General features: G+C 43.1%; 47 protein-coding genes (1 of these 47 running past the window's edge). 15 read left to right on the forward strand and 32 right to left on the reverse strand.

Translation table 11 applies throughout. The annotated features are described in order from the left end of the window. Positions 1 to 72: 72 nt before the first annotated feature. From uspE to ccoN, 10 genes are all read right to left on the reverse strand, one after another. Entirely contained in the window at positions 73 to 1023 is a 951-nt protein-coding gene (gene uspE, locus AB4375_RS13360; RefSeq protein WP_017070547.1) for a universal stress protein UspE, read from the reverse strand. A 132-nt stretch (positions 1024 to 1155) separates the two neighbouring features. Beyond that, complete coding sequence (locus AB4375_RS13365) at positions 1156 to 1902, reverse strand: FNR family transcription factor (RefSeq protein ID WP_017059637.1); 747 nt, start codon at positions 1900 to 1902, stop codon at positions 1156 to 1158. Positions 1903 to 1988: 86 nt separating this feature from the next. Beyond that, positions 1989 to 2663 (reverse strand): sulfite exporter TauE/SafE family protein, encoded by a 675-nt coding sequence (locus tag AB4375_RS13370; RefSeq protein WP_372051778.1) that lies wholly within the window; start codon positions 2661 to 2663, stop codon positions 1989 to 1991. Beyond that, complete coding sequence (gene ccoS / locus AB4375_RS13375) at positions 2653 to 2889, reverse strand: cbb3-type cytochrome oxidase assembly protein CcoS (RefSeq protein WP_017059639.1); 237 nt, start codon at positions 2887 to 2889, stop codon at positions 2653 to 2655. The genes AB4375_RS13370 and ccoS overlap by 11 nt, the downstream gene beginning before the upstream one ends. Continuing rightward, entirely contained in the window at positions 2889 to 5261 is a 2373-nt protein-coding gene (locus AB4375_RS13380; protein ID WP_029235846.1) for a heavy metal translocating P-type ATPase metal-binding domain-containing protein, read from the reverse strand. Before AB4375_RS13380 ends, ccoS begins: the two co-directional genes overlap by 1 nt. Positions 5262 to 5266: 5 nt before the next feature. Further along, positions 5267 to 5746: a FixH family protein gene (locus tag AB4375_RS13385; RefSeq protein WP_372051780.1), complete on the reverse strand. Its 480-nt coding sequence runs from the start codon at positions 5744 to 5746 to the stop codon at positions 5267 to 5269. Between the two features lie 108 nt (positions 5747 to 5854). Beyond that, the gene (ccoP, locus tag AB4375_RS13390) at positions 5855 to 6829 is read right to left on the reverse strand and encodes a cytochrome-c oxidase, cbb3-type subunit III (RefSeq protein WP_017063857.1); all 975 of its coding nucleotides are present in this window, start codon (positions 6827 to 6829) and stop codon (positions 5855 to 5857) included. Continuing rightward, positions 6829 to 7002 carry a CcoQ/FixQ family Cbb3-type cytochrome c oxidase assembly chaperone gene (locus tag AB4375_RS13395; RefSeq protein WP_004733679.1) on the reverse strand — a complete coding sequence of 58 codons (174 nt, stop codon included), beginning with the start codon at positions 7000 to 7002 and terminating at the stop codon, positions 6829 to 6831. Before AB4375_RS13395 ends, ccoP begins: the two co-directional genes overlap by 1 nt. A 9-nt stretch (positions 7003 to 7011) precedes the next feature. Beyond that, entirely contained in the window at positions 7012 to 7632 is a 621-nt protein-coding gene (gene ccoO / locus AB4375_RS13400; protein ID WP_017059643.1) for a cytochrome-c oxidase, cbb3-type subunit II, read from the reverse strand. Positions 7633 to 7643: 11 nt separating this feature from the next. Further along, positions 7644 to 9077: a cytochrome-c oxidase, cbb3-type subunit I gene (ccoN, locus tag AB4375_RS13405; protein ID WP_009846707.1), complete on the reverse strand. Its 1434-nt coding sequence runs from the start codon at positions 9075 to 9077 to the stop codon at positions 7644 to 7646. 252 nt (positions 9078 to 9329) lie between these two features. Between ccoN and AB4375_RS13410 the strand changes: the two genes are divergently transcribed. The 5 genes from AB4375_RS13410 (at position 9330) to AB4375_RS13430 (ending at position 15197) form a co-directional block, all read left to right on the forward strand. Next, a complete protein-coding gene (locus tag AB4375_RS13410; RefSeq protein WP_017059645.1) occupies positions 9330 to 9695 on the forward strand; it encodes a hypothetical protein in 366 nt (121 codons plus the stop codon). 114 nt (positions 9696 to 9809) lie between these two features. Beyond that, the gene (locus tag AB4375_RS13415) at positions 9810 to 10994 is read left to right on the forward strand and encodes an FIST signal transduction protein (RefSeq protein WP_017059646.1); all 1185 of its coding nucleotides are present in this window, start codon (positions 9810 to 9812) and stop codon (positions 10992 to 10994) included. Next, positions 10994 to 12715, forward strand: coding sequence for an ATP-binding protein (locus AB4375_RS13420; protein ID WP_372051781.1), 1722 nt, complete (start codon positions 10994 to 10996; stop codon positions 12713 to 12715). The genes AB4375_RS13415 and AB4375_RS13420 overlap by 1 nt, the downstream gene beginning before the upstream one ends. 938 nt (positions 12716 to 13653) lie before the next feature. Next, positions 13654 to 14256 (forward strand): porin family protein, encoded by a 603-nt coding sequence (locus tag AB4375_RS13425; RefSeq protein ID WP_372051782.1) that lies wholly within the window; start codon positions 13654 to 13656, stop codon positions 14254 to 14256. Between the two features lie 338 nt (positions 14257 to 14594). Beyond that, the gene (locus AB4375_RS13430) at positions 14595 to 15197 is read left to right on the forward strand and encodes a DUF2971 domain-containing protein (protein ID WP_017059669.1); all 603 of its coding nucleotides are present in this window, start codon (positions 14595 to 14597) and stop codon (positions 15195 to 15197) included. A gap of 101 nt (positions 15198 to 15298) precedes the next feature. On the opposite strand, the gene AB4375_RS13435 is transcribed toward AB4375_RS13430, so the two are convergent. From AB4375_RS13435 to matP, 4 genes are all read right to left on the reverse strand, one after another. Next, complete coding sequence (locus tag AB4375_RS13435) at positions 15299 to 16519, reverse strand: hypothetical protein (RefSeq protein ID WP_017066879.1); 1221 nt, start codon at positions 16517 to 16519, stop codon at positions 15299 to 15301. 144 nt (positions 16520 to 16663) lie between these two features. Further along, positions 16664 to 16975, reverse strand: a complete 312-nt coding sequence (locus tag AB4375_RS13440; RefSeq protein WP_372051784.1) for a hypothetical protein — start codon at positions 16973 to 16975, stop codon at positions 16664 to 16666. 105 nt (positions 16976 to 17080) lie between these two features. Beyond that, positions 17081 to 17389, reverse strand: coding sequence for a DUF3634 family protein (locus AB4375_RS13445; RefSeq protein WP_372051786.1), 309 nt, complete (start codon positions 17387 to 17389; stop codon positions 17081 to 17083). A 23-nt stretch (positions 17390 to 17412) separates the two neighbouring features. Further along, entirely contained in the window at positions 17413 to 17868 is a 456-nt protein-coding gene (matP, locus tag AB4375_RS13450; RefSeq protein ID WP_017068911.1) for a macrodomain Ter protein MatP, read from the reverse strand. 189 nt (positions 17869 to 18057) lie between these two features. Between matP and AB4375_RS13455 the strand changes: the two genes are divergently transcribed. Both AB4375_RS13455 and fabA read left to right on the forward strand, forming a co-directional pair. Further along, entirely contained in the window at positions 18058 to 19710 is a 1653-nt protein-coding gene (locus AB4375_RS13455; protein ID WP_372051787.1) for an AAA family ATPase, read from the forward strand. 70 nt (positions 19711 to 19780) lie between these two features. Beyond that, positions 19781 to 20296, forward strand: coding sequence for a bifunctional 3-hydroxydecanoyl-ACP dehydratase/trans-2-decenoyl-ACP isomerase (gene fabA / locus AB4375_RS13460; protein ID WP_017059675.1), 516 nt, complete (start codon positions 19781 to 19783; stop codon positions 20294 to 20296). Between the two features lie 252 nt (positions 20297 to 20548). Here the strand turns inward: fabA and rmf are convergent, their stop codons facing one another. The 14 genes from rmf to AB4375_RS13530 form a co-directional block, all read right to left on the reverse strand. Then, positions 20549 to 20722 (reverse strand): ribosome modulation factor, encoded by a 174-nt coding sequence (rmf, locus tag AB4375_RS13465; RefSeq protein WP_017059676.1) that lies wholly within the window; start codon positions 20720 to 20722, stop codon positions 20549 to 20551. Between the two features lie 161 nt (positions 20723 to 20883). After that, the gene (locus AB4375_RS13470; protein ID WP_372051789.1) at positions 20884 to 22611 is read right to left on the reverse strand and encodes a DUF3466 family protein; all 1728 of its coding nucleotides are present in this window, start codon (positions 22609 to 22611) and stop codon (positions 20884 to 20886) included. A 9-nt stretch (positions 22612 to 22620) separates the two neighbouring features. Continuing rightward, a complete protein-coding gene (locus AB4375_RS13475) occupies positions 22621 to 24537 on the reverse strand; it encodes an ABC transporter ATP-binding protein (RefSeq protein WP_017068914.1) in 1917 nt (638 codons plus the stop codon). Beyond that, the gene (locus AB4375_RS13480) at positions 24515 to 24775 is read right to left on the reverse strand and encodes a glutaredoxin family protein (RefSeq protein ID WP_019823251.1); all 261 of its coding nucleotides are present in this window, start codon (positions 24773 to 24775) and stop codon (positions 24515 to 24517) included. The genes AB4375_RS13475 and AB4375_RS13480 overlap by 23 nt, the downstream gene beginning before the upstream one ends. 25 nt (positions 24776 to 24800) lie before the next feature. Then, positions 24801 to 26921: a bifunctional 23S rRNA (guanine(2069)-N(7))-methyltransferase RlmK/23S rRNA (guanine(2445)-N(2))-methyltransferase RlmL gene (rlmKL, locus tag AB4375_RS13485; protein ID WP_017059679.1), complete on the reverse strand. Its 2121-nt coding sequence runs from the start codon at positions 26919 to 26921 to the stop codon at positions 24801 to 24803. A gap of 507 nt (positions 26922 to 27428) precedes the next feature. Beyond that, positions 27429 to 27977, reverse strand: a complete 549-nt coding sequence (locus tag AB4375_RS13490) for a cell division protein ZapC (RefSeq protein WP_017063848.1) — start codon at positions 27975 to 27977, stop codon at positions 27429 to 27431. A gap of 206 nt (positions 27978 to 28183) precedes the next feature. After that, positions 28184 to 29194 (reverse strand): quinone-dependent dihydroorotate dehydrogenase, encoded by a 1011-nt coding sequence (gene pyrD, locus AB4375_RS13495; protein ID WP_136974293.1) that lies wholly within the window; start codon positions 29192 to 29194, stop codon positions 28184 to 28186. A 330-nt stretch (positions 29195 to 29524) separates the two neighbouring features. Beyond that, positions 29525 to 34366 carry an NAD-glutamate dehydrogenase gene (locus AB4375_RS13500; RefSeq protein WP_372051791.1) on the reverse strand — a complete coding sequence of 1614 codons (4842 nt, stop codon included), beginning with the start codon at positions 34364 to 34366 and terminating at the stop codon, positions 29525 to 29527. A 228-nt stretch (positions 34367 to 34594) separates the two neighbouring features. Beyond that, positions 34595 to 34813 (reverse strand): DUF2835 domain-containing protein, encoded by a 219-nt coding sequence (locus tag AB4375_RS13505; RefSeq protein ID WP_081325156.1) that lies wholly within the window; start codon positions 34811 to 34813, stop codon positions 34595 to 34597. Between the two features lie 219 nt (positions 34814 to 35032). Beyond that, positions 35033 to 37639, reverse strand: coding sequence for an aminopeptidase N (pepN, locus tag AB4375_RS13510; RefSeq protein ID WP_372051792.1), 2607 nt, complete (start codon positions 37637 to 37639; stop codon positions 35033 to 35035). A 218-nt stretch (positions 37640 to 37857) separates the two neighbouring features. Next, positions 37858 to 38541, reverse strand: a complete 684-nt coding sequence (locus tag AB4375_RS13515; protein ID WP_017068918.1) for a hypothetical protein — start codon at positions 38539 to 38541, stop codon at positions 37858 to 37860. A 322-nt stretch (positions 38542 to 38863) separates the two neighbouring features. Continuing rightward, entirely contained in the window at positions 38864 to 40858 is a 1995-nt protein-coding gene (gene prc, locus AB4375_RS13520; RefSeq protein ID WP_017068919.1) for a carboxy terminal-processing peptidase, read from the reverse strand. 17 nt (positions 40859 to 40875) lie between these two features. Next, complete coding sequence (gene proQ, locus AB4375_RS13525; RefSeq protein WP_017057223.1) at positions 40876 to 41499, reverse strand: RNA chaperone ProQ; 624 nt, start codon at positions 41497 to 41499, stop codon at positions 40876 to 40878. 97 nt (positions 41500 to 41596) lie between these two features. Then, positions 41597 to 42088 carry a GAF domain-containing protein gene (locus AB4375_RS13530; protein WP_017063841.1) on the reverse strand — a complete coding sequence of 164 codons (492 nt, stop codon included), beginning with the start codon at positions 42086 to 42088 and terminating at the stop codon, positions 41597 to 41599. An 89-nt stretch (positions 42089 to 42177) separates the two neighbouring features. Here AB4375_RS13530 and AB4375_RS13535 point away from each other — a divergent pair, with 89 nt between their 5' ends. The 4 genes from AB4375_RS13535 (at position 42178) to rsmF (ending at position 49527) form a co-directional block, all read left to right on the forward strand. Then, positions 42178 to 43974: an ABC transporter ATP-binding protein gene (locus tag AB4375_RS13535; RefSeq protein WP_017059690.1), complete on the forward strand. Its 1797-nt coding sequence runs from the start codon at positions 42178 to 42180 to the stop codon at positions 43972 to 43974. A 54-nt stretch (positions 43975 to 44028) separates the two neighbouring features. Next, positions 44029 to 45312: a PqiA/YebS family transporter subunit gene (locus AB4375_RS13540; RefSeq protein ID WP_372051793.1), complete on the forward strand. Its 1284-nt coding sequence runs from the start codon at positions 44029 to 44031 to the stop codon at positions 45310 to 45312. Further along, positions 45299 to 47956 (forward strand): MlaD family protein, encoded by a 2658-nt coding sequence (locus AB4375_RS13545; RefSeq protein ID WP_372051795.1) that lies wholly within the window; start codon positions 45299 to 45301, stop codon positions 47954 to 47956. Before AB4375_RS13540 ends, AB4375_RS13545 begins: the two co-directional genes overlap by 14 nt. Before the next feature lie 149 nt (positions 47957 to 48105). Continuing rightward, positions 48106 to 49527: a 16S rRNA (cytosine(1407)-C(5))-methyltransferase RsmF gene (rsmF, locus tag AB4375_RS13550; protein WP_017063836.1), complete on the forward strand. Its 1422-nt coding sequence runs from the start codon at positions 48106 to 48108 to the stop codon at positions 49525 to 49527. A gap of 299 nt (positions 49528 to 49826) precedes the next feature. Here the strand turns inward: rsmF and AB4375_RS13555 are convergent, their stop codons facing one another. Then, positions 49827 to 50735, reverse strand: coding sequence for a S1 RNA-binding domain-containing protein (locus AB4375_RS13555; RefSeq protein WP_017059694.1), 909 nt, complete (start codon positions 50733 to 50735; stop codon positions 49827 to 49829). 28 nt (positions 50736 to 50763) lie between these two features. Here AB4375_RS13555 and AB4375_RS13560 point away from each other — a divergent pair, with 28 nt between their 5' ends. Beyond that, positions 50764 to 52119 carry a hypothetical protein gene (locus AB4375_RS13560; protein ID WP_017063834.1) on the forward strand — a complete coding sequence of 452 codons (1356 nt, stop codon included), beginning with the start codon at positions 50764 to 50766 and terminating at the stop codon, positions 52117 to 52119. Between the two features lie 108 nt (positions 52120 to 52227). Here the strand turns inward: AB4375_RS13560 and AB4375_RS13565 are convergent, their stop codons facing one another. Together AB4375_RS13565 and AB4375_RS13570 are read right to left on the reverse strand one after the other, a co-directional pair. Next, entirely contained in the window at positions 52228 to 52713 is a 486-nt protein-coding gene (locus AB4375_RS13565; protein ID WP_017059696.1) for a PaaI family thioesterase, read from the reverse strand. Positions 52714 to 52889: 176 nt separating this feature from the next. After that, positions 52890 to 53777, reverse strand: coding sequence for a putative PEP-binding protein (locus AB4375_RS13570; protein WP_372051797.1), 888 nt, complete (start codon positions 53775 to 53777; stop codon positions 52890 to 52892). A 207-nt stretch (positions 53778 to 53984) separates the two neighbouring features. On the opposite strand from AB4375_RS13570, the gene AB4375_RS13575 reads away from it, so the two are divergent. Together AB4375_RS13575 and AB4375_RS13580 are read left to right on the forward strand one after the other, a co-directional pair. Further along, complete coding sequence (locus tag AB4375_RS13575; protein ID WP_017059698.1) at positions 53985 to 55043, forward strand: 3-deoxy-7-phosphoheptulonate synthase; 1059 nt, start codon at positions 53985 to 53987, stop codon at positions 55041 to 55043. Positions 55044 to 55055: 12 nt separating this feature from the next. Next, positions 55056 to 55538 carry a YajQ family cyclic di-GMP-binding protein gene (locus AB4375_RS13580; RefSeq protein ID WP_017063832.1) on the forward strand — a complete coding sequence of 161 codons (483 nt, stop codon included), beginning with the start codon at positions 55056 to 55058 and terminating at the stop codon, positions 55536 to 55538. 187 nt (positions 55539 to 55725) lie between these two features. On the opposite strand, the gene AB4375_RS13585 is transcribed toward AB4375_RS13580, so the two are convergent. After that, positions 55726 to 56667, reverse strand: coding sequence for a bifunctional precorrin-2 dehydrogenase/sirohydrochlorin ferrochelatase (locus AB4375_RS13585; protein ID WP_017059700.1), 942 nt, complete (start codon positions 56665 to 56667; stop codon positions 55726 to 55728). 480 nt (positions 56668 to 57147) lie between these two features. Here AB4375_RS13585 and AB4375_RS13590 point away from each other — a divergent pair, with 480 nt between their 5' ends. After that, positions 57148 to 57671 carry the 5' portion of an amino acid ABC transporter substrate-binding protein gene (locus AB4375_RS13590; protein ID WP_017059701.1) on the forward strand. Its footprint extends 505 nt past the window's final position, so the window shows 524 of its 1029 coding nt (coding positions 1–524); the start codon lies at positions 57148 to 57150; the stop codon falls past the right edge of the window.

The raw sequence follows: 57671 nt of genomic DNA on the forward strand, positions 1-57671 counted from the left end.
TGCTCGGCGCACAACAAAAACGCCTCAAGCAATGCTTGAGGCGTTTTTTTATAAGTTAAACTTTTCTATGACTTAACCTTTCGAAAGGTTAGGGTCTAATGGGCTCACGTAACCAGACGGTTTAAGAGCCAACACATCACAGTTAATCTTATCGATAACATGTTCCGCGGTATTACCAATAAACACGGCAGACAAGCCAGTACGACCCGTTGTACCCAGAATCACCATCGCAGCGTTATTTTCAGAAGCGACGCGAGGAATAACATCTTCTGGCAAGCCTTGTTCAACCACAGTTTGTTCTTCACACATACCGTGCTTCTGGCGCAATGCTTTCATTGCCGTTAAGTGATGGCCACGAACCGCATCGGTATAAGACGTTGGATCAAACTCTGGCAGTTCAATGGTAATATTCGCAGGTGTCACAGGGTAGGCATTCACCAAGAACGGTTCCGCATCCAAACGACCGGTGATCTCTAGCAATCTGTCGACCATCGTATCGTTAAGCTCTAAATGAGCTTCTGTTTCAGAACCTACATGAACTGAAGCAAAAATCTTCGCGTGATCTGGCCAGAAATCGTTTTTAACCAATAGCACTGGGCTAGGGCACTTTCTCAACAGATGCCAATCGGTTGGAGTGAAGATGACAGATTCCAAAGTATCGTGTTTACGCGTACCTTTGATTAAGATGTCGTGCTCGCCGCTGTAAACCTCAGCAATGATCGCTTCGTACGGGCGGTTATGCCAAACCACTTGTACATTAAATTCAATAGAATCATCTAGGTAAGGTTCTGCGACTTTATTCATCCAAATTTCGCGTTGGTGAATTACGCCTTTGCGCATTGCGTCTCTTTCATCGATAGAGAGCATAGATGTCATTTCATACGAGAAGTCGTATATCGACAAAAAGAAAGTGATGTGGCTTGTTGAGGTGCTTTTCTTAGCAAGTTGGATAGCACGAACTAGAGCAGGTTGCTCATCGTGATTAATGTCTGCGACAACTAAAATTTTGTTATAGATACTCATAACTAAGCCTACTTTTCAGACCGAACATATAAATAATGTAGCGTAGTTATGGAGAGATTAAGAGAAATATAAGAGGTTTTAAGAGAGAAACATGATGTAGCTCATTATTGAACTACATCATTGATATCTAGACTATTCTTTTGAAACGCCAGCAAGTTCCATCAACGCATCGTGATCTTCGATAGTGATATATTTGCCTTTAACGCTCAAGATGTCTGCTTTTTGGAAACGACCTAGAAGACGGCTGATTGTTTCAACAGTCAAACCAAGGTAGTTACCAATATCACCACGAGTCATCGTTAGGCGGAACTCACGCGGGCTGAAGCCACGTTGAGAGAAACGAGTAGAAAGGTTGTAAAGGAATGCAGCAAGGCGCTCTTCCGCGTTCTTCTTAGAAAGAAGCAGAATCATTTCTTGGTCACCTTTAATCTCGTTACTCATCAGGCGCATAATTTGCTGACGCAATTTAGGCATTTTTCCTGATAGGTCATCAAGAATCTCATATGGGATTTCACATACCATAGAAGTTTCTAGCGCTTGTGCGAAACTAGGGTGTTGGTCACCAGTAATCGCATCGAAGCCAACAAGATCGCCCGCTAGGTGGAATGCAGTAATCTGCTCATCACCTTGCTCGGTAATCGTGTAGCTCTTGATCGTTCCAGAGCGAATAGCATATAGAGATTTAAGCTCGTCACCGGCTTTAAATAACTCTTGGCCTTTTTGAATAGGCTTTTTTCTCTCAATGATCTGATCAAGTTGATCGAGTTCAGATTCATTCAAAGTAAACGGAATACAGAGCTGGCTAATACTACAATCCTGGCAATGGATCGCACAGCCACCAGACTGAACACGTTTCGTCACAGGCTTTTCAGAAATCATAACAATCTTTCACTATTTGATATACGTCAATATTTTAGCATTCCTTTATCCAGTTGGGTAGTAAAAAAACCGGATTTAAAGGTTACCTATACGGTATAAATAATGAGCTGCAATGCCATATATCCGGTATAGAAACCGTAAAGGAGGATTAAAATTGCGCCTAATTGGCGAAATAAGTCAGCTTGTGGCAGTTTTTTGAGGAAATTAGCGCCCATGCCTACTGTGAGCATTGCTGGAAGCGTACCTAAACCGAAAGCAAGCATGATACCGGCACCGTTGTACCAACTTCCTGATACAGCCGCCCACGTAAGCATTGAGTAAACTAAGCCACATGGTAGCCAACCCCAAATAAAGCCAAACGGCAAAGCATGGCTAGGGTGCTTCAAGGGTAGAAATGATTTACCTAAAGGAGAGATATAGCGCCATAGTTTCTGCCCGACTTTTTCAAAGAACAACAAGCCGAACCACCATTTACCGATATACAAACCTAAGACGATCATAAAGCCAGCTGCAAATAATCGCAGCCAACCTAGCAGAGCGTTAAAATCGCTTAGCTGACCTATCGAAGAGATTGCACCGCCAATCACACCACCAATCACGGCATAACTTAGCAAGCGCCCTAGGTTATAAAGTAGGGGAATAACAGGGGAAGGTTTACTGTTGCCAATCGAAAGAAGCGACGCAATACCACCACACATTCCCATGCAATGGCCTGCGCCGATCAATCCAACAACAAAGGCTCCGATCCAATCAGGCGTCATCGTTCTTTTTGTCTACGTTAGTTTGGCTTTCGCTGTTAGCTTTCTCATTCTTGACAGGTTTACTATCAGAATGGTTGTGAGCCTTTTCGTCTTCATCAAACAGTATATTGTGACCTTGACGTTCTAGGTCTTCAAACTGTTCGCTCTTCACCGCCCATAGAAAAATACCAACAGCGATGCACACCAGTACAATCGCAATGGGGATCAGGATGTATAAACTTTCCATTATTTACCTTGCTCTTTTAAAAGCCTTAACGAGTTAGACACAACAATAATAGAGCTGGCAGACATGCCCACAACGGCAATGTATGGAGCAACCAAACCCGCGACAGCCAATGGAAGGATAAGTAAGTTATATCCTAATGACCAAGCTAGGTTTTCACGAATTATCTTACGTGTTTTTAACGCCAAAGTACGCGACTTAAGTAATCTATCGAGCTTATCACCCAGTAACACCATATCCGCAGAAGCTTTCGCCACGTCTGTACCGCCGCCCATAGCGACAGAAAGGTGGGCACCTGCAAGAATAGGGGCATCGTTAATGCCATCGCCAACCATCATGGTAATGTCACTTGCATCTCGAGAGTTCAGGTAAGCAAGTTTATCTTCAGGTTTTGCGTTAGCAACAATATCAGTAATACCAATCTCTTCAGCAACAGGCTTCGCGTTAATCAAAGAATCGCCAGTAAGCAGAGTTGTTTTGATGCCCGCTTCTTTAAATTGCTTAATAAACTCGATGCTTTCTTTACGGATTGGATCTTCATAAGTAAATGTAGCGATATGACGACCCGCCATCGACAAGTAAATGCCGTTGCTTTCCGATGGTTGAGCTTCACCTAGAATGAATTCACTACTACCAATCGCAACTTCTTGGCCATTCCACTCACCAGTGATACCTGAACCAATCACGTTATTAACTGACTCTACTTCGATCTCATCAGAAAGATGAGTCTTGAACGCTTTAGCGATAGGGTGGTTAGCGTGTTGTTCCAGGCTCGCCGCTACTTTGAGACAAGTGTCTTTATCAAGTTCAGCGAAGGTTTCAACTTGGCTGATACGAATATCACCCTCAGTCAATGTACCTGTTTTATCGATGATCAAGTGATTCACTTTGCACAAGGTTTCGAATACGTGGCCTTTGCGCAGCAAAATACCGAAGTTACCCATGCGAGACGTTGAACAAGTAATCGCCGTCGGTGTTGCCAGTGACAGAGCACAAGGACACGTTGCTACCAATACCGAAAGCATGATCCAGAAAGCGTCTTCTGGTCGTGTTTGGTGCCAGTAAAACCAAGTACCGAATGAGATGATTAAGATCACCGCAACAAAGTATCGAGCCACAACATCAGCAATTTCTGCAATGCGGGGTTTAGACAATTGCGCTTCGTCTTGCAGGCGAACGATATTGGAAATAACCGAATCCGCTTTTGACGTCATTACTTCCAATTCAAATGATTCATCACCATTCAATGTACCAGCAAAGACGGTATCGCCTTCGTTTTTGACCACATGGATAGATTCGCCAGTCAGCATCGATTCATCGATATGAACTCTGCCAGACAATACTTTGCCATCGGCAGGAATGTGCTCACCCGGTAGAACGCGAATTTGGTCGCCAACTTTTAAGGTTTTGACTGGAACTTGTTCGCCATCTAACGTTGTTGCCATAGCAGGAACGAGCTTAAGCAGGTTACCACTAGCAGCGGCGGCTTTACGACGAGCGCGCATTTCAAGGAAACGACCAAGCAGTAGGAAGAAGGTAAACATCGAGATAGATTCGAAGAATACTTCACCTTTCTCTGTCACCGTTGCGACCAAACTTGCAACGTAGGCAAACAAAAGAGCGATCGACACAGGTACATCCATACCCAATGTTCGACCTTTGAGGCTACGCCACGCGTTGATATAGAAAGGCAATGCAGAGTAGAGCAGAACCGGTGTTGCAAAGATTAAGCTCACCCAACGGAAGTAGCTTTTGAATTCGGGCTCAAGGTTACCGAAGACTTCAAGATACAACGCCACAGCCAGCATCATGACCTGCATGGTTGCTAAACCAGCAATACCAAGACGATAGAGATAATTCTTCATCGATCGATGATAGGCGGCTTCTTGTTGATCAGCCTCAAAAGGTGCGGCTTTGTAGCCTAAGGTATGGATTGCAGACAACAGCTCGCTCAGTTTCGTCTGAGTGTTGTCCCAACTGAGCAGGGCGCGGTTAGTCGTGGTATTAACACGAATACTAACAACCCCTAACTTTGAAGAGACTTGCTTTTCAATAAGCCAAGCACAAGCAGCACAAGAGACACCTTCTAGTGACAATGTCACTTCAGAGGTGTTTTCAGAGTTACGGACGAACTCCAATTGAACATCTTCGTTGTCGTAATGACTGAGTGCCAGAAGTTGCTCTGGCACGAGATCCGCTTTTTCAGCTGGAGCGGTACGATATTGGTAGTAAGAGACCAGACCGCTATCAACGATTGTCTGGGCTACGGTTTCGCAACCCGGACAACACATAGGTCGCACCGATCCTAAGATTTCTACTTTAAAATCCGTTTCCGCTGGTACATCTTCACCGCAGTGATAACAGGATTCACACATAAGATTTAGTTCGTTAGTTGAGTAGGAGTATCAATAGGGAAGTTCATGCGACCTTGCACTAACCATTCAGAATCATGCGGAGAAAGCTCGATAAACCATGGACCTTGCATTTCATGATCCAGAGTCAACGTGTAGTTGCCTCTCGCATCAGCGGTCAGTAGCTGAGTAAAATCACGGTCAGGCAGCGTTCGGTGCACGAACATTGCGCTAATAGCAGGGAAGTGGTCTAGTTTGCCTTTGTCGAGAGTAATGATAACTGAGTTACCTTTCTCGCTAACTGAAGCTGATAAGCCAAGCTCTTTAGCAACATTTACTTTCGAAATGTCGACATTAATACCTTTACCTTTTTTATAGTAATCTTCAGAGACAACGTTAACTGAATGGTTGGTAAGTATCGCGACTCGAACCAATGTTAGCATAGAAACGCCAACGGTTAGGAAGATCAAAAACCACGGCCAAAACTGCTTATACCAAGGTTGTTCCATATTATTATTCTCAATATATACAATGAAATAAAACTATTTTTTACAAACACTTAAGGTTATAACTGTAAAAGAAAGACAGCCCCTTAAGAAGGGGCTGTTATTATTATGTTACTCTTTATCTGAGTTGCTGAGGCTCCAGACGTAGGCAGAGACGAGCTGAACCTTATCCTCACCGAGGATGTCCTTCCAAGCCGGCATTACACCAGAACGTCCGTACATGACTGTTTCCGTCACATCAGCGCGAGAATCGCCGAATAACCAGTCGCGGTCAGTCAGGTCAGGGGCGCCAACAGCAGGGTTACCCTTACCATCAGTACCGTGACACGCTGCACACACTACAAAGCGAGCTTTACCAGCCTCTGCTTCACGTGCGTTTACGCTACGACCAGAAAGGCTAAGCGTGTAGCTAACTACTTCTTTTACGCCTTCTTCGCCAAGAGCGTCTTTCCAACCTGGCATTTGACCGACACGACCATGCATGATGGTAGTAACGATAGCTTGTGGTTCACCACCATATAGCCATGCGTCATCAGTTAGGTTCGGGAAACCTTTCTGACCACGTGCATCAGAGCCGTGACACTGAGAACAGTTTTGTAGGAACAAACGTTGGCCCACTTTGATTGCATCGGCATCTGATGCAATGTCAGGGACAGAACGTAGACCGTTTTCGTCGTGAGCTAGCTTTCTGAAAGCTTCACCAAAGTAGGTGTCAGCATCATCAAGTTCTTTCGCGTATGCGTCTAACTGTTTGTTTGCTTGCGCAGCAGCGATTGCAGAGCGAGACTCTTCTACGCTACGAACTGTTTGGTTTGAACTCGTCCAACCTAGTAGACCTTTAAAGTTGCCAAGGCCTGGGTATAGAGCTAGATAAACAGCTGCAAACACAATTGTGCTAACGAAAAGGTATGTCCACCATTTAGGTAGCGGGTTATTAAGCTCACGAATACCATCGTATTCATGGCCCATATCCTGACCTTCTTCTACACCTGTTTTATCGTTGGAACACCAACGAAGTAAGGCTGCACAGCCAATCAATGTACCGATTGTGATTACTGTTACCCAAATACTCCAGAATGTACTCATTACTTCGTCACTCCTTGATTTTTATCTTTCGCAGGTGCTTCATCAGCGAACACTAGGTTTGCATCTTCGTCGAAGCGCGACTTACGATTTTTACCGAAAGCCCACCAAACGATGCCGATGAAACAAGCAAAAACAGTAACAGTCCAAACACTTTGAAATGTAATAATGTCCATAATTATTCCTTATTTCATTGCGTGGCCAAGCGATTGAAGGTAAGCGATGATTGCATCCATCTCTGTTTTTCCTTCAACATCTTGTTTAGCGTTAGCAATTTGTTCGTCTGTGTAAGGAACACCAAATTGATTACGGAAGATTTCAAGCTTCTGTTTAGTCAATTTGCCATCAAGTACATTCTCAGCAAGCCATGGGAAACCAGGCATGTTTGATTCAGGAACAAGTTCGCGAGGGTCGATAAGGTGAACGCGGTGCCACTCATCAGAGTAACGATCACCAACACGCGCTAAATCAGGACCAGTACGCTTAGAACCCCATAGGAATGGGTGTTCCCAAACGCTTTCGCCAGCTACAGAGTAGTGACCGTAACGTTCAGTTTCAGAGCGGAAAGGACGAATCATTTGGCTGTGACATACGTTACAACCTTCGCGAATGTAGATATCACGACCTTCCATTTCCAGAGCAGAGTAAACACGTAGATTTTCTACAGGTTCAGTAGTCTGCTTTTGGAAAATAAGTGGGGTAATTTCTACTAAAGCACCAAAACTGATAGCAATAACGATAAGAATCGCTAGTAGGCCAACATTCTTCTCTACCAACTCATGGCGATTATTTGAATTTGAGCTCATTCTAAATCTCCTTAAGCCGGTTGAGGGATAGCTTTAAGGCTATCTTTAGGTGCAGAAACAGTTTTGTACGTGTTGTATGCCATTAAGAACATACCAGATAGGAAGATGAAACCACCTAAGAAACGTACAAAGTAGAACGGGTAAGACGCTTCTACAGATTCAACGAAGCTGTAAGTTAATGTACCGTCAGAGTTAACTGCACGCCACATCAGACCTTGCATCACGCCAGAGATCCACATTGCTACAATGTAGAAAACCGTACCAATCGTTGCTAACCAGAAGTGAACATTGATTAGGGATACAGAGTACATACGCTCTTGACCAAATAGTTTAGGAACTAAGTGGTAAACCGAACCGATAGAAACCATTGCAACCCAACCTAACGCACCAGAGTGAACGTGACCGATAGTCCAGTCCGTGTAGTGAGATAGTGCGTTAACCGTTTTGATTGCCATCATTGGGCCTTCGAAAGTCGACATGCCGTAGAATGATAGAGAAACGATTAGGAAACGTAGGATTGGGTCGTAGCGAAGCTTATGCCACGCACCAGATAGAGTCATAATACCGTTGATCATGCCACCCCAAGATGGAGCAAACAGAACCAAAGACATAACCATACCTAGAGATTGAGTCCAGTCAGGAAGTGCAGTGTAGTGTAGGTGGTGAGGACCAGCCCAGATATACAGAGACACGAGAGCCCAGAAGTGAACAATCGACAAACGGTAAGAGTAAACAGGGCGACCAGCTTGTTTAGGAACGAAGTAGTACATCATACCTAGGAAACCAGCTGTCAATAGGAAGCCTACCGCATTGTGTCCGTACCACCATTGCACCATTGCATCGATCGCTCCGGAATAAATCGAGTACGATTTAAACGCGGAGACAGGAACAGCTAGGCTGTTAACGATGTGCAACACGGCAACCGTGATGATGAAGGCTCCGAAGAACCAGTTTGCTACGTAAATGTGCGATGTCTTACGTTTAATCATGGTTCCGAAGAACACGACCGCATAAGCTACCCACACAAGAGTAATAGCAATATCGATTGGCCATTCAAGTTCTGCGTATTCTTTACCAGAGGTTAAACCTAACGGTAAAGTAATTGCAGCGGACAGGATAATCGCTTGCCAACCCCAAAAGGTAAAGGCTACGAGAGGGCCACCAAAGAGACGCGTCTGACAGGTACGTTGTACAACATAATATGATGTTGCAAACAGCGCACTTGTACCGAACGCAAAAATAACCGCATTAGTATGCAGGGGACGTAAACGACTGTACGTCAACCACGGCGTATCAAAGTTTAGCTGTGGCCAAACTAATTGAGCGGCAATCAAAACACCAACGCCCATACCGACAATACCCCACAAAATTGTAACTAGGGTAAATTGACGGACGACCGTATAGTTGTAGTTTTGTTCAAGCTGCTTTTCTTGGCTCATTTGCATGCTTCCAATTTCTTATTTACTACACTTTACTTCCAACACGACTCACGTCGTAATGCCACCCAAATTAGAAAAGGAAATTCAGCCTATTCAGGGCTTTATTTCCACTTGCTGATTTTAAAAAAAAGTGGCATTTTCAACGCGACACTATACTTGAATTAACAAATCAATGACAGAGTAGTAACCTTACGCTTGGTCTGGAATTGGATTTTTATTTAAAAACTTTGAACTTTGTAACAAGGAGTAAAGATTATAATGGCGGCACAAAAGCTAACAAAAGGCAGGCTTGTTCAAATTATCGTCATGTTGGTTATTTTAATAGCTGCATTTACTTGGAGAACAGTAACATACGATAATAACGAAACAGTAAACTGTATAGTTTCAAAACCTTGTAAATTTGGTATTGATAATCATAATGTTTCAGTTTCAAGCAATAACCTAGGGTATTCGATCGAAACATCTAAAACTGGCAAATTTATCATTAGCTATAATGAAAGCGGAATTCTGGAAGAAAAAGGACCATCAAATTGGCTGTTACAAACTAGTGATAAGACCTCCTCAATAACGGTTACATTTCCACAACAGGTGAGCACGTTTTCTGTAAACCTTTCTAAGGAGTAACAGAGAGAAACTGGGGCACACCTCGGTTCTTTTGATAGAAACATGTACCAAATCAGTGAAACACAATGCATTAAAGTGTTATAAAGAGAGCATTAATAAAGTTACCCAGAATCTATGAAATTTCTATCAAAAGTCTCTTACTCCCTAGACGATAAAATCGCAGTAGATGAGTTGCTCAGCGGGGTGGAAAACCCTGACGATATTGCTTGTCTTATTTGCTACTGCACAGAAGAGTATTCGACACTCGCTGTGCAGAGATATTTCGTAGATGCTCTCCCGAACACTCCCATACATGGCTGTACTACTTGTCACGGCATTATGACCGAAACTGGTTTTCATTCTGGTCCAGTCATTGGCGTCCTCATTATTTATGACTCGGGGATCAACGCCTATGGTACGGGAATCGAACATTTCAGCGACTCCATAGACCGCAGTACCTTCAGCGCGATAGACAAAGCACTCAAGAACGCCAACCGAGAAGGTGAAATTCCTGATCTTATCTTGCTGCATTCCACACCGGGTAACGAAGAAAAGGTGATGGCGGCTATCGATAAGAAATTTGGTACTGAAGTGCCAATTATTGGTGGCAGTGCTGCAGACAACCAGGTTTCCGGAAATTGGAGTATCTTCACCGAAGAGTCGCTGTCTATAAATGGTGTGTCTTTAACGGTAGTGTTTGCGTCTCAGTCCATCTATTCCTCTTTCAGCGCGGGTCATACGCCTACGCGGTATTCAGGCACCGTGACCAAAGTAAGAAACCGAATTTTGTTGGAGATAGACCACAGGCCAGCCGTCACCGTTTACAACGAATGGACTAATTTCCACTTAGATGGCAGTGATGATGGCTACATATTCGAAAAGTCGTCAGTCTACCCATTAGGCAGGAAAGTCGGCTCTTCTTACGATTACCCGTATTTCAAATTGTCTCATTCGATCAGAGAGACGGAGTGTAATGGGATTGAGCTGTTCACAGACATCAGTGAAGGCGACACCATCTACCTGATGCAAGGGTCTAAGCAGCAGTTGATTAGCCGCGCCGCGAATATCATTCACTCCTCATACTACAACGACATGGATCTTGAAGAGAAACTAGGGGCGATCAATATCTTTTGTGCAGGCCCAATGTTGAACCTTAAACAAGATATGGATGAGGTTTGTGACCAAATAAATCAAGCACTTAATGGACTCCCATACATATGTCCATTTACGTTTGGTGAACAAGGCAGGCTCTCTGGTGGCGAGAATGCACACGGGAATTTAATGGTATCGTCTGCAACGTTTTATAGGTTGAAAAAGTAATGGGTTCTGAAGGTCAAGAAGCGCTGCAAGAAGCACGTATTGAACTGCAAAAACTAAAAGCCCGTGAGCGAAAGCTGGCTGAAGAGAACAGGGTGATCTTATCAACCATCTCTGCGATCAGTAAGGCAAGTAACATATCTGAGATATTCTCCAGTCTCGAGTTCGTGCTCAAAAAATACATTAAGTTTGATGACTTTATCGTGGTATCAAGGGTAGGGAACGAAGGCAGTTTCAAAACCCTGCTAAGCAATAACAAAGTCTTCGAACAGATGAATTGGAGTGATTGTGGCAAGTTATCTCGAGTGATCAATGGAGAATGCGCCATCCTTTTTGAACCCAAGTCTCTGGGTGAATTCAATTCCTTACATCCCATTATCCTCGATCAAATCAACTCTGTTCTAATTACTGGTATCGATAGCGGACTAACACAATCCGTCATCATCTTTATCCACTCGAATACCAAGCACTTTAGTATTGAAACTAAGGCCACACTAAACCGTTTTCGACCGTTGATAGAGCGTGCTGTTTTCGATATTGAGAACAAAGAAAAGCTTGAAGCAACCGTTCGAGAACGTACCGCAGAGCTTGTCACAGCAAGAAAAGACGCAGAAAGAGCCAACAAGGCCAAGTCTGAATTCCTCGCGATGATGAGTCATGAATTAAGAACACCGCTAAATGCCATAATTGGCCTAATAGACGCCCTAAAATCCACATCATTGAACGAAGAACAACAGTCTATACTGCTTAATATGAGCACATCATCTGAGCTATTGCTGGCAATTATCAGTGACGTATTGGATTTTTCTAAGATTGAATCTGGGTGTTTCTCGTTGGCTCCTCAATGGAGCAACGTAAGAGACACTGTAACTTTTGTATTATCTGAACAAAAGAAGACAGCAGACGATAAAGGTTTGCCGCTAACAGTAACTAGCGATATCCCTGAAGGTGAACTTCATTACATCGACCCAAGTCGCTTGGCACAGATCCTATTTAATTTGATCGGTAACGCGATTAAGTTCACTGAGCGTGGGCATGTCCATGTTTCTATAAAGTACCAGCAGAGCTCTTTCTATTTAACGGTGGAAGACACAGGGATTGGCATTAGCTCGCAACAACTTTCGTCGCTGTTCAGTCCATTTGTGCAAGCTGATAGCACAATCACACGTAGATTTGGTGGCACAGGTTTAGGCTTGGCCATCACTAAAAGACTGGTTGAACTGATGCGCGGGCGCATATCGGTAAAGAGTGAGCCTGGAAAAGGCTCCAAATTCGAAGTACAGTTGCCAGTGCTTACTAGAGTTACGAATAATCTGGCTAACAAAGAAGACGAATCTTCACGAGAGTTAAGAAGCCGTTATTCAGTGTTAGTTGTCGAAGACAATCCAACGAATCAAATGGTGATAAAGTTAATCCTTACAAGACAAGGCCACGAGGTTTTCATCGCAAGTAATGGTGAAGAAGCGATTGGCTTTATTGAAAGAGGCAACGAATCAATAGACATTATCTTAATGGATGTGTCGATGCCGGTCATGGATGGATTAACCACAACCAAATACATGAGAGACGCAAACATCAAAACACCAATCGTTGCGCTAACAGCACACACATCAGTAGAAGACAAATGTTCGTGCTTAGATGTCGGCATGAATGATTTCGTGACCAAGCCAGTAAGAACTAAAGAGATCACAGAAGCAATTGATCGATTAATGCTTGAAGTCTAATAAACGTATTCTTAATCGAAGATTAGGAAATATGTTTATTAGGTATTTTATGGTAAATAGCCTTACTGTTAAATAGAACGTCGATTTGGTAGATAAACAAGAGGCAGGGCATCGCACAAAGATACCTGCCTTATAAATACCAAACACCATTTAACATAATATACATAATACGCACCAAAAAGGAGATTGAAATCTGAGAGGTTTCAGGGCCTGTTACTCGCGTAATTTTACGTACAGCGCCGCATGAATCTATCTATTTAATTACTGGCTGGCTTTGACTCCGCGTTAATTGGATTAAATCGTGATGGCTTTATCACATGTCTGCTCAAACTTAATTAAGACTTCTAATTACGGATGCCTCTCCAAAGTTAGTCCAGAGTCTCTGCTGGTTGAGTGTTAAAAGCTATTACCCTGATTTTGCTTACCAAAAGAACCTAGATGATTAACGCTTCCACTAACTCTCGGTCTATTGTCCGTACTACCAATAAACTGAAAAGACTTGGTTACTCTTGTTCGCTAGATTTAACGGTCCCAAAAGACCAAGCGAACTCCCGAATCATCTAGTCTTGTTTACCTATGTTGGCTTGTTCTTCACCAAATTGAATCAACTATCAACGTCATCAGTAACATCCGTGCTCGTTTTTCAAACCACTAACTTTGAATTTTCTGATGCCCAACGGTCATTGTTACCAAACTGCGTTGCCATCCAAAACGAACTTCTATAAACGACTTGGCTAATCGTAAGTTACAGTGCAACATAAATTCTATTAACCTCTGTCTGGACTATATTAACTTGTCTCATAACTGCGATAATGACACTTCTATTACCAACAAGTCTTTAAAATCAGATCTTTAGGCTAGCTCTCAATTAGTTAGAGTATCTTTTGTTTGTTAACATATTCTGGAACAGAATAACTTATTATCTTAGAAGGCTTTACATGAAAATCAGTACAATCGCCCTATCGCTATTCACCGCTTTTTTTGGCATCAGCTCGCAGGCGCTTGCTAGTGAAAACGAAAACTCACCTAGAGAGCATGGTCATTTTTATGCTGGTGTTGATATCGGCTTTTATAATGAAACTGAATTAGAATATCGTGGCAGCGCCATTGAAGATTCATCTGATCTATCAGACTTTAGCTATAACTTGGTTGTAGGCTACGAATTCAATACACATGATGTCGTCAAACTGGGGCTAGAAGCCGAGTACCGAAAAATCGGAAAAGTTAGCTATAACGACTTAATGGATATTGAAGGCCATGCTTTCTTCGTAAACATTAAACCAAAGTTTATTGTTGAAGGTGACGTATTAGATCTGTATGTATCTTTATTAGCCGGTGTTGGCTCTATGGATATGGAAGCGAAAGCTTTTGGAGTATCAGACTCTAAGTCTGAAGCAGCCTACCAAGTTGGTGCTGAGCTTGGTGCGATGGTAACAGACAACATCGATATCCATATTGGTTACCGCTATGCAAACGTTGAAATTGAATCCATCGATGTGTCACCTCAAACCGCTTACCTAGGTGCAAGGTACCACTTCTAAACTTGATTCACTCGTAGGCTCAATACTACTAAAGCCGTCCTTTTAAAGCTCGGCTTTAATTTTGATCACCTATTTCCCTACTCGACCTCTACTTTGACAAGACAATTCAACCATAAATAAAGTTACGTTGTATCTTCTGTAAAAAGTTACAACTTGAAAGCTTTGCCCTAGCGCAAAATAAACCACTTTAATAGGCTACTATTTCGTGTTTAAATTTTTATCTATCAAACAGTTATACGAATAAATTTGGTGATTAAGCAATCAAATGCTATGCATTCAATCCTTAAAAGTAAATTAAAGTGTTAACATCAGGCAATTTTGTAAACTAGGTGTTTGATATGTTGCCTAAACTTTATAAGTTCAGATCGCTCCACGACAGAAACATACAATCTATTTCCGAGTGTTCGTTGTGGTTTGATTACGCTAAAACTTTTAATAACCCTTTTGAATCTAACCACGCATTCAACAAAGAGCTTCAACAAAACTTTAAGATCATGTGTTTCTCTCAGTCGAACGACCACCCAATACTATGGTCGCAGTATGGTGACAACTTTAAAGGCATGTGTATCGAGTATGATCTCAACTGCTATAACGGCGAGGCCAATCTCAACTGTTTTGAAGTCCAGTATGAAGACGAACCGAATATGTTCCGCCCGGCATCGCTAAGAGGTTTACAAACATCAAGACTGGGAGCTGAGATATTCAAAATTAAGCATTCTAATTGGCGTTATGAAAAGGAATACCGCTGGGTATTACCTGATGACGAGATGATCGGAAATAAACTCTACCTTAATAGAGAGTGCCTAAGCTCGGTGATTCTGTCAGAGCACGCTCCTGCCGACAGGAAATTGAAAGTTCTGATGACTTGCCAGCGCCTTGGTATCCCTGTTAAACACGCAATAGCAAAACAAGAGTCGTTTACCTTCGAAGTGGTCAGTTAAGTAGAGTGTAATCCTACTGTTTAGCGCCAAAACAAGACATTCACATAACGTTACAGCGCAACAAAAAAAGAGAGCGACATTAATGAGACTCTCTCTTTTTATTACATGTTCACCGTAAGCTTTCCCAATCCTTTATCTTGCATCTGCTCAATCGTCGCGATAGACATTTGAACAGTTGAAAACCAATAAGGTCGGTGCTTAACGTTAAATAGTTCACTATTATCTAACGCCTCGAAAACAGAATATTTTCTACCTTGAGCCAAAGCTGCACCATAAACCGTTCGCTCAAGTACTGGAATGTCATTCACTTCCTCTAGAAGTGCCCTCTTGATGAACTGATTTCCAGGGCTCCAATCTATAAATTCAACGAGGTTTTTTAGTAGCTTAAGCTCTAGCTGCTCGACCATTGATTCAAGAAACTGTGTGTTTGGCATCACCTCTGTACAAGCATAATATTCGTCATGCTTGTCACTTGCTTCACGATAACCAAGCATCGTTTTTACCAATGCGTCTTCAAACGTTGAAGAAAAGTGGTTACAAATTAAAAACAAAGGCAGAACTCTCAACACACCAAGTAAAATGCCTACGTTAGGATCTTTAACCGACGTTTCTTGAAGTCGAATTCGAGTCGCATTTGACGTCACGACCAAGTGTTGCCAAACCTTAGGTGTGATGTGTTTAATGTTGCCATCATTCCACTTAATCAGCTGTTGACTCATTAACAATGGGAACAATAAACGACAATTTTCTATTCCTATTTGTCGTGCTGCAACTTTTGGATCGAGAATTACCTTAGATTTCTTTCCATATTTATCTGCAAACTCTTGATTGGAAACAAACTCGATTAAACTTGAGCTCAATGGCCTACTTTTCGCGGATATTTCATGGAGTTTGGAAAAGTTTAAAGATGGCGAATACGCAACACTAGCGAACTGATTGTAATCGGGTAAGTCTGAAAACAACGAACTTATTAAGGTACCTTGAAGCTTCTCAAGCATTAGCGCAGAAGCGGCATTGCTGACATCATCGATAACGTATCGTAAGGTTTGTTGCTTCGCGTCGACTTTTTCACGATGAGCATTGACTCTATCCTGCTCGCAGCGCAATAAAATACGTTGATTGTGAGATATGCGGTCAGATTCATCAAATATGACACTATCACAATACCTATTTTCCAAACTTAGTAACGTGTCTACTGTAGATTGTGCGAGCTTATATTCAGGTGAGATTAACCATCGATTAAAGCGAGCTTCAACATTGATTGAGACCTTCCTTGAGATCTCAACTACTTCAGGGGTATAACTTTTATTTGCTAACAACAACCGTGACTTTCCTTTGCCGTAAATGCTCTTGTATCGGCATATCCTGCCTTTATAACAAAACTAATATTAATAGAAATTAGAGATTGGTTCACGAAATTGTTTCAATAAAATTAAGGATATTTAGTTATAGTGCGTTGAGAGTGGCTAGTGTGTGATATGTAGCCGGATATACTTTTCTGGAAAGCTGTATTTGAACCTTTTCTTCGTCGGTAGGTGTTTTTTCGCCTGCTTGCAAACTTTACTATCTCCAGACGTTCTCACCTTTTTGATTCTTGCATAACCTTTAGAGTGCTTCATCTCAATCATCAGATCGCAATAACCCTCGAAATCAACATTACTCTTGTTGAGCCTTTTCATGACGGTGACTTTTATCTTTTTAGCTACAGGATTAACCAATGCATCGTCGGGAAAAGCGACTGGGGATAAAAAACATAATAGTAATACTAGATATCTCATACTGCTCTCTCTTTGTTGAGGATGAGAACAGTATGCGGAGATTTAAGAGAAATGAAGGATTAACTTAGTATGAGGATTGACCAGCTAACGCGTAACTCTCAACGATTACGCTTTCTTTGAGCCTTTAGACTTAAAACCATTATGCGGGAACACGTTACGAATACGTTGCTGTACGTTTTTAGGAACATCTTTAGTGAACTTGAGATTGTAACCAGAACGTTTTGCATACACTTTTAGCTCGCCTTTAAAGGTGTTCTTATGACCAATCTCTTGAAGGTTGTGCTTAAAGCTCGGTGGAAGATGCCCTTTAACTTGTTCGATCGCCCCGTCGCTAAATTTAATTTTCAATACCGGTCGATCGACTGCTACTAACCAAAAAACTAATACCGCACCGATTAAGATTACGTACATCATAATGTCACCACTACTGTTGATGGTTATTTATCGTCAGAAAGGAGCTTGCTTAAGTCTTCTTTGAGGCTAGTCACCGTCTTGCTGGCCTGCTCACTACGAGACGCTTCGCTAACCAAATACTCGATGGCATCTGAGAGCGTACAACCTAGCTCGTTCGCACGTTGAGATAGCTTTTCCCATACACGGTAATCAAGGTCGATTGATTTCTTCTTTGTATGAACTTGTTCAGCATTGAAGTGGCGTTTTCGCTTAGCTCTGATCGCTTGTTTAAGCTTGTTATCGAGCTCAGGAGACATGTTGTTAGATATCCACTCAAGGACACCTGTAGGTTGGTGTTCAAGCTTCAATAAGGCTTTAACAGCAACGTCAGATTCACTTGAATCTATGTGGCAGGTGATCGACTCGCCTTCTTTCCATTTTTTGACCAGATAGTTCCATTTCCAACCACATTCCAAGTTTTCAAGTTGCTGATATTTCATGTCTAATCTCGAAAGTTAATCCTAGTGACAGCGTAACCCAAAATAGGCTATTTAACAATTATTGTCTTGAAAGAATAGACCAAGATCATACTTATATTAGCTTAGTGATTAGTAACTACAACATAGAGCTACAAGCGAGATCGGTTTTTCTATATACTCCCTACCTCATTATCATAATCAGAAACTTAAATGACTCAAGTAGATTGGCGACATGTTACGCCTCAGTACGACGAATATAGCGCTCAATTAGAGCAATTCCCTGACATCTCGCCTTTCCCGTTTTCAGATATTCAACATAGATTCAAAGATGCGTTAACCCGCTTTGTCCGTTTGTCTAACCTTTCACGTGTTTTACTTGTAAACGCTCCAGACAATTCGATCTATCGTCAAATGATTGTTGAATCTCTAGTCACTGCTTTAGATGATCACACTCTACCGGTTATAAAAACTGAGTCTTTAAATGCTGTCTCTCTGTTTGACCAAGTTCAGTCAAAAGACGGTAAGGTTGTAGCGACAAAGCCCGGCCTACTGGCTAGAGCAAACAACGGCTATCTGATCGTTTCAGCAAACTTGATCTTGGCCAACCCAGGAAGCTGGTTACTGCTTAAATCAGCACTGCTTGGTGAAGCCGTAGAACCAATCAGCAGTAATCCAGAGCACTTGAACCAATCCCCGACTTTGCCTTTGACTTACAACATTAAGTTGATTGTGGTTGGAGACAGAGCTCAACTAGGTGACCTTGATTACCTAGACAGCGATATTCAAACCGGTTTTTGCCTATTCAGCGAAATTGAACAGGACATTAAGCTCTCAGAAGACACTCTGACTCAATATCTTGGTTACCTTAAGTGGCTTCAACAACGCTATGAATTGCCAACCATCACGCAACAAGCGTTGACGGGCATTCTTACTGCCGGAGCAAGAGAAACGGAAGATCAAAGCTATATTCCATTATGCCCTATTTGGCACAATGCATTATTGAACGAAGCTCTGATTGAAGCCGACAATGGTGAGATTGATATTCACCATATCCAACAAGCTCAACAGCACAAATATAACCGCGAATCTTACCTACCAGAACGCGCCCTTGATGATATTCGAGATGGCCAAGTCATTATCGAAACCGAGGGCGAACAAGTTGGTCAAGTTAATGGTCTGACGGTTATCGATGTTCCAGGACACCCGATCTCTTATGGTGAACCTGCACGAATTTCCTGCGTTATTCACTTTGGTGATGGGGATATTGCCGACGTTGAGCGCAAAGCCGAGTTGGGTGGTAATCTTCATGCTAAAGGTATGATGATCATGCAAGCATTTGTGAGCAGCTCACTAAACCTTGAAGATCCGTTGCCATACGCTGCTTCTGTTGTGTTTGAGCAATCGTATTGCGAAGTAGACGGCGATAGTGCTTCTCTTGCTGAGCTTTGTTCTCTGGTGAGTGCTTTGTCTGAATACCCTATCAATCAACAAATTGCGGTTACAGGTGCAGTTGACCAATTTGGACGTGTGCAAGCTGTTGGCGGGCTAAACGAGAAAATCGAAGGCTTCTACCATGTGTGTAAGCACAACGGCTTAACAGGCGAACAAGGTGTGATCCTTCCAAGATCGAACTTAAGGCATCTTGCACTAAAGCCTGACCTTATTGAAAGCATTAAGAATGAAGAATTCCATATTTGGTCTGTGTCTAATGTAGACGAAGCAATTCCTCTCATTATGAACAAGCCATTTAGAGACGATGAACAAGAAAGCGTTCTGAATAAAATCGCGGAACGTATTGAAAACTTTGAAAGACATGAGCACCCTATTGGAATCGTTGGACGCATTAAAAACTGGTTTGTCTAGTACTGATCGGACTTGTTTAGCGTACACCTGTTCACTAATATGCACCTATCAAAAATCGGAGTAATTGATAATGCAAAACAAACGTGATTCTTACACTCGCGAAGAGCTTCTAGCATCAAGCCAAGGCGAACTATGGCCACAAGGCCCTCAACTACCAGCACCGAACATGCTAATGATGGATCGCATCACTAAGATGTCTGAAACTGAAGGTGATTACGGTAAAGGTTTAGTTCTTGCTGAGCTGGATATTACTCCTGACCTATGGTTCTTCGATTGTCACTTCCCAGGTGACCCTGTAATGCCTGGTTGTCTAGGCCTTGACGCAATGTGGCAGCTGGTTGGTTTCTACCTTGGTTGGGTTGGCGGCGAAGGTAAAGGTCGTGCTCTAGGGGTTGGCGAAGTGAAATTCACTGGTCAAATTCTGCCTACAGCGAAAAAAGTAACTTACGAGATCCACATGAAGCGTGTTGTTAACCGTCGTCTAGTTATGGGCCTTGCGGATGGTCGCGTACTTGTTGATGGTAAAGAGATCTACGTTGCTAAAGATTTGAAAGTTGGCCTTTTCCAAGATACGTCAGCATTCTAATCTAATAGTTAGATTTTTAGTAAAGCAGCCCATGGCTGCTTTATTTTCGTTCCAATAAATTTAGTTATAGTGCATTAAAGTATCCCGTATTAAGCTTGAAACAGGATAAATCCACCAGCGATACGCTTATGATAGCGAAACTATAATACTTTATAGCTCTGGGGAGCTTATCACTCGTCTGAAACTAACAAGGCTCCGGCCGTTGTAATCAACAGACAATGGAGCCCTGACCTTGAATTCTTTACGCCCTATCTACTTATAGAGACCTGATTGCTTGTCATCTTTGGCGTCACGCCATCCACCTAACCAATAAGACCTAGAATCCATTTGGCTATATGGGCAAGCTTCTTGCGACCGTCCATTTAAACCAGCCTTGTAGCCTTGAGATTGTGCTCGTTCTAGTCGATCACGCTTTTGTCTCTTCATAGTGCAGTCCTCATACGGGTGTTCCATTTACTAACATACAATGATTACAACTTTACGGAGTTTTTGTGACTCCAACTTTAAGAATCGGTCAAATTTTCACTTTTCTCAAGGCGAAAAAAAGCCCGAGTTCAGAATTGTGAACTCGGGCTCAGGAGATAAAATTATTTAAATTTTCTGCGGAACCCTAATAGACCAAGCACAGTCAAAGTTAACCAACCTAGGCTACCACCTTGGCGCTCAACTTTCTCGGTGTCGGTGCTACGAGTTACTACGCTATCAATGTCAGAGCCAGTGTCATACCTTGCTCCCTTGATTGGGATAAGCTTAACAGCTACAACCTTTTCGACTGCGTTAGATGAGGCACCACCACAGTATGAGTTGTGTGATGTTGTGTCATAAGGCTTATCATTACCGTCGACTGTACATTTGATAGCCGTTGCTGAAATCACGCCAGCATCATTGATATCCGTCGCATCAATGATTCTAAATTGGTTATTGTAACTAGACGCATCACCATCATTTGTTAAGTCATCTAACCACCATGCTTTACCACCAAAAATATCAACACGGCGTTCATCAGTTGAAGACGGGAGATCGTAAGGGTAAATAAAGCCTCTGTGTCTTCTTTCGCTGCCATCGACTTCACGCGTCGTTTCCGCATCGATCTGGCCAACAAGTTCATTGTAATTATTTACCGCTTTAGCTTCACCGCTTGAGCCACTGAAGAAGATACCGCCAGACAAATACGTTGCTGTTGGGTTTTTAGCATCCGTTACAATAAAAGGCTTATTACCGGCACTTCCATTTTCAGGAACATAACCGTTACGTTTTGAATATCCAACTGCAAACAAGTTGTCGTTAATATCGGTTGCTACTGAGTTACTGTATCTAGCATCATCGTTAGATGAACCAGACTTAACCTCTGCACCGCTAATTTGTGTAGTTGTCCACGTTGCCGTAGCGAGATCGAGTGAAGTACTCACAAAGACACTTGCATTCATATCTTGTAGATCGCCGTTTCCATCAGCAGTATTATAGCCTACACCATAAAAAAGAGAGTCCGATTCAACAATTGAACGCATACTGCCTTGAGCAAAATAATCGCCTTGTTGGGCATTACCACTTCTGACCCAATCAATTTCTTTTGTTGTTGTGCCACCCCAAATTGCCGCTTTAGAAGCAAACGCCTTATCTGGTTCAGAAGTGTCAGTCGGATCAAACTCTTCAGAGATACTACCTACATTGTAAACGGTACCGTTGCTTGCCGTTATCGCTTTCCAAGCACGAGTTTCTGAAGCTCCAGTTGGCGCCGCTGTCGTCGTAAACAATGCATTATTGCGAATATCATCTTTGGATTTGATCCCCACAGGTTGGGCATTCTCATCTAAAGAATTGATTACCGTATTGCGAGTTTCAAAAGTATCCCCACCTTCAACAAACGCTTTCGCATTTACGTGAGTAAGGTCATTTCTTTCCTTACTCCAAGTGTCATTCCAACGGTTTTCAGCCCAACTTTCACATGTAGAATATCTCAGCTCTCGATAACAATAGTTTTCGAAATCATCACGCTCTTGAATGTACTGAAATGGTGCATCCATTGCGAATGGTACTTCTTCACGATAACTTACCGCTTCAAGCGTATCGCGAGTCTCACCAGCAAGTTTAAATGCACTATCGGTACAGTTGGTTGCAGCTGAATCGAAGCAACCTAACGCAAGCTCATTCGTTCCGTCTGTCGCAACACCAGGTTGAATCGCCACACCATAGATTTCAGAGGCACCTGTAATTGAAGGAGTGACTTCAACGACCTTGTAAAGCGCAGCATTGGCATTAGTTGCAGCTAAAACTAATGCTGCAACTGTAGTTAATTTAAATTTAGTACAAGTCATTATTACTTCTTAACTTTCCTGTTGTAGTGCCTCGAGCTCTTCCCAGCGCTCAAAAGCAACTTCAAGCTCCTGCTCTGCTGCAGATAGCTTATCTAATACTGGTTGTGTCTGCTCTACAGATTTTGAAAAGAAGCTTGGATCGTTGACTTCTTCCTGAAGAGTTTCAATTTGAGTTTCCAATTCTTCCAAACGCATTGGTAGCGCTTCTAGTTCTCGTTGTAGCTTATACGATAACTTCTTAGGTTTAGCCTTAACTGGCGCAGTTTTGGGAGTTTCCTCAACTACTTTCTCAGGCTTTGATGGCTTTTCAACCTGTCGGTACTCTAATGCTTGCTTTCTTTGCTGCTGAGCATCGTGGTAACCACCAACAAATTCTTCAATAACGCCATTACCCTCAAAGATCCAACTTGTCATCACTGTGTTATCAACAAACTGACGATCGTGACTCACTAAAAGCAGCGTACCCTGATAGTTGGCAAGCAAATCTTCTAAAAGTTCCAAAGTTTCGATATCTAGATCGTTGGTTGGCTCATCGAGAATCAACAAGTTGTTCGACTTAAGGAAAATACGCGCCAATAACAGACGGTTTTTCTCACCACCAGATAGTGCTTTAACAGGAGTGCGAGCACGTTTTGGAGAGAATAAGAAATCTTGTAAGTAGCTTAGAGCATGACGCTCACGGCCACCTACGGTCACTTCTTGCTTACCATCCGCGAGGTTATCAATTACAGACTTCTCAGGGTCTAGAATTTCGCGGTATTGGTCAAAGTAAGCGACTTCAAGCTTAGTACCACAATGCAAACGACCTGAATCAGGCTTAAGCTGGTCAAGAAGCAGCTTAAGTACCGTACTCTTACCACAACCGTTAGGACCAATCAGAGCGATACGATCGCCACGCATGATGTTGAAGCTGAAGTCCTTAACAATTTCTTTGCCTTCAAAGCCAAAGTTAAGATTCTCAGCTTCAAATACAATCTTGCCTGAACGCTGGCCATCGTCGATTTGGATAATCGCTTTGCCCTGCACTTCACGACGGTTCAAACGTTCTTCACGTAGCTTCTTAAGCGCACGAACACGGCCTTCGTTACGAGTACGACGAGCTTTGATGCCCTGACGAATCCAAACTTCCTCTTGAGCAAGCTTCTTATCGAATTCAGCGTTTTGCATTTCTTCAACACGAAGCGCCTCTTCTTTCTCAACAAGGTAATTTTCGTAATCGCCCGGGAAAGAGCTCAATTTACCGCGATCAAGATCGACAATACGTGTTGCCATCGATTTAATGAACGCACGGTCATGCGAGATAAAGATGATTGAACCGCGGAAGTCTTTCAGGAAGCCCTCTAACCATTCAATGGTTGCAACATCCAAGTGGTTAGTCGGTTCGTCGAGTAGAAGCACGTCAGGGTCACATACAAGCGCACGAGCAAGTGCCGCTTTACGTTGCCAACCACCAGACAAATCTGTCAGTTTGGTTTCAGCAGTCAGCTTAAGTGCTGCCAATACGTTACTTACACGATCTTCAAAACGCCATGCATTAGCATGATCCAGTTGTTCTTGAACGCGAGTAAGGCGGTTTAGATTCTTTTCACTTGGGTCTGTCGCGATGAGATCCAGAAGATCATGATAGATCTTCAGCTGTTCGCCGATTTCAGCAAGGCCACCAGCAACATAGTCATAAACTGTACCTTGTTCATTACGCGGTGGATCTTGTTCTAGACGAGACACAACCACATCTTGCGTGATTTGCATCTTACCGTCGTCCATGATGATGTTTCCAGATAGGATTTTCATCAATGTCGACTTACCAGCGCCATTGCGCCCTACTAAACATACACGTTCGTTTTCTTGCAGCACGAAGTCCGCACGATCTAATAATGGGTGATCACCAAACGCTAATTGCCCATTATGAATTGTAAGTAATGCCATTCTTCTTTAACCAATCATTAAGTTCTAACAAGCCAAATGGCCAGTTAAGCTCTGAGCTTTGAGAAAGGTCAGAGCTTTCAAATTTGAGCACCGGAATAGTGACCCCGTAACGGGAAAAGAGCTCATCATCAAATGCAATGTCAACAACGTTGACGTGATGGCTAATGTTTAACTGTTCCGTGAGTTGGAATGCCATCTCACATAGATGGCACCCTTCTGTACTGTAGAGAGTCAGCACTATATATCCTTATACGATCTCTTAACTACTTATGTGTAATCAACCAGCAGTTATGAATGTGCTTATTGCGAGAGAAGTCCAATGGAAGTGTCTTCGCTGAGATATTCTGAGCCTTAAGACCTAACTCATCTAGAGCTTCCAAGTCCATTTTGAAGTGACGCTTGTTGTTAGAGAACACAATCGTGCCTTCTTCACGAAGAAGACGTTTAAGGTTTTCCATCAGCTGAATGTGATCACGTTGAACATCGAAAGATTGATCCATACGCTTTGAGTTAGAGAACGTAGGTGGATCGATAAAGATCAGATCATAAGAACCCTGCTCTTTAGCTAGCCATTGTAGACAGTCAGCTTGAACAAACTGATGTTGACGACCAACACGACCGTTAAGCTCCATGTTCTCTTTCGCCCACTCTAGGTAGGTATTAGACATATCAACAGTAGTTGTAGAACGAGCACCACCCACAGCAGCATGAACAGATGCACTTCCTGTATAAGCAAACAAGTTTAGGAAATCCTTACCTGCGGCCATCTCACCGATACGACGACGAGTGATCTTATGATCTAGGAACAACCCGGTATCTAGGTAATCATGAAGATTAACAATCAGCTTAACACCATACTCGTTCACTTCTAAGTTCGATGAGTCTTGAGCCAATTTCTGGTATTGAGAACGGCCTTTCTGTTTCTGACGAACTTTAAGCACAACGTTGTTTGCTTCTACGCCTGTTACTTGAATAGAAGCACGGATGATATCGGTTAAGCGACGTTTTGCCTTCTCTTCCGGTACATCTTTAGGCGCTGCGTATTCTTGGATCACAAGGTGACCTGGGTATACATCAATCGCTACATTGTATTCTGGTAGGTCAGCATCGTAGATACGGTAACAATCTAATTGCTCCTTCTTAGCCCACTTGCCAATCTTACCGATGTTCTTTTTAAGACGGTTCGCGAAATCAGGTGCAATCAATTGTTCTTGCTCGCCTGATGGACGCTCTGACATCGGACGATCTGAAATTGAGTAGTTCTTTTGGTGACACGGTAACGCACCGTTGTTCAACTTGAACTGTTTATCTGCACGCATGCGTAAGCAGCTTAGTAGCTCGTCTGAGCTAGAGAAGATAGATGCGTTACAGCCACCAAATTCAGCTTTAAGCTGTGCACCGAATGCTGTGTAAAGTGCAATAAGACCCGGCTCGGTACCAAGACGTTCACCGTAAGGCGGGTTAGAAACAATCACACCATCAGTAAACTCTGTAGGACGCTTAAGCTTTGCAGCATCGCCTACTTCGAATTCAATCAACTCTTCAACACCGGCACGACGAGCATTGTCACGCGCAGTTTTGATCATACGTTCATCATTGTCGTAGCCATAGAACTTACATTCCACTTTCTTAACACCACGACGACCTTGAACGTTCGCTTCAGCTTTCACTTCAGCCCATAGCTCAGGCTCGAAATCTTCTAGTGATTCAAAACACCACTTCTGACGTTTAACACCTGGAGCCATGTTTGCAGCCATCATCGCCGCTTCAATCACTAACGTACCTGAACCACACATTGGATCTAGGAAAGGCTTAGTTGCGTCCCAACCACTACGAAGAAGAATCGCGGCAGCAAGAGTTTCACGTAGTGGTGCTCGACCTGATTCAGGACGGTAACCACGTTGGTGAAGACCGCTACCTACCATATCAACACCAAGAATCGCTTTATCACGGTGTAAACGAACGTGGATACGAATGTCTGGGTTCTCTTTGCTAATAGAAGGACGAGGTAAAGACTTCTTCTCAAAGCAATCAACAACGGCATCTTTTACTTTCATCGCACCGTATTGGCTATTACGGATTTCGTTGTTCGTACCATTGAAGTCAACAACAAAACGCTTAGAGCTATGGAATTGATTTACCCAGTTAACCGCAGTGGTTGATAGGTACAAATCCATGTCGTCCATACAAGTGAATTCAGAAAGGACACGTACAAATCGAGAAGCCAAACGGCTCCACAAACAACAACGATAAATTTGCTCATTGGTCGCTTTGAATTTAACACCTGCTTGAACAGGTTTTGCGTTTGTAATCCCTAGTTGGGTTAGTTCTTCAACTAATAAATTCTCAAGGCCGTTTGAGGTAACCGCTAGATATTGATTCATAGTGTTCTTTTATTGATAAAAATGAGTTCGATTATACCTGAATTTGTAACTAGAGCATCACACTAAACACGTCTTTTCATTGAATCTTTCGACTAACTGGCTAGCAAATGCACAGTCTTGAAGCGATCGCTTACCCACATCCCCTTAGAACATAAGACCTATCAAACCAACTTCATTTCTGACCACTTATTAACCAAAGTAGCAATGTGAATTTATATTCACCTCGAAACTGGTATACACCAAAATAGATTTATGGATGAAATTTAGCTACAAAAGACCAAAAACAGGGAATAAAGACGGTAGATTTACTCTTCTGGCGATGAAAACGGGCAGAAATTAAGGTGAAAAAATAGTCGTAAGTTCACTATTTAAATGGTTAAGCCGTGATGTATTTATCAGGATGAGGTTTTTTAGGCACAAAAAAATCGGCTAATGAGCCGATTCTGAGGAAGGTTTATACGTTTGTGTGCTGCGATGCGTGGTTGAAATGATGTGCTAGATTAGAGGTTAACCTACCATCGCTATGTGTGTCTGATGAAGGATAGCGTTCGCGTCTACCATTCTATCGTGCATCACCTTGATTGAGTCTCCAAATCGCAGTCCTTTTGAAGGCGTTAACAGGAACTCTTCTAGGTCAACAAATGCACATAGGCTCGCACACTCTCCCACTTCTAATACAATGAAATACCCTAAGCTATGCTCGTTATTCATTTGTACAATATCCCCTTCTTGAGGATATTCATGGCCAGTACCTTGTGAGTCGAAGAACCAACTCTTAGGCTGTACAGGCTTATGGAAACGCTTTGCTGCCACACAATAGAGTGCTAATTCAGCTTGACGAGGCTCAGACAGTTCTAAGCCAGAAATTTGTTCTTTGAAGGTTTGGTATGAAGATGCGTCATCAACGGTGAATTCATTATCTCGAAACGCGCAGTCCACCAGCTTATTGCGGACCAGATTCGTTTTGAAAATCATATCCTCTCCGAGATTTAGCATTAATGAACATTGCTGCTCATCGTAATACCAACTCCATGTATCGCTAGGTTTAAGCATCATTTCGTCTCACACTGTTGAACCATTCCATTAGGTAAAACGCAAAATTACCTTCAATTACAGTAATTTTACTGAGCAATAGGCAAAAAAAAAGAGGAAATGAATTCCTCTTTCTTGTCGCTTTTCTCTACAACTCAGTGAGTTACAGTGTCTCTTTTATTAAGACGATGCCAGATTGTCGCTTTTCAGAAATAAAAGCGTCTTGCCGTTTAAAGATTTTTAACGATGTCACCTACAAGGCCTGGACCTTTGTAAATGAAACCAGAGTAAACTTGTACAAGCTTAGCGCCTGCCATCATTTTCTCTTTTGCAGCAACATACGAATCAACACCACCTACCCCGATGATCGGCAGTTGGTCACCAAGCTCTTGATAAAGTTTACGAACAACTTCAGTACTGCGAGATTGAACTGGACGTCCACTTAGACCACCCGCTTCGTCGCAATGCTTCATGCCTTCAACGATTGAACGATCCAATGTCGTGTTTGTTGCGATCACACCATCGATCTTATTTTTGATCAATGATTCACAAATTTGGCTGATTTCATCGTCACTTAGATCCGGAGCAATCTTAAGAGCAAGAGGAACATATTTACCATGCTTCTCTTCCAGTTCAGTTTGTTTCGTTTTCAGTTCAGACAATAGATCGTCTAGTGCTTCGCCATATTGCAGAGAACGAAGTCCTGGAGTGTTTGGTGAAGAGATGTTCACAGCAATGTAACCAGCGTATTGATATACCTTCTCCATACAGATCAAGTAATCTTCAGCGCCCTTTTCAATTGGTGTGTCTTTATTCTTACCAATGTTAATGCCTAAGATGCCATCGTAGTTCGACTTCTTAACATTCTCAACAAGGTTGTCGACGCCTAGGTTGTTAAAGCCCATGCGGTTGATGATACCTTCAGCTTCTACAAGGCGGAATAAACGAGGTTTGTCGTTACCCGCTTGTGGACGTGGAGTCACTGTTCCTACTTCAACGAAACCAAAACCCATTGCGCCAAATGCATCAATACATTCGCCGTTTTTATCTAGGCCGGCCGCTAGGCCAACTGGGTTTTTAAAAGTAAGACCCATGCACTCTACAGGTCGATGAGGTAATTGTTGGCGATACAAAAGATCAATTGGTGTGCCTGTGAAGCGTTTGAAATTTTGAATTGCAAGATCATGTGCCTTTTCGGCATCAAGTTGGAAAAAGCCAGTTCTGGCTAGACGGTAAAGCATTGTGCCTCCGATAGAAAAAAGCCCCGTGTAAACGGGGCGATATTATTTACTTATTTACCCAACTATTCAATCTATTACTGTCTGTAAGGGTAAGATAATCGAGTTTGCTAACGAATGAGGTTCATTATTAAGCAAACGTTATCGTTTCTTCAGGTTATTAGCCCATTTCTAATCTCAACCTTAGTACAACCACCAGCTCACTTAACAACAAACAACGTGTCCGTCGAGGTTGGTCCTTCAAAAATCGTAAGTTCTATTGATTCCACTTTACCGAAACGAAAAAGGCAGACCTTTTGGCCTGCCCTTATACTTTTTCGTCTTATCTAGTAACTAGTCTTTTGACATGCAGTTTAGATTCAACAGCATCAATTCACGCAGTGCTACTGAGAACTTAGCAAATTCATGAACAGAACCCACTTTGAATTCGTTCAAGATGCTCTCCCAACGATGTAGAGAAACAGAGTTACTTTCCATCCAGTCATCAAGCGCTTTAATCACATCGATGTCTGAAGCACAGCCACAGTTAAGTACTTGGCCAGTTAGCTGACGTTGTTGCCAATCCAGATCTTCTCTGAATGCTGCACGCGCCAGTGCTTGCCAGTTGTTGTCGACAGCTTGGCCATTGATTTGCTTCAAGAACCAGTGCAGTGACAAACGGTCGCCTAAATTGAAGTAAAGCTTAGACGCTTGCTGTACTGTTTTACCTGTTTCGCGAGCAACTGTGGATATATCCAGTGCTGAGTACAGGCTAGACAAACGAGCTACTGAATTAGCCAGCTCAGCGTTTACACCTTGATCAATCCATACTTGAGCCATTGCTTGATGCTCTTCTACTTCTGAAGCTACTAAGTTTTCGTCCAGTTTTTCAGTAATCGCAGCCACATCACCTTGGTAAAGCTCAATCAATGCGTTCACTGACTGTTTACCCGTACGGTTTCTTAGCAACCAGCGTGCTAGGCGACGAAGCGTACGACGCACATGGTAAAGCAATTCGTATTGAGCTTCAGAACTTGAGATGTTGTCCAGTTCACGGATGCTCTTTAGTACCTTACCTAGACCGTAGATTTCACGTGATGCCGCGTAAGCATTCGCAATATCAACAATGTTCGCGCCCGTCTCTTCTTGCAAGCGAGTCACGAAGTTACAGCCCATCTCGTTAACCATTTGGTTAGCAAGCGCAGTCGCAATGATCTCTGCACGAAGTGGATGGTTATCCATGTGCTGAGAGTAGTTACGGCGTAACTCTGTTGGGAAGTATTGCATCAGTTGTTGAGCATGGAACTCATCATTCGCAATGTCATCACTCACAAGATCTTCTTTTAGAACCATTTTACCGTAAGCGATCAATACTGATAGCTCTGGTCTTGTTAGTGCTTGGCCCTGCTTCTCACGTTCTAGCAGCGTTTCGTCATCTGGGATGTATTCCAAACCACGGTCTAAGTACCCGGCTTTTTCCATTGTGTGGATAAAGCGGATTTGCTCTTTCACTAAGCCTACACCTTGATGCTCAGTAACAGAGATAGACTCAGCTTGGCAGTAAGCGTCGTCTAGTACGATTTCACCTACTTCATCTTCCATAGATTCAAGAACTTGGTTACGTTGCTTAACGGTAAGATCACCATTAGACACCAAGCCATTCAAGAAGATCTTAATGTTAACTTCGTTATCCGAGCAATCTACACCACCAACGTTATCGACAAAGTCAGTATTAACTCGACCGCCCGTTAGAGCGTATTCAATACGACCCAATTGAGTCATACCCAAGTTACCGCCTTCACCAACAACCTTAGCTTTCAGGTCACGGCCATCGATACGTAGCACGTCATTTGCACGGTCACCCACATCGGTATGAGTCTCACTAGAAGACTTAACGTAAGTACCAATACCGCCGTTCCAAAGTAGATCAACTTTCATAGACAAGATCGCTTTGATCAAGTCGTTTGGTGCCATTGATGCTTTCTTGGTACCCAGCATTTTCTGAATTTCAGGTGTCAAAGAGATAGACTTCGCTCGGCGAGAGAAGATGCCACCACCTTGAGAAATCAGGTCTTTATTGTAATCTTCCCAACTTGAACGAGGCAGATTAAACAGACGGTCACGCTCTACCCAGCTTGATGCTGATTCTGGATTCGGGTCAATGAAGATGTGCATGTGGTTAAACGCAGCTTGCAAGCGAATGTGCTTAGATAGCAGCATACCGTTACCAAATACGTCACCCGCCATATCACCCACACCAATGGCAGTGAAGTCTGTGCTTTGACAGTTAATACCCATTTCGCGAAAGTGACGTTTAACCGATTCCCAGCCACCTTTCGCCGTGATACCCATGGCTTTGTGGTCGTAACCGTTAGAGCCACCCGATGCAAACGCATCACCTAGCCAGAAGTTGTACTCTTCAGCTACTGAGTTCGCTAGATCTGAGAATGTCGCGGTGCCTTTATCGGCTGCAACAACCAAGTATGGGTCATCTTCATCGTGACGAACAACGCTCTTAGGTGGGATAACCTCACCTTCAATGATGTTGTCTGAAACGTCTAGCAATGCACGGATGAAGCGCTTGTAACAACGTTGACCTTCAGCAAAGATCTCGTCTCGGCCAGACATCATGTGTTGACGCTTACAAACGAAACCACCTTTAGCACCAACCGGTACGATAACCGTGTTCTTAACTTGTTGCGCTTTAACTAGGCCTAGAATCTCAGTACGGAAGTCCTCTTGACGGTCTGACCAACGTAAACCACCGCGTGCTACTTTACCGCCACGTAAATGCACACCTTCAATGTCTGGTGCGTAAACGAAGATCTCAAACGCAGGAACCGGCGCAGGGATATCTGGAATCTCGCTTGGTCTCATTTTCAGAGCCAACCAAGGTTTAGACTGCTTATTCTCGTCTACTTGGTAGTAGTTAGTACGAAGCGTTGCAGTGATCATTTCCATGTAGCGACGAATGATACGATCATCATCCAAGCTTTCTACATGATCCAACTGTTCAGTGATCTTCTTAATAAGATCTTGTTGGCCTTTTACGCTGCCCTTCAGTTTCGGGTTAAAACGCTTGCCGAATAGGCTCACTAGCCCTTTCGCTAATTCTGGGTAATGAGACAATGTGTCTTCAATGTATTGTTGGCTGAATGGGAAACCAACTTGACGCATGTAACGAGCATAAGCACGTAAGATTGAGATTTCACGGCCAGAAAGACCAGCGCCAAGTACTAAGCGGTTGAAACCATCGCTGTCTAACTCACCCGCCCAGATTGCCGCAAAGGCTTGTTGGAAAAGATCGCGAGCTTCACGAAGATCAATGGTCTTATCGCTCTTGTGCAGCATAGAGAAATCAAGGATCCAATAGGTCACACCGTTGGTTTTACGCACTTCATATGGAGATTCACCGATAACGCGTAGGCCAAAGTTTTCAAGCATTGGCATAACATCAGAAAGGTGAATTGGCTCATCGCTGTGATAGAACAACTTCAAACGAACGGCTTTTGAATCTGCCGCTTCTTCTTGAGGACGGTAGAAAAGCATACCCAGTTTGTTGTCTTCACTTAGCGCTTCTAAACGTTCAATGTCGGCAACAGCAGAACCTGGCATCATGTCTTCTTTGTACGAACGTGGGAATGCACGCATGTACTCTTTCGACAATGGAAGACCTTTGCTTTCACCGAAGTTTGCAATGATAGATTCAGACAGACGGTCATCCCACGTAGACGATACTTCCATTAAATTTTGCTCAATTGTTTTCACGTCCACATCCATGTTGTTGTTATCAACACGAACAATATAGTGCGTTCTTGCTAGCGGGCTTTCAGAGAAGTACGTTGTAAATTCAACCTCTTCTTCACAACCAAAGTACTGTTTCAAGATGCGCTGTGTTTGGCGACGAAGCTCAGTGTTGTAACGATCTTTTGTTACGTAAACCATGCAGCTAAAGAAACGACCAAACGGGTCTTTGCGAACAAACAAACGCAGGAGATCACGATCTTGCATTTGTACTACGCCCGTACCGACTTCTAGTAGCTCTTCTTCTCGAGCTTGCAGCAGTTCATCACGTGGGTAGTTTTCAAGAATGTTGTGCAGCGCTTTGTAAGAGTATGAACCTTCACGGTAACCACTCGCATCCAAAATACGTTCTACTTTCTCGCGAACAAGAGGAATCGTTTCAACGGTTTGGTTATAAACGGCAGATGTGTAAAGACCAGTAAAGCGGTGCTCACCAATGACCTTACCGTTCTTATCGAATTTCTTAATACCAATGTAATCGTTGTAAGCTGGGCGGTGAATGCGTGAAGCCGTGTTGCCCTTGGTTACGATAAGCACATAAGGCTTTTTCGCTTCAAGACGTGCCGAATCAGAAAACTCAGATAGCTTAACGTTACGTACACGATCTGAGTTCGCAAACAAACCAAGACCTTGCTCCTTGGTCGGTTGCAGTTCAGTGTCGCCGTTAACTGAAACTAGGTCATATTCCTTATAACCCATGAATGTAAAGTTGTGTTCACCTAACCAACGAAGAAACGCCAACGTTTCATCAAAACGTTGGCCATCTACAGGAATGCTCTCTTTCTGCTTTTCTACTTGATTGGTTACTTCTTCAAGTCGTTCTACCATCTTCAACCAATCGTTCACAACTAAGCTAGTATCGGTAAAGATATCCAGTAGCTCCGTTTTAAGAGCTGTCATTTCAGCTTTACTGCTAAGACGGTCAACCTCAATATGGAAAAGCGATTGGAATGCACCTTCGTTATTGCTTACACCGACAACACTGCCCTTATCTGAGCGAGAGATTTGTGTTGGGTTATGAAGCATAAGGTGAGAAGAAAGGTCTAGGCGAGTCAATGCCATTTTTACGGAATCAACAAGGAATGGGCTGTCTGGAACGACTATCTCAACGATAGTATGAGTAGACTGCCAACCTTGACGACTTACCGTCGGGTTGAAAACGCGTACAGAGATTTCGTCGGCTTTCTTTTCATTGATGTGATGCCATAAGCTAACTACAGCACCGTATAAATCGGATTCGTTTCTCTGAGTTAGATCGTCGTGAGAAACGTTACTAAACAAGTGTTGAGCAAGTTGAGTTACGAGAGGTCGATGAGCAAGGTCAAGTTTGTCTTGAATCAGCTTGTAAACTTTTTCAAGTAAAACTGGAACCACAGTTTCACGTGCGGTCATAGTCACACTCCACAATTAGAATTATATTTTATTATTAGGGGGATCACTTAATCTGGTGTTTGAAACGTGCCGTTGAGCGCTTTTCTACTAACGAGTTAAGCAAAGGTAATGCATTCATTTATTGTAAAAGCATTATTGAAAAATAGTTAATTGTTTTGGAGGTGGTAAGAGCTGAAATGTTTGATTATGTGATTAAGATTCCTTTTAACTCACTAGGCATGCCAAGGTTTACAGAGCTTCTAACTTAATAAACTTATTTTTTTGGTCAGTTGTCAGCCTAAACTGCCCTCTAACCCCTATTTGTGTAAGAAATGGTCTGAACCGAGTTGCAGGTAACTGTAAGCGTAAACCTGTTGTTGTTATCACTTGAACTTTACTTGCCGTACCAGAATAGCTGGCCAAAAACTGCTGATATGAGATGTTAAGTTGGAAAATATAGCGATTCATACGATACCTGTATAAATATACAGTGCCAGTGTTTTTTGGCACTTTTAGATGTCTGACGGTGAAACTGAACTTGAAGCTGCTCTAGCTTATCGAAAATTCGATGAACCAGAAACAAAAAATCAGTGGCAGATATTCTCTACCACTGATGACCTTTCGTTGTAGCAAACAGTTTATTAGTAAACCGCTTATTAGCAAACAGTTACCTGAATGCGCGCTGACTTAAGCCTCTAGTGCTTTCGTCACTTTCTCAAACAAGTCTTTTGCTAGGTTGTCCATGTTCTTTAACGTCTCTAGTTCTTTTTTGATCAGAGCTTGGCGTTCATCGTCGTACTTACGGAATTTAAGAAGTGGATCAATCAGACGTGAAGCCACTTGCGGGTTGCTGCTGTTCAGTTCACGTAAGATCTCGCCTGCAAATGCATAGCCTTGACCAGACTTGTCGTGGAATTGAACCGGGTTCATGTTTAAGAATGAACCGACCAAGTTACGGGTACGGTTCGGGTTCTTCAAACTGAACGCCTGGTGCGACATCGACGCTTTGATCACTTCAAGTGCGTTTGAACTTGGGTTTGTACCTTGCAATGCAAACCACTTATCCATAACAAGACCATCGTGTTTCCACTTGTCACTGTAATCCACCATCAAGGTTTCACGACATGGTAGTTGTGCACTGTTTGCCGCGCCCATTGCTGCCATCGTATCTGTCATGTTATTCGCTTGTTGATACATCGCAACAACCAAGTCATTACCCTGCCCAGTATGAGCTAAGTAACTTAAGCAAACTTTACGTAGAGTACGCTTACCAATCGAATCGTGATCGATCGTGTATTCTGTTAGTGCGTGGCTGTGATAAACCGCCGCTAACTCGTCTTCAAGTTCTGCAGCTAATGTAACTTTCATCGAGTTAAGAACCGATGCGACCGCATCAATATCAACGCGCTCGTACCAACCCGATACTTCATTGTGGCTTGGTAGAGAAAGCATTTCTGCAATAAACGCAGGCTCTAGTGAATCACTCAGCAGTACGCCACGGAATGCATCAACAACAGAATCAGAAAGCTCAAACGCTTGACCCTGTTGAACCTTCTCAACGTTACTGCAGATGTACTTCGCTAATAGCATTTGACCCGCATCCCAACGAGAGAACTCATTGCGTGCATTTACCATTAGGAAGATCAGTTCTTCATCTGAGTAGTCATATTCCAATTTCACTGGCGCAGAAAATTCACGAAGTAATGATGGGATCGGTTGCTCAGAAACGTTTTCAAACACGAACGTTTGCTCTGCTTCTTTCACATCTAATACATTATGAACTGGCTTACCGTTACATTGTAACTCAACAACTTCACCCGCAGCTGTGTACAGCTCGATATCAAGAGGAATATGCAGAGCCTGCTTTTCCGTTTGCTCATGAGTTGGCGCTGTTACTTGGCGAGTTGTTAACGTGTACTGTTTCTTCTCTGCGTCGTACTTACTTTCAACAGACAGCGTCGGCGTACCAGACTGGCTGTACCATAAGCGGAACTGAGATAAGTCAACGCCCGACGCATCTTCCATTGCCGCGACGAAGTCTTCACATGTTGCAGCCGTACCATCGTGACGTTCGAAGTACAGCTTCATGCCTTTTTGGAAACCATCTTCGCCCAACAATGTGTGGATCATACGGATCACTTCACTGCCCTTTTCGTACACGGTCAAAGTATAGAAGTTATTCATTTCTATCACTTTTTCTGGACGAATTGGGTGAGACATCGGACTTGCGTCTTCAGCGAATTGTGGCCCGCGAATAATACGAACATTGTTGATTCGGTTTACTGCGCGAGAGCCAAGATCAGATGAGAACTCTTGATCGCGGAATACGGTTAAGCCTTCTTTCAAGCTCAGCTGGAACCAATCGCGACAAGTCACTCGGTTACCTGTCCAGTTGTGGAAATATTCATGGCCGATTACTGCTTCAATACCTAGGTAATCTGTATCCGTTGCAGTTTGGTCGTTTGCTAGAACGAACTTCGAATTGAATACGTTCAAGCCTTTGTTTTCCATCGCACCCATGTTGAAGAAATCAACGGCTACGATCATGTAGATGTCTAAGTCGTATTCAAGATTGAAACGTTCTTCGTCCCACTTCATTGAGTTAATCAAAGAAACCATCGCGTGGCTCGCACGGTCTAGATTGCCTTTATCAACAAAGATTTCTAGGTCAACTTTACGACCCGATTGTGTAGTGTATGCGTCACGAAGTACATCAAAGTCACCCGCTACTAAAGCAAACAAGTACGCTGGTTTTGGATGTGGGTCTTGCCACTTCACCCAATGACGACCGTTTTCAGCTTCACCTTCATCTACACGGTTACCATTACTTAATAAGAATGGGTTCTCTGCTTTGTCTGCAATTACCGTTGTAGTGAATTTCGCCAACACATCTGGGCGATCCATGTAGTAAGTGATACGGCGGAAACCTTCAGCTTCACATTGAGTACAGAACGCGCCACCCGACTTGTACAAGCCTTCAAGTGCACTGTTCCCTTCAGGGTTAACTTCGGTAACGATGGTTAGAGTAAATTCTTTTGGAAGGTCATTCAGCGTAAGTTGAGTTTCAGACTGTTCATATTGAGTCCACTCTTTACCTTCTACCAAAACAGAAACCAACTTCAAGCCTTCACCATCAAGTACTAATGTCGTGCTGTCTTTCTCCTGCTTAACACTAGAAACAGCCGTAACAATGGATGCTGAGTCGTACAAATCGAAAGTAAGATCGATTTCAGAAATCGTGTGAGATGGTGATTGATAATCTTTACGATACTTGGCTTGAGGTGTATGTGCCATGACGGGTTCCTTTTGATCGTTATACGTAATTATTTTTTAACTGTATATATCTAAAGGTTGAGCGCCAATAAAACAAGGGGAATATTAAAAAAAGGAGGCATTGTAAGAAAATGCCTCCATGTTTTGCTATTTTATCAATCAAATCAGACAGGAACGCCTAAGAAATGAACTGTGCACAATATTATCAACGAGTACGCCGTTACTGCTAAAACTCACGATTATCGAATACGATTGAGTACCGCAAACATATCTCCCTCTTCACCTTGCAGCGTTAACACATCGCTGTTCAGTGTATATCGAGTGCCGTGTTCACCGTTCTCATAAAGTAATACTAGTTGATCGCCTTCTGTGTAATACACCCCGCGACGAATGACTTCACCACCTTCTTCATCTGATACTCGGAACATGAATATAAAGTCCGGCTGAAGGACTAAATCCATTTTTTGAATGTTACTCGCACGTAGATCGCTTCCAGACAGTTGGGCACTGGACCAGATTCCCGCCAATGCATTTGGCAAGGCCTTGGTGAACATAACACCGTTAAGATTCAGCATGTTGTGATTACTGCTGTACGCGTAAACCTGAGGTTCTGAGGTATTCAAACCCAAAATAATCGTGTCTTCATTGGCGTTATACAAACCTTCCCAATGATCGACACTGTAGTCTTTCTTTTGGATATCGATAGTGAATGAGTAGTTTGAATCAAGAGTGAGCTTGATCGCTCTAAAGTTTTCAGTGCCTTGCTCAGGATCAGGATTCATCAAATACCAATCACCAAGCAGCAAAGGAAGGTCAAAATGAGATAGATTACTATCACTTTTTGATTGTTGGTTACTCGAAGCGACCTCGCTCCCAAAAGCCACAAAACTTAAACAAGATAAAAATAGTAGAATCCATTTCATAAGCGTCCCCTCGTTTTCTTTAAGCTTAGGCACGTAATGAATAGAAAGCGAAAAAATATGATCTAAGTCACTAAATTTTAAGTGCGAAGTAACTTAAATGTCATTATCACTCGAAAAATAATACTTAAGTTTAGTTATTTTTACAGTGTACTTCACAGCCGAAAATCAAATAACAGTGGTTCTGCAGCAAGTTAAAAAGCGAGGAAGCATGCCGTTAACATGACATTATTCGAGGCAAGAACACAGGTACAAAAAAAGCGAGCCTAAGCTCGCTTTTCAAATAGTACGTCTTTAAACAATCACCTTATAACAGGTATTTTGTTTATTTCTTGATCATATCCAGCATGATAGCAACTGATTCATCAAGATAAGCATCCGGGGCTTCGTAGTCTTTTGGAATATCATCCAACGTTTTAAATGCCTCTAACTTAGCGGCTTTTTGACGTTGGTTAATACGCTCTAGACGAAGCGCATCCGCATCATCACTCTCTTGTTGACGAACCTTTTCATTAAGAGAAAGGTCATTGTCGTCTTTATCTGCCTTATATTTTTCAATATCTTGCGCGATAAAGCCAAATTCCATGTCTGTTGCGATACGAGCTTCGTGTTTAGCCGTCAACGCTGCGATCTGCTCATCGTTACGCTGTAACACTGAGTACTTCGCTTTGTCGATGCTGTCCCAAGGAAGAGCGTTGTCTTCAACACTTTCACCAGTATCTGCAGGATCAATTGGCGTTGGGTAAGCAATATCAGGTACTACACCCTTGTTTTGCGTACTACCACCATTGATTCGGTAGAATTTTTGGATTGTGTACTGAACGTAGCCTAACTCTTTATCGAACAAATCATAAATATGATTCAAAGAGCGATGCTGTTGCACCGTACCTTTACCGAAAGAGTTTTCACCCAAGATAATTGCACGGCCATAATCTTGCATCGCTGCTGCAAAGATTTCAGACGCTGAAGCACTGTAGCGATTCACCAATACCGTTAACGGGCCTTGGTAACTGATTTGACCATCAGTATCGCTGTTCACTTTGACACGACCGTAGCTATCACGAACCTGAACAACAGGTCCTTCTTTGATAAACAAACCAGAGAGTTCAGTTGCTTCAGTCAGTGCACCACCACCGTTGTTTCGGAGGTCAACAATAATACCTTCAACACCTTGCTCTTTAAGCTCGGTGATCAGTTTATCGGTATCTTTAGAAAGGCCAACGTAGAAACTTGGTACTTCTAATACACCAATTTTCTTGCCGTCTTTCTCGATCACTTCTGATTTAACAGCGCGGTCTTCTAAACGAATCTTATCGCGAACAATTGTGACAACGTGACTTTTTGCATCTTTACCATCTGGCAAGATCTGTAGCTTAACTTTGGTCCCTTTAGGGCCTTTAATAAGTTGTACTACATCGTCTAAACGCCACCCGATAACATCAACAATTTCTTCGCCATCTTGACCAACACCAACAATGCGGTCTCCATCACTCAATTGTTTGCTGTTTGACGCAGGGCCACCAGCAACTAAAGAGCGAATAACGGTGTAGTCGTCTGTCATCTGAAGCACAGCACCAATACCTTCTAGAGATAGGTTCATCTCAGATTGGAATTGTTCTGCATTTCTTGGAGAAAGGTAACTTGTGTGAGGATCAACTTCACGCGCAAATGCGTTCATGTAGATCTGGAAAGCATCTTCATTATGCGATTGCGTAATACGCTTCATCGCATTGTTGTAACGCTTTTCCAAAACTTCTTGAATCTCTGGCCACTCTTTACCAGTAAGTTTTAGATTCAACGCATCATATTTAACGCGTTTTCTCCAAAGCTCATTCACTTCAGCGATATCTTTTGGCCACTCAGCTTCACTACGATTGAGCTCAATACTTTCATCGGTATCAAACTTAATCTCTGTATCTAGCAAAGACAATGCATATTGAAAACGTTCAAAACGCTTCTGCATAGACAGATTATAAACATCGAATGCAATCTGGTTATTGCCCGATTTCAGCTGATCATCAATTTGTTTAGATGACGCAGAGAAAGAGTCAATATCAGCTTGAGTGAAGATATTACGATTATAATCCAGCATCTCTAAGTAACGATTAAAGATAGCTTGAGAGAAATCATCGTTGAGATTGAAGTGTTTATAGTGAGAACGAGTAAATCGAGAAGTAACACGTTTACTAGCAGTTTCGTGTTGGACCTCAGGAGCGAGTAGAGGTAAATCGTCCTGATCTAATTTGGCTTCAAGAGCCTGAGCTGAAGCTGCTAGCCAAAAGCTAGCAGCAATCAGTGTCAATTTTGAACGGCATTTCATGCGTAGGAGTATCTCCTTTAAGCGCGCAAGTGCTCCGCTTTAACAACCATTTGTAGGCCGTTTGCTAACTGAACACGCACATCTTCCTTATTGATTTCAACAATGGTCGCAGCCATGTTTCCTTTACCCATGTTCACATTTACTTCTTTGCCAGCGATGAATTCGTCAGCGTTCAAAGCGCGTGTTTCTACAGGCTTTTCTACTTTTGGTGCTTTAGGCGCTTGACGACGAGGCTGTTGAGCTTTCTTCGCCTTAGGTTTCGCTTTGCCTTCTTCACGAGCTTTTTGTGCTTGTTCTTTACGACGAGCCTGAACTTTCGCTTTGCTTTCAGCAAGTGTAGCTTTAGCGTGTTCAACGTGCTCTTCTTCTAGTGTGCCACACGCGTTGCCGTCTAGGTCAACACGTTCTGCGCCAGCTTTTACGCCGTGCAGGTAACGCCATGATGATGTGTACTGTCTTAACGCTGCACGAAGCTGAGTCTTACTTACTTTTTCGTCTTCATTTAGACGTTCAGCAAGATCTTGAAAAATACCAATTTTAAGTGGCTTCGCTTCACCTTCTAGAGTAAAGCATTTAGGGAAACATTCAGCAATATATGCGATAACTTCTTTGCTGTTTTTTAACTTTTCAGTGTTTTCCATGTGGGTTCCTGGTTTTTGCGGTTTTCCGCGAGCATTAAGAAAATATTTTTACGTATTATAGAGAGATGCTTGGGAAAAACCACAGTAAGAGAATAATTTATGCCTTGTTCGCGTGCGAATTAAGCAGCTTTTCCACTTCTGCCATGAAAAATGTTAATCCGTCCTCGTCAATTTGAGAAAAACGACCAACATTTGGGCTATCAATATCAAGAACGCCCGCGATTTTTCCGCCAATCGAGAACGGAATAACGATTTCTGAGTTACTTGCAGCGTCACAAGCGATGTGACCTTCGAACTCATGAACATCATGAATGCGCTGAACTGTATTCGACGCAACCGCAGTTCCACACACTCCACGCCCTACCGGAATTCGCACACAAGCAGGTTGACCTTGGAAAGGACCCAGTACAAGTTCGTCTTTTTCCTTAGCTTGATCCTGCTTCATTAAATAGAAACCCGCCCAATTCAAGTCATCCAATTCCATGAATAATAATGAACTGATATTAGCAAGATTAGCAGTTAGATCGGTTTCTGATTCAATTAATGCAACGGCTTGTTTGGTTAAGCGTTGGTAATGTTCTATTTTCATATTAACTTCCAATTAAATTGAGACTTCCATTATCAAGAGAACGCAGTAGAATGCGGCCATCAAACTAAATAGGACTTATTCTCATTACAATGAACAATTCAGAAGACACTATTAGCCGTTCTTGGTTAATAACTCAAGTAAAAAAACACAAGTCCAAATTACTGTTTGCTAACATTATTGCCATATTTGCAACTCTCATTAGTGTCCCTATCCCGTTGCTCATGCCATTAATGGTTGATGAAGTATTACTCGATAAGCCCGCTTCAGGCTTAGAGATGATGAACCACCTACTTCCATCTTCATTACAAACACCGACTGGCTATATAGCACTAACTTTGTTGTTAGTGATTATCATGCGCTCCGTTAGCCAAGCGTTGAACATTCTGCAAGGGCGTCAGTTTACGCTTGTGTCCAAAACAATTACCTATCAAATGCGCAGCAAGATGATAGATAAGCTTGGTCGCATCAGTATTAGACAATACGAAACCAAAGGCAGCGGCGGTATCAACGCCCACCTAATAACAGACATAGAGACAATAGATAAGTTCATTGGCTCGACTCTTTCTAAATTTATCATCAGCTTCCTGACCGTGTTCGGTACAGCGATCGTGCTGTTGTGGCTAGAGTGGCGTTTAGGGTTGTTCATTTTACTGGTCAATCCTGTTGTGATTTATTTCTCCCGTAAACTAGGCAGCAGGGTCAAACACCTTAAGAAATACGAAAACCAATCTTTTGAGCGCTTTCAAAACCGTTTGGTGGAAACCTTAGATGGCATTTACCAACTGCGCGCGGCGAATAAAGAGCGTATCTTTCTCGATGAGCTTAAGGTTCAAGCAAACCAAGTAAGAATCGATGCCGACAAATACGCTTGGCAATCTGAAGCTGCTGGCCGTGTTTCGTTTCTACTCTTCTTATTAGGTTTCGAGCTTTTCCGTGCCGTCGCGATGCTAATGGTGTTATTCAGTGACTTAACCATTGGTCAGATTTTCGCGGTATTTGGCTACTTGTGGTTCATGTTAGGCCCAGTTCAAGAGCTACTAGGGATTCAATTCTCTTGGTATAGCGCGAAAGCGGCACTGCAACGCATCAACGATCTTCTTCAGTTAGAAGAAGAGAAGCGCCCTATCAGTAAAGTGAACCCATTTACTGAAGATCAAGAAGTGACAGTCGACATCGAAGACGTTACATTCTCTTACACATTAGAAAACACTGTTTTAAATAGGCTATCGCTGCACATCCCTGCAGGTAAAAAAGTCGCTTTGGTCGGTGCGAGTGGAGGGGGTAAATCTACGTTAATCCAGTTGCTGATTGGGGTTTACCAAGCAGACTCAGGTTGCATTCGCTATAACGGTGAAACAACCGACGACATCAGTTTTGATGTAATACGCAATCAAATTGCCGTTGTTTTACAACAACCTATACTCTTTAACGATACATTAAGGCATAATCTGACCCTTGGTGCTGAATACGACGAAATGTCGTTGTGGCGTGCGCTTGAAGTCGCTCAAATGCAAGATGTCATCAAGCAACTGAGCAATGGCTTAGATACACAAATTGGTAGGAATGGCGTTCGACTGTCTGGTGGTCAACGACAACGCTTAGCAATAGCTCGTATGGTGCTGAGCAATCCTAAGTTTGTTATTCTTGATGAAGCGACATCTGCACTCGATACAGCAACAGAGTCAGCACTGCATAAAGCGTTGAGCGAGTTTTTGAAAGATCGCACAACTTTGATAGTGGCTCATCGATTATCAGCGGTGAAACAAGCCGATCTAATCTATGTTTTAGAAGATGGACAAGTCACACAGACGGGAACACATGGTGAATTGGTTGAACAACAAGGACTCTATCAAACACTCTACGGCAGTGTGCAATCGCACGCCTGATGTTTGTGGCTCTGAGTCTTTAAGTCGGGTTGCTAACCTAACTTACGTTTCAACTTGGGAGGTCGCGTGACCTCCCCATCCGTAACCAACCCTTTATCAACAAAACACCAATGCGACAGCAGCTCAGTGCGTCTTTGCCAGGGCTGCGAACTTCCCGTAGATAAAATGGACATCCCTTTAGGGAAATCAGCTTACTGCCCAAGATGCGGAACTCAGCTTTATAGAGGCGGTACCCCTAGCCTCTCTGGAAACCTAGCAATCGCAATTACCTGCTTATTGCTGTTTATCCCATCGCACTTTTTTGAATTCATCAGTATTCGCCTGATTGGCGTCATGATACCCGCGACGTTACCATCGGGTGTTTTTACCTTAATGGGCGAAGGCTTTCCTCTACTTGGTTTGCTGATCCTGTTCTGCAGTTCGATCGCTCCGTTGCTCGTGTGCACCTCGGTACTCATCACTCATGCATCACTGCGTCTTAAGATCTTCACACCCTTTCGTTATGCATTAGCCATTATTCAGACTCTCAAACATTGGATGATGTTGGATGTGTTTCTGGTAAGTTTGGCGGTCTCATGTTTCAAACTGCAAGATTACTCTGACATTTTCGTCGGCCCTGGTTTGATTGGCCTGATTCTTCTGCAGCTTTTCAGCGTATTACTAGTAAGCCGTATCAGTGTACGTCGCTACTGGGAAGCTTGGGCAAAAGAATCCGACTACTCTTTTGCTGAGAGTAAGAACGTACACTGTCACAACTGTCACCTATCTCAGCCTGACGGTCATACTTGTGTGCGTTGTCACCATGACTTATACCACCGCAAGCCCTACTCTATACAGAAAACTTGGGCTCTGCTATTTGCCGCATCCGTGGCTATCGTGCCAGCCAATGTCATTCCTATTTCTATTCTTATTACCAACGGTCAAAGGCTAGAAGACACCATCATTTCTGGTGTCGCGTCGCTGATAAATAGCGACATGTATGGCATCGCAGCGATCATTTTCATTGCCAGTATCGTCGTGCCCGTCGCGAAAATACTGGGCCTCGCGTACATCTTAATCTGTATCAAGATGAAGCGCGCCGTTTACCACAGGCAACGTATGACCATCTATTTCATCGTAAAATGGGTGGGAAAATGGTCGGTAATGGATCTGTTCGTTATTTCGATCATGATGACCTTGGTCGACCGCGGGCAAATTTTAAACTTTACACCAGGTTATGGTGCAGTCGCTTTTGGCGTCGTAGTTGTTCTCACGATGCTAGCAGCGGAAAGCTTAGATCCTAGGCTAATTTGGGATAACTACACCTCTAAAGATGAGTCAGTGAATGAACAACGATAACCAATCACAAACGTCATATTCACCAGAAGTAAGGAAAAACAAAGGCATCTCCCCTTTGTGGATTCTGCCGATATTAACCGTCGCCTTAGCCGGTTGGTTGGTCATGAAATCGATACACGATGCTGGGCAACGTGTGCAAATATACTTCTCAGATGCCGCAGGTTTAGTCGCAGGTCGAACAACGATTCGTTACCAAGGCTTAGAGGTGGGTATGGTGCGTGACATCACTTTATCCAAAGATCTATCGAGCATCTATGTCGATGCTGACATCTACCCAGAAGCGAAGAAGCTACTCTCAAAAGGCACACGGTTTTGGCTAGTAAAACCAACCGCTAGTTTGTCGGGTATCTCAGGATTGGACGCGCTTGTTTCAGGTAACTATATTGCTATCCACCCGAGCGAAACCAAACAAGACCCAGAAACCGTTTTCCAAGCGTTAGAATCCTCCCCTTCTGACTTACTGGCTTCTGAAGGTTTGAACATTTCACTGACGACCAAAGATCTGGGCGGCGTGTCTGTTGGCTCTCAAATCGTTTACCGTAAAATCCCAATTGGTGAGGTTTACAACTACCAGTTAAACGACAACGCGAAATCCGTTACGATTCAAGCGTCGATTAAAGATGAATATAGCCATATCATTACCGACCAAAGCCGTTTTTGGAATGTCAGTGGCTTAGGTGCCAGTATTGGCTTTTCTGGTGTTGATGTTCGCTTAGAGAGCCTAAGTGCATTGCTTGGCGGTTCAATTGCGGTCGACTCTCCAGGAGAAGGCCAACCGGTTGAGATGAATACTAAGTTCAAACTCTACCCAGATCTGAAAACAGCGGGTCGAGGTATCTCTATCAAGATTGCCGTTCCCGATGATAATAAAATCAGTGCAACAGGTGCTCCGATCATGTATCGCGGCATTGAAATCGGTCAAATCACTGATTTATCGCTAAGTGAAGGGCGTGAAAACGTCGTTGCATCTGCCGCTATCCAACCGGCATTCAGTGACTTTTTAAACAGCGGCAGTAAATTCGTTCTAGAAGAGGCTGAACTGTCGCTTACTGGCATGAAAAACATTGCCAATTTAGTGACAGGTAACTTTTTAACCTTGGTACCGGGTGAAGGTGAAAAGGCGCGTCGATTTACTGCAATCCGCAAAAATGAATTCAGTCAGGAACAAGAGAAATCCGTTGCGATTCGCTTAACGTCGAACAATTCGTTCGGGTTAGATGTCGGTACACAACTTCTCTACAAAGGTATTGCTGTTGGCTCTATCATCCAAGTGGGCTTAGTCGATGGTGTTGGCACTGGCTCTGATAAGCACGAAGTGTTCATGGATGCGCTTATCGACAACGAGTACGCGCACCTTATCAAAAGTCACAACCGTTTCTTCGTGACAGGCAGTGCGACCGCGGAGCTTACCGAATCAGGTTTGAGTGTTACTGTTCCACCAGCAAAACAGCTTCTGACTGGCTCGATTAGCTTTGTAAGTGAAGGTAAATCTGAAGCTCGAACGGACTACCAACTTTTCCAAAGTAAATCGTTAGCAGAAATCGCTAAGTTTAATCAGTCCGGCTCAAAGACGCTTTCGTTGTTTGCCAGTGAGTTACCTTCAATTTCTAAAGGCAGCCCACTACTCTATCGCAACCTACAAGTGGGTAGTATTTCTGATTTTCAGCTTGCAGACGGTGGTGTAAGAATCAAAGTCACGATCGAAAATCGTTATACGCACTTGCTCAATAAGCATACCGTTTTCTGGAACCGTTCAGGCGTTGAGGTTGATGCGTCACTATCGGGTATCAGTATTAAAGCGGCGCCAGTTAAAACTCTTATCCAAGGCGGTATTGCTTTTGACTCTCTGCCGGGAATCGACAACAAACTTGGTGATGTGTGGAAGCTTTATAAAGATTCGAAATCCGCTCGAAAATTTGGCCGCGCGATTACTATCACCTCTTCTGGCGATCAAGAAGTCAGCAAGGGTATGGCGATCAAATATCAAGGTGTCACTGTTGGTGAGGTTACTTTGGTGATTCCGAACTTCAACAAGGGCGGCATTGAAATTACTGCGCGTATTTTACCTGAGTACGTCGACAAGATTGCCGTGACGAACAGTCACTTCTGGTTGGCAGAACCTGAGATTGGCCTTAATGGCATCAAAAACGTCTCTGCGCTGCTCTCTAAACACATCAACGTAGACCCGGGCAAAGGTGAAAGAAACACGAAATTTGAGCTTAGCAAAGGACCTGTGCAGCCTGAAGGCAAGATATTCCAACTGCAAAGCGAAACGCGCGGCTCAGTATCTGAAGGTACACCTATCCTATTCCGTGAACTAGAAATTGGCAGTGTTATAGATGTTCAGCTGGGCGAGTTTGCTGATCGCATCATATCTACGATTCAAATAGAACCTGACTACGCGTATCTAATCCGCGCAAACACCGTGTTCTGGAACGTGTCGGGCGTCGATGTCTCTATCGGCCTGTCAGGCGCAAACATCAAAGCCGGAACGGTAGACAGCTTGTTAAGAGGTGGTATTACATTCTCAACGCCACCGACAAATGAACTTCAACCAGTAGCAAGCGAAGATCAGTCTTTCTACCTCTATCCTCAAGCCGAAGATGAGTGGAAATCATGGAGAACCGCAATTCCTCGTCCATAGAGTGAACTCTCTGACGTTTCTGGAAGATTAATTCTTCATCAAAATGCAGCCATTAGGCTGCATTTTTGTTGTTTGCTGCAAATATGGTTTAGGACGGCCTCATTTTGCTTTAAACTCCCCGCATTAATGCAATAAATCGAGATACTCTTTTGCACGCTAACGTATATATTCCTGAAGAATTCCTAACGCACATCGAAGCAATCATGCCTAGTCATCTAGATATGGCTTCTTTTGTTGCGTCATGCCAAAAACCACTTCGTAAAAGTATTCGAATCAACACATTGAAAATCAGTGTTGAAGACTTCCTAGTACGAGCAAAAGAGAAAGGCTGGGAACTGGAACCTGTACCTTGGTGTGAAACGGGCTTTTGGATTACAGCGGACGAAAGTGAAGCGCCACTAGGTAATACGGCAGAACACATGTCTGGTCTTTTCTACATCCAAGAAGCCAGCTCGATGATGCCACCCTCGGCACTTTTCCAAGGCGAAGCTGATTACCAAGCGGTGCTAGACACTGCGGCTGCACCCGGCTCTAAAACAACGCAAATCGCTGCGCTAATGAATAATCGCGGTGTATTGGTTGCCAATGAGTATGCAGCAAGCCGTGTGAAAGTCCTTCACGCCAACATCGAACGTTGTGGCGTTCGTAATGCCGCTCTAAGTAACTTTGACGGTCGAGTTTTTGGTGGTTGGTTACCAGAACAGTTTGATGCTGTGTTGCTAGACGCACCCTGCTCTGGCGAAGGCACCATTCGTAAAGATGCCGATGCGATGAAGAACTGGACGTATCAATCAGTGGTCGACATTGCCGACACGCAAAAAGATCTGATTGAAAGTGCATTCCATGCTCTTAAACCTAATGGTGTTTTGGTTTACTCAACGTGTACGCTTAGCACCGAAGAGAACCAACAAGTGTGTCATCACCTAAAAGAAACCTTTGGTGATGCGGTTGAATTCGAATCTCTGGAATCACTATTCGACAACGCAAAAGCAACCACGACAGAAGAAGGCTTTCTTCACATCTTCCCACAGGTCTATGACTCTGAAGGTTTCTTTGTTGCACGTATCCGTAAACTAGCGTCTGTTACTCCACCAGAAGTTAAAAAACGTATGGGTAAATTCCCATTTGAAAAAGCATCAAAGAAAACTCAGCAAGAAGTCGCTGAACAACTAATGAGTACTCTCGATATCGAATTGCCAAGCGATACTCAGGTTTGGATTCGCGACAAAGACGTTTGGCTATTCCCAGAAGCGCTAGAGCCGATGATCGGTGAGTTCCGTTTTTCTCGCATGGGAATCAAGATCGCTGAAACCCATAAAAAAGGTTACCGCTGGCAGCACCAAGTAGCGACAACGCTCGCAACAGGTAATGAAGCTAATGTTGTAGAGCTTAGTATTGAAGATGCTCGTGAATGGTTCATGGGCCGCGATGTTCGCCCTGAAAACTTGTCAGGAAAAGGTGAAGTACTAGTGAAGTACAATGGTGCAATCATCGGCCTTGGTAAGTGGGTTGGCAACCGAGTGAAGAACGGTTTACCACGCGAACTCGTGCGCGATAAGAACCTTTTCTAAAAGCGTTCGCACTGAGTACACCTTAATAAACAAAAAGCCCAAACAACGTTAATTGTTTGGGCTTTTTCTATTCTATCGGCCATATAAGTCAGTGTGCGAGCGCTTGTAAATCAACAGCTAATTATATAAATATCAATTCAAGTCACTATTTCCAAAAAGAAAAATCGCACTTTAGAGAATCTAAACTAGACTTCAATCTAACAGTCAAAAGATTAAAACGATTAGCGTAGGCTCTTCGGAGCCCTTTCCCCTAAGCCCAAACAGGAAGGTTTGGGCTTTTTTTTGACCGAAAGGACCGCTTACTTAACTAAGCTGATACCTTCTTTGTCGATAGTGATCTTGCCAGATTTGTATAGACCACCAATTGTCTTCTTGAACGTACCTTTGCTGGTTCTGAATGCAGAGAAAATAACTTCAGGAGAAGACTTATCATTCAAAGGCAGGTAACCGCCTTTCTTCTCAAGCAGGTCAAGAACCTTAGTGCTTAGGTCATCCATCTTAGCCACACCAACCTTCTGAAGAGACAAATCAATCTTACCGTCTTCTTCACGAACGTTTTTAATGTAGCCTTTTAGTGTTTTACCAATGAACAGCTTACCGATGATGTCAGATGGGAAAATCATACCCCAGTGTTCACCGTTCACGATCGCTTTGTAACCTAACTGGCTGCGCTCAGCGATAATGAGATCGACTTGCTCATTTTGCTTATAAGTCGCAGGCGTGTTGTCTAACCATTTGTTGAACTTCGTTGTACCAACGATACGGCTCGATGCTTTATCGATATACACATATACTAAGATTGACTGACCTTCGTTTAAACGGCCACGCTGCTCGCTGAAAGGAACAAGAAGGTCTTTACCTTTCACGCCCCAGCTCATGAATGCACCAGTGCTGTTAACACCTTCAACCGTCATCAAACCAAACTGGCCTACTTGAGCTATTGGTTTTTCAGTCGTTGCAGCGATCTGGTTGTCAGAATCTATGTATAAGAAAACATCTAGCTTTTGACCAATTTCAACACCTTCAGGAGTAAATCGTTTCGGCAGCAACACGGTTCCATAGTCGCTCGCGTCAAGGAATACACCGAAGTCTGCTTGTTTTACTACTTCTAAGTTGTTTATTTGACCAATATTAATCATCAAGGTTGTCTCTACTTTAAATTTGGCGGAGATTATACGTGATCTCTGATATGCTTTCGCTAGTTTCATTCATATTTTTACATTCTAGGAGACATCGTTGATCACCGTTGATAAACAAGATGCGATAACACTTAAAATTAACCATGCCATGGCTAAGACCAAAAAGCTCGACATGGACGTTTATCTATTCATTCCCGGTGAACTTGGACTGACTCCTGAAGTGCTTTCTGAAAGTGCCTTTTTCTACAGCTCAATCACTCAAAAACGTGCCTACTATAGTGACAAAACACTTTTACCTTTGGTACACAGTCGCTTGGCAAAACGTGGACGCTTATCTACAACACAGTATCGTGTCAGTTTGAGTCTGTTTGCCTACCAATATGTTATCGCGTTAGATAAAGCAGTCAGCAGCTTAAATAAAACTGATAGTGACGACGTAACGGCTGATGAAGTAGATGAGGTCATTGAATTGGCTTTAGATATCTTGAAGAAGCTACGCCGAAGCATCCCTTACGAAGAAAATCTCAAGCGCTACTACGCTAATATCGATAACTACCTATCTTGGTATACCGAGCAAAAGTTCCTATCGCTAGTTTCACACATGCCACGAGGTAGTGAGTATTCAACGATTAAAGAACGACTCTTAACGCTTTGTGATAAAGAGACCGCGCACCGTAAACTGAACCGCTACAACTCAGCAAGAGTTCGAGAGGACGTTACCCGCTTGAGTAACAAGATGCGTTTGCTGCGTCGTTTGATTGAACACCCTATCGTGCTTAAAGAAAAGACAACGTCGATGGGTAAGAACGTTAAGCGTGCCGTGAAAGGCATCGCGACCGGTTTGGTGATGGTTGTCGTGACCACTACTGTGATCTTGGCTCGTGACTTTCTTGGTGAGATTACCGCCTCTTTCATCGTGGCAATGTCTTTCATTTACGCACTGCGTGAGATCTTTAAAGATGACTTGAGAGACATCCTTTGGCGCTGGCTGCGTAAAGGCAAGCCAAAATGGAAGCGTCGTTACTATGATCCAACGACCAACAAGTCAGTAGGCCATAAACTGGAATGGTTGGACTACGCAAATTTTTCTAAGCTTGCAGATCGCATTCAGTCGATCCGTAAAAAGCGTGTGGTACAACGTGAAGAGCAAATCTTGCATTACCGCTCTCATACTGAGATGTCGACATCGACCTTTATGAGTGGTTATGAGGAGACTCGTGAAACGTTATCGATCAGCCTAAGAGCGCTGACACGGTTGATGGATAAAGGCTCAAACAAGATCTACCGCTTGAATGAAGGACAAGTGAGCCGCGAATCAGTAGAAAAGCGTCATCTTCTCAACCTGATCATTAAAGAGAACAACCATGATAATGAACCAACCTACTACCGTTGGAAGATCGTTATGAACCGTTCAAAAATAGTTGATATTGAGCAGATCACTCAAGAGTCATAGAGCCGTTATAAAGTTCTCTATAACGGTATGTGGAAACCATTCACATACCGTTGTTTTATCTCTTCAACGTTACCCATGACTTCTAAACCAAAATCTATTATTTAATCGCTATTTTCTTGAAGGGACTTTCTTAATTGAAAGCGTAAGCGTGAACTCCGCCATCGGCTCGTCACCATGTAAAGATGGGCAAGTCGCGATAATGGTTACGGGTTGATTGACCCGTTCTCCGGTCGACATGGTTTCTGCCAGCATAGTGTTGATCAGCTCACCGTCGTTACAAGTGAAATGCACATCACCTTCAGGGCGCTTCAAAAAGTTACCCGTCACCTCTTTAAAAGCCAACGAGATCTTTTCACCTTGCTGCTGAGATTTGCTCATCGCAAGAAACCCACCCGCGACATCCGCACCTACAGCCAAAACGCCAAAGTACATACTGTTAAGGTGATTCTTAGTACGCCTTCTAAGCGGGATTTTCACTTCAACATGTTGGTTGTCCAACGCGAGTAGTTTTGGTCGGCACAACCAGATAAGTGGGACTTTGAAAAAGCCAAACATGCTTAAGTAGAAATTTGCTTTTTGTAGAGGGGTCAACATTCGGATTACCTAGTCAAATCAGTCATCAGACCAGTTAATCGATTAGCGATAGAGATGTCAAAAAAATGTTACAAAAAAGAGATATCATCGCATAATGATATCTCTTTCATTCTCAAAGCTTTAGCGCTTCAAATAAACGGATAGAGCCAGTTGACTTACTAAGACAACAAACCGATTTATGCAGTCACGACCGTTTCTACGCCTTCAAGATCAGCTATGTAACCTTGTAGACGTGGGTAATCCACTAAGCCTTGAGTTACTAGCAGCACTGGCTTCTTCGCGTTCAGGGTTGCTTTAACAATCATATCCAACAAAGTAATGACCGCCTCATTTTGTGGATCAAAAGCGTGTTGCTGAGCTTTATTGTGTTTGTCTACGCCTAAAGTGAAAGACGCTAAGCTATCAACGTTTACCACTACACCATCGAAGTAATGCAGTAAACGTTCGCTCAGTAGCACTGCAGACGGCACATCGCACGAGAACAGTACTTTCAAACCGTTAAGGCCGCGTGGTAGCCCTTGCTCGGCAAGCAGGTCAATAATCTTAGCGGCATCGCTTAACGCACGAACGTAAGGCACAACTACTTCAACGTTGATGCCCTGCTCACGTAATGCCTTAATAACCTGACATTCTAAAGCGAAAGCCTTGCTGTATTCTGGTGTCGCGTAACGAGCAACGCCACGAACACCTAGTGCAGGGTTAATCTCTTCTGCTTCACAGTTCCCGCCAAGCAGCGAACGGAATCCATAGCTGTCTGCACTGCTTAATGCGATACGAACAGAAGTGTGATTTGGCTGAACGGCAGCTTGAATGACCATCACTAAGGTCGAAACAAAATGCTCATCGACTGTTTTATCGCCAAGGATCGCTTCTAAAGACGTTTTTTCAATATCAGTCAAAGTATCTAAGTGACTCTCGATACTTGGGTGGTAGAAGACACGATCCATCACTAATTCTGATAATGAAACGTATAAGTGGTTAGAATTATTATTATCGTTGTAAGAAGGCAGCACATCACCTAAGACGAGTTCTGGGTGCAAAGTGCTTTGATTTTCTTGAGTCATTGCTGCTCCAGCATTTTTATGTTGTGTTCAAACGAAAATACCGATAGCTGCCTGTTAATACAAGTGAAAATCCCTTATTTGACGCTGGCCTGCTGATAAAAATAAGAATATTAGCAATAACTGAGATAACTTTGACTCAATAGAGTTTATTCCTCTGTTCAATTCCGTTATCTTAACCACTCCGCAATAGAATAAAAAAGCTATCACATGCCATTAAAAACTGATGAGTTGAGAACCCAAGCTCTGGGTCCTATGCCAACTCCTGCCGAACTAGGCAATGCACACCCTATTACTGACGACGTTGCTGAGCGCATTAAAAATTCTCGCCGCCAAATCGAAGATATCCTAACTGGTCGTGATAACCGCCTATTAGTTATCGTAGGCCCTTGCTCTGTTCACGATACAGACGCGGCACTTGATTACGCTGAGCGCTTAAGCAAAATTCAAGACCAGTACAAAGATGAACTGTTCGTTGTAATGAGAACCTACTTCGAGAAGCCTCGTACTGTTGTAGGTTGGAAGGGTTTGATTACCGATCCTAACCTTGATGGTTCATACGCACTTGAAACAGGCTTGAACAAGGCTCGTAAGCTTCTGCTCGATATCAACAAGCTTGGCCTAGCTACCGCGACTGAATTCCTTGATATGATCACAGGTCAGTACATTGCGGACCTTATCACTTGGGGCGCGATTGGCGCTCGTACAACTGAATCTCAGATTCACCGTGAAATGGCTTCTGCACTGTCTTGCCCAGTTGGCTTCAAGAACGCGACCAACGGCAACATCAAGATTGCTATCGATGCAATTCGTGCAGCACATGCTTCACACTACTTCTACTCTCCAGATAAGAACGGCCGCATGACGGTTTACCGTACTTCTGGCAACCCATACGGTCACGTTATTCTACGTGGTGGTGATAAAGGCCCTAACTTCGACGCTGAATCTGTAGATACTGCGTGTAAGCAACTGGCTGAATTCGACCTACCTCAACGTTTGGTTGTAGACTTTAGCCACGCTAACTGTCAGAAGCAACACCGTAAACAGTTAGAAGTTGCGCAAGACATTTGTGAGCAAATTAAATCTAACAAGAACCAAATTGCAGGCATTATGGCAGAGAGCTTCATTATTGAAGGCAACCAGCCAATGACAGACATCAACAACCTAGAATATGGCAAGTCGATTACTGACCCATGCCTAAGCTGGGAAGATACTGCAACAATGCTAGACATGCTTGCAACAGCAATTAAAGATAGAAACTTAGCTTAAGGAAACAACACAATGCCATCATTTGACATTATCTCTGAAGTAGAAGCAGTAGAACTGCGTAACGCAGTAGACAACGCAAACCGTGAACTATCGACTCGTTTCGATTTCCGCGGCGTTGACGCAAGCTTTGATTACAAAGATGAATCAGTAAAATTGACTGCTCAAGACGATTTTCAACTGAAGCAAATGCGCGATATCCTTCGCAGCAACCTAACGAAGCGTAATGTTGATCCTAACGCGATGGAAGCGAAAGCGGCAGACCAAACAGGTCGCACTTGGCACCAAACGGTTATCTTTAAGCAAGGCATTGAAACTGATGTCGCTAAGAAGATCGTTAAGCTAATCAAAGACAACAAAGTTAAAGTTCAAGCTTCTATCCAAGGCGACAAAGTTCGTGTTACTGGTAAGAAGCGTGATGACCTACAAGCTGTTATGGCTCTAGTTCGCGGCGGTGAACTTGGTCAACCTTTCCAGTTTGACAACTTCCGCGACTAATTTTTGAGTTTGAGTGACCGCCTATTTGGGTTGCTCATTCATCAGCACAATGTCGTGTTTGAAATAGCAAAAAGCCACTTCTTTTGAAGTGGCTTTTTATTTATCTGGTCCAGCTTTAGTTTTATTCCGAGCCTCTAGCCGATTTCAAACAACCAGAAAGCTCTCATTTCAACTAGAAGCAATTACCTCAACTGAGTACTTGGGCTGCTGACAATTTTAAGTCTTTGCCGACCAACAGATTAAACTCTACGCTTGCTGGTGGAATAAACACACACACTCGTAATTTCTCTGCTCTTGCTTGCTCAAGCTTTGTTGATAGCTCTCCGCTGTTGGCGTAGCTCTCTCTTTCTGCATCTCGGCGGCACAGGTCGATAAATTCAAATGGACAATCGCTCGGTGAAAGTACGAGCTCTGCCTCCTGCATCAAACGTAAAGCCTTCATAGACAGCAGCTCGACATCTTGCTCGAATTCAATCCAAGTGACCTGCCCTTCGCTATCAATGCCTTCGGTTAGCGCTTGCTGGTAGTAAGACTCTAACTGCTCTCTGTCATTCACCTGCTCGATAAAGCTGGATGACAAGAAACGCTCCCAAAATTTACGACGCTCGTCGACGGTTGGGAATGACTCTTTGATTGAATTGCGTTTTGATGCACCGAAGTCTGCTATCAAACCTATGTTTTGTGGCAATACCGTTTCGAGTTTTTCTCTGATATTTCTTACTAAAACAGGTGATGCCCCGCCACTAGAGATGGCAATTTGGATTCTGCCGCGATTTATCATCGAAGGTGTGATGAAGTCGCAGTAAGGAAGATCGTCAACCACATTGACTAAAATGCCCAGTTTTTTCGCATCATTATACACTTGGTGATTCAAGCTTGGGTTGTCTGTTGTGGCCCAAACCTGCAAGTAATTTTTCGATATGATCTGTGACGAGTAAAAGTTTTGAACCCAGTGAAGCTTGTTCTCGTCCACAAGCTGCTTTAAGTAAGGCGCTACCTTGGGAGACACCAAAGTCACATCCGCTCCCGCTCGTAGTAAGCTATCGACTTTACGGCAAGCAACCTCACCCCCACCAACCACTAAGATTGGCTTATTTTCTACATCCAAAAACATTGGGAAATAACGCATGTTCTTCCTTGAGACTACTTCAATAACTATTCAGCCATGCTACCAAATTTGGAGCATATTCATAACTATCGAAGTGTAATAAAAATATTTATTGACCAAATTTCAACATTTCTTAAGTTTAATATTTCATCATTGTTATATGGATTCAGAATATTTATCTAGTCGATTATCAATATAAAAATCTAAATCTCGTTGCACCAACAGTGTGAACCGTTGCACTATTTACATTCACTTAACATTTGGTCATTCTAATTGTGTTCGGATTTGTGATTTCATTCAAAATTCTTTTTAAATTATACATTTGTGAAACTACGGATCCTTTCCTAACCTTATAAACAGTTGTTTAAATCGCACACAGTTTCATTTGCAAAATGCAACTCGTTTAATTTGAACAACAAGGTCATAGAAAACGCAACACATAAGAGAAACTCAAACGAGCACGAGTATCAGGTGTCACCTGGTTAACAAGGAAGGATACAAATGACAAATAAACTAACACTTCTTGCTTCAGTAGTAGCTGCATCAACTGCGATGATGGCAACATCGGCATCAGCGGCAGAAAGCACTCTGGACAAAGTCACATCTCAAGGATTTCTAACTTGTGGTGTAAGTACCGGTCTTCCAGGGTTCTCTAACCCTAACTCAAAAGGTGAATGGGAAGGAATTGATGTTGAGTATTGTCAAGCTCTTGCAGCGGCTGTACTCGGTGACAAGACTAAAGTTAAGTATGTACCTCTAACAGCAAAAGAGCGTTTTACTGCGCTTCAATCTGGCGAAATCGACGTACTATCTCGTAACACAACATGGACATTACATCGTGACACTGCTCTAGGTCTGAACTTCGTAGGCGTTAACTACTACGATGGTCAAGGCTTCATGGTTAAAAAAGAACTTGGCCTAACAAGTGCTCAAGAGCTTGATGGCGCTTCTGTATGTGTTCAATCAGGTACAACAACTGAACTTAACCTAGCCGATTACTTCCGTAACAGTGGCATGTCTTACAA

The sequence above is a fragment of the Vibrio sp. 10N.261.51.C6 genome, assembly GCF_041471785.1.
Classification (GTDB): Bacteria; Pseudomonadota; Gammaproteobacteria; order Enterobacterales; family Vibrionaceae; genus Vibrio; species Vibrio crassostreae_C.

Excerpts from the sequence above, each read along its gene's own strand:
- AB4375_RS13440 (WP_372051784.1), bottom strand. The coding sequence starts at position 16,975 with ATGAGATATCTAGTATTACTATTATGTTTTTTATCCCCAGTCGCTTTT.
- AB4375_RS13420 (WP_372051781.1), top strand. The coding sequence starts at position 10,994 with ATGGGTTCTGAAGGTCAAGAAGCGCTGCAAGAAGCACGTATTGAACTG.
- AB4375_RS13515 (WP_017068918.1), bottom strand. The coding sequence starts at position 38,541 with ATGAAATGGATTCTACTATTTTTATCTTGTTTAAGTTTTGTGGCTTTT.
- AB4375_RS13425 (WP_372051782.1), top strand. The coding sequence starts at position 13,654 with ATGAAAATCAGTACAATCGCCCTATCGCTATTCACCGCTTTTTTTGGC.
- AB4375_RS13475 (WP_017068914.1), bottom strand. The coding sequence starts at position 24,537 with ATGGCATTACTTACAATTCATAATGGGCAATTAGCGTTTGGTGATCAC.
- rmf (WP_017059676.1), bottom strand. The coding sequence starts at position 20,722 with ATGAAGAGACAAAAGCGTGATCGACTAGAACGAGCACAATCTCAAGGC.
- AB4375_RS13585 (WP_017059700.1), bottom strand. The coding sequence starts at position 56,667 with ATGCGTTATTTCCCAATGTTTTTGGATGTAGAAAATAAGCCAATCTTA.
- ccoS (WP_017059639.1), bottom strand. The coding sequence starts at position 2,889 with ATGGAAAGTTTATACATCCTGATCCCCATTGCGATTGTACTGGTGTGC.
- rlmKL (WP_017059679.1), bottom strand. The coding sequence starts at position 26,921 with ATGAATCAATATCTAGCGGTTACCTCAAACGGCCTTGAGAATTTATTA.
- AB4375_RS13565 (WP_017059696.1), bottom strand. The coding sequence starts at position 52,713 with ATGTTGACCCCTCTACAAAAAGCAAATTTCTACTTAAGCATGTTTGGC.
- AB4375_RS13530 (WP_017063841.1), bottom strand. The coding sequence starts at position 42,088 with ATGAAAATAGAACATTACCAACGCTTAACCAAACAAGCCGTTGCATTA.
- AB4375_RS13545 (WP_372051795.1), top strand. The coding sequence starts at position 45,299 with ATGAACAACGATAACCAATCACAAACGTCATATTCACCAGAAGTAAGG.
- AB4375_RS13430 (WP_017059669.1), top strand. The coding sequence starts at position 14,595 with ATGTTGCCTAAACTTTATAAGTTCAGATCGCTCCACGACAGAAACATA.
- uspE (WP_017070547.1), bottom strand. The coding sequence starts at position 1,023 with ATGAGTATCTATAACAAAATTTTAGTTGTCGCAGACATTAATCACGAT.
- AB4375_RS13385 (WP_372051780.1), bottom strand. The coding sequence starts at position 5,746 with ATGGAACAACCTTGGTATAAGCAGTTTTGGCCGTGGTTTTTGATCTTC.
- pyrD (WP_136974293.1), bottom strand. The coding sequence starts at position 29,194 with ATGCTTTACCGTCTAGCCAGAACTGGCTTTTTCCAACTTGATGCCGAA.
- AB4375_RS13500 (WP_372051791.1), bottom strand. The coding sequence starts at position 34,366 with ATGACCGCACGTGAAACTGTGGTTCCAGTTTTACTTGAAAAAGTTTAC.
- AB4375_RS13415 (WP_017059646.1), top strand. The coding sequence starts at position 9,810 with ATGAAATTTCTATCAAAAGTCTCTTACTCCCTAGACGATAAAATCGCA.
- matP (WP_017068911.1), bottom strand. The coding sequence starts at position 17,868 with ATGAAATATCAGCAACTTGAAAACTTGGAATGTGGTTGGAAATGGAAC.
- AB4375_RS13470 (WP_372051789.1), bottom strand. The coding sequence starts at position 22,611 with ATGACTTGTACTAAATTTAAATTAACTACAGTTGCAGCATTAGTTTTA.
- AB4375_RS13570 (WP_372051797.1), bottom strand. The coding sequence starts at position 53,777 with ATGACTCAAGAAAATCAAAGCACTTTGCACCCAGAACTCGTCTTAGGT.
- AB4375_RS13380 (WP_029235846.1), bottom strand. The coding sequence starts at position 5,261 with ATGTGTGAATCCTGTTATCACTGCGGTGAAGATGTACCAGCGGAAACG.
- AB4375_RS13410 (WP_017059645.1), top strand. The coding sequence starts at position 9,330 with ATGGCGGCACAAAAGCTAACAAAAGGCAGGCTTGTTCAAATTATCGTC.
- AB4375_RS13555 (WP_017059694.1), bottom strand. The coding sequence starts at position 50,735 with ATGAAACTAGCGAAAGCATATCAGAGATCACGTATAATCTCCGCCAAA.
- AB4375_RS13365 (WP_017059637.1), bottom strand. The coding sequence starts at position 1,902 with ATGATTTCTGAAAAGCCTGTGACGAAACGTGTTCAGTCTGGTGGCTGT.
- prc (WP_017068919.1), bottom strand. The coding sequence starts at position 40,858 with ATGAAATGCCGTTCAAAATTGACACTGATTGCTGCTAGCTTTTGGCTA.
- AB4375_RS13395 (WP_004733679.1), bottom strand. The coding sequence starts at position 7,002 with ATGGACATTATTACATTTCAAAGTGTTTGGACTGTTACTGTTTTTGCT.
- fabA (WP_017059675.1), top strand. The coding sequence starts at position 19,781 with ATGCAAAACAAACGTGATTCTTACACTCGCGAAGAGCTTCTAGCATCA.
- AB4375_RS13445 (WP_372051786.1), bottom strand. The coding sequence starts at position 17,389 with ATGATGTACGTAATCTTAATCGGTGCGGTATTAGTTTTTTGGTTAGTA.
- AB4375_RS13505 (WP_081325156.1), bottom strand. The coding sequence starts at position 34,813 with ATGAATCGCTATATTTTCCAACTTAACATCTCATATCAGCAGTTTTTG.
- proQ (WP_017057223.1), bottom strand. The coding sequence starts at position 41,499 with ATGGAAAACACTGAAAAGTTAAAAAACAGCAAAGAAGTTATCGCATAT.
- AB4375_RS13490 (WP_017063848.1), bottom strand. The coding sequence starts at position 27,977 with ATGATGCTTAAACCTAGCGATACATGGAGTTGGTATTACGATGAGCAG.
- AB4375_RS13580 (WP_017063832.1), top strand. The coding sequence starts at position 55,056 with ATGCCATCATTTGACATTATCTCTGAAGTAGAAGCAGTAGAACTGCGT.
- AB4375_RS13455 (WP_372051787.1), top strand. The coding sequence starts at position 18,058 with ATGACTCAAGTAGATTGGCGACATGTTACGCCTCAGTACGACGAATAT.
- AB4375_RS13370 (WP_372051778.1), bottom strand. The coding sequence starts at position 2,663 with ATGACGCCTGATTGGATCGGAGCCTTTGTTGTTGGATTGATCGGCGCA.
- AB4375_RS13575 (WP_017059698.1), top strand. The coding sequence starts at position 53,985 with ATGCCATTAAAAACTGATGAGTTGAGAACCCAAGCTCTGGGTCCTATG.
- ccoP (WP_017063857.1), bottom strand. The coding sequence starts at position 6,829 with ATGAGTACATTCTGGAGTATTTGGGTAACAGTAATCACAATCGGTACA.
- ccoN (WP_009846707.1), bottom strand. The coding sequence starts at position 9,077 with ATGCAAATGAGCCAAGAAAAGCAGCTTGAACAAAACTACAACTATACG.
- AB4375_RS13535 (WP_017059690.1), top strand. The coding sequence starts at position 42,178 with ATGAACAATTCAGAAGACACTATTAGCCGTTCTTGGTTAATAACTCAA.
- ccoO (WP_017059643.1), bottom strand. The coding sequence starts at position 7,632 with ATGAGCTCAAATTCAAATAATCGCCATGAGTTGGTAGAGAAGAATGTT.
- pepN (WP_372051792.1), bottom strand. The coding sequence starts at position 37,639 with ATGGCACATACACCTCAAGCCAAGTATCGTAAAGATTATCAATCACCA.